This is a genomic window from Roseomonas sp. GC11, from assembly GCF_024437745.1.
Taxonomy (GTDB): domain Bacteria; phylum Pseudomonadota; class Alphaproteobacteria; order Acetobacterales; family Acetobacteraceae; genus Pseudoroseomonas.
In genome coordinates, this window is the sequence record NZ_JANFNY010000005.1 from 1,771 (window position 1) to 56,001 (window position 54,231).

Here is a 54,231-nt window from a genome sequence, read left to right on the forward strand (position 1 = left end):
CCCCCGCCGCCCCCCCCCCCCCCCCCCCGGCGCCCCCGCCCCCCCCCCCCCCCCCCCCCCCCCCCCCCCCCCCCCCCCCCCCCCCCCCCCCCCCCAGAACAAACAGTTTCGTCTGGGAGGGCAGAGCCCTCCCAGGAGATCAGACCTCCGCTTCCGCGAAGATCTTCGCGACATCCCCGCCCCAGGCCTCACGGAAGCGGCGCAGCCAGTGGTCCGCCTGGGTCTCGCCGCTGTCGATGACGGCATCGAGCGGGTCGAGATAAATCTCCTCCCCCAGCCCGCGCGCGCGCAGGCCATCGCGGGCGATGGCCAGCACATCGCGCCCCAGCTCGCGCAGGGTGCGGCCCTGGAAGGGCGTGGTCAGCCCGCCTTCCGGCGCGGCGACGCGCAGCGCCTGGAGGCTGGCGACCTCCCAGGGCCGCACCAGCGCCGCCGCCGCCTTCTGCGCCGCGTCGTCATAGATCAGCCCCGTCCAGAAGGCGGAGAGCGCCACCATCATCGCCGGGCTGCCGGCATCGGCGCCGCGCATCTCCAGGAAGCGCTTCAGCCGCACATCGGTGAAGACGGTGGTGACGTGGTCCGCCCAGTCCCCCATCGTCGCGCCGATGCCCGGATGGCCGGGCAGGCCGCGCGCCATGAACTGGCGGAAGGTGGAGCCGGTGGCGTCGATCCACTGCCCGTCGCGCATGATGAAATACATCGGCACGTCGAGCACATGCTGGGCGAAGCGCTCGAAGCCGAAGCCCTCCTCGAAGGCCACGGCGGGGATGCCGGTGCGGTCCGGGTCCGTCTCCGTCCAGACGCGGCCGCGCAGGGTGCGCAGCCCGTTCGGCCGCCCCTCGCGGAAGGGCGAATTGGCGAAGAGCGCGGTGGCCAGCGGCTGCAGCGCCAGCGAGACGCGCAGCTTCTCCACCATGTCGGCCTCATCGCCGAAATCGAGGTTCACCTGCACGGTGCAGGTGCGCAGCATCATGTCGAGGCCCATGGCGCCGACGCGCGGCATGTATTGCCGCATGATGGCGTAGCGGCCCTTGGGCATCCACGGCATCGCCTCCCGCTCCGCCAGCGGGTGGAAGCCGAGCGGCGCGAAGCCGAGGCCGAGCGGCCCGGCCACCAGCCGCGTCTCGTCCAGATGGTCCTTCAGCTCGGCGGCCGTGGCGTGCAGGTCCACCAGCGGCCCGCCGGACAGCTCGAACTGCCCGCCCGGCTCCAGGCTGATGGAGGCGCCGGCGCGCTTCAGCCCGATCGGGTTGCCACGGTCCAGGATCGGCTCCCAGCCGCGCGCGGCCAGACCCTCCAGCAGGGCGCGGATGCCCCCCGGCTCATAGGGCGGGGGGGAGAGATCGTCCCGGCGGAAGCCGAATTTCTCGTGCTCCGTGCCGATGCGCCAGGCCCCGCGCGGCTTGCTGCCGGCGGCGAACCATTCGGCCAGCTGGCGCACGGCGGTAATCGGCGTGAGATCGGACTCGCCGGGATTCGACATCGTGATCTTTCCGTCTGCCCCGGCGGCGGGCGGGGGCCCGGCGTGGCATGCTCAGGAGACTCAGGAGGGAACGGCCCAGTCCCCCGCCAGTGCCTGGAGCACCGCGAGTCCCGCGACCGCTGCCGTCTCGGCCCGCAGAATCCGCGGGCCGAGGGCGGCCGGTGAAACAAAGGGGCGCCGACGCACCGCGTCAAGCTCCGCCTCCGTGAAACCGCCCTCCGGCCCGACGAGAAGCCCGAGCGGAGGGCGCTTTCCGGTTAAAACCACGTTCATGGATGGTGCTTTGCCGCGCGCATCGCCGACCAGCAGCGGCGCGCCATCCCAGGCATCGAGCGCCGCATGCAGGTCAAGCGGCGCGGCGATCTCGGGCAGGTCCAGCCGCTCGCACTGCTCCGCCGCCTCGCGCGCGATGCTCTCCAGCCGCTCCAGATTCACCCGCCCCACCACGCAGCGCGCGGTGAAAACCGGCTGGATGCGGCGGACGCCCAGCTCCGTCGCCTTCTCCACGATCCAGTCCATCGCATCGCGCTTCACCGGGGCGAGCAGCAGGCGCAGATCCGGCCCCGGCGCCTGCGGGCGCAGCAGCGCCTCCGGCACGAACACCGCGCGGTCCTTGCGCAGCGCGGCGATGCGCGCCCGCCACTCGCCCTCGCGGCCGTTGAAGAGATGGACCGCATCGCCCTCCTTCTTCCGCATCACCTGGCCGAGGTAATGGCCCTGGCCGGGCAGGGCCGGCGCCTCGGCGCCCTCCGCCAGATCGGCCGTGACATAGAGGCGTGGGGTGGACATGGGGCTCTCCGGCGAGGCTAATGGGCGCGTGATTCCGCACACCGATATCCGCGCGCGCGGCTGGGTCGCGCAACTCCCCCCCGCATGGCAACCCTATGCGCTGCTGATGCGGCTCGACCGGCCCATCGGCTCCTGGCTGCTCTTCCTGCCCGGCCTCTGGGCCTTCGCCCTGGCGGCGCCGGGCTGGGGCGCGGGGCTGTGGCTCACCCTGCTCTTCGGCCTCGGCGCCGTGGTGATGCGCGGCGCCGGCTGCGTGGTGAACGACCTCTGGGACCGCGACCTGGACCGCAGGGTGACGCGCACCGCCGGCCGGCCCCTCGCCTCCGGCGCGGTGACGCCACGCCAGGCCCTGGCCTTCCTGGCGGCGCTGCTCGCCATCGGCCTCGCCATCCTGCTGCAGCTCAACACGCTGTGCTGGGGGCTGGGCGTCGTCTCGCTGCTGCCGGTCGCGCTCTACCCGCTGGCCAAGCGCGTCACCGACTTCCCGCAGGCCGTGCTGGGGCTGACCTTCTCCTGGGCCGCGCCCATGGGCTACGCCGCCGCCACCGGGCGGCTGGATGCGCCGGGGCTGCTGCTCTACGCCGCCGCCTTCCTCTGGATCCTCGGCTACGACACCATCTATGCCCACCAGGACCGCGAGGATGACGCGCTGGTGGGCGTGCGCAGCACCGCGCGCTTCTTCGGCCGCCGCACCGGCGCGGCGCTGGTGGTGTTCTACGCCGGCACCCTGGCGCTGCTCGCCGCCGCCGGCGCGGCGGGGGGGATGGGCGCGCTGTTCTACCCCGCCCTGCTGCTGCCCGCCGGCCTGCTCGCCTGGCAGATCCGCCGCCTCGATATCGACGACCCGGCGCTCTGCCTGCGGCTCTTCCAGCGCAACCGTGAGACCGGGCTGCTCATCGCCCTCGCCTTCCTGGCCGGGCGGCTGTGATGCGCGACGCCGCCGCCTTCATCGCCGCCCATACCGCCCTCGCCCGCCCGGCCCTGGTGCCGGAGGTGGAACTCTACCTCGCCACCGAGATCACCCCCATCTGGCAGGCCAGCGAGGACTGGCTGGCGGAAAAGAATATCGAGCCGCCCTTCTGGGCCTTCGCCTGGCCGGGCAGCCAGGTGCTGGCGCGCATGATCCTCGATGGCGCCATCCCCGTCGCCGGGCGGCGCGTACTGGACTTCGCGGCGGGCGGCGGGCTGGCCGCCATCGCCGCCGCCCGCGCCGGCGCCCGCCATGTCGAGGCCGCCGAGATCGACCCGCTCGCCATCGCCGCCATCGCGCTCAATGCCGCCCATAACGGGGTGGCGGTGGAGGCGGCGGTGGGGGACGTCGTCGGCGCGCCACGGCGCTGGGACACCGTGCTCGCGGGGGATGTCTGCTACGAAGCGCCCATGACGGGGCACATCATGCCCTGGCTGCGCGGACTCGCCGCCCAGGGGGTGGAGGTTCTCGTGGCGGATCCGGGGCGGGCCTATCTGCCGAAATCAGGGCTGGAGGCCATCGGCAGCCTCACCGTGCCAACCACCCGCGAGCTGGAAGACCGGGACCAGCGGACGGTGACGATTTTTAGGGTGAAGGGTTAAGTTCTTCTTTTTCTGAAGAAAAAGAAGCAAAAAGACTCTTTCAGTTTGGCGTTCCGCCCCAGGACCGAGGCGGGACGCCCACTGGAAAAACAATCAGGCGGCAGCGGGGAGGCCACCAGCCTCGGCCACCACGCGGATATGCTCGTCCGTCTCGCCGAACTGGTTGATCAGCATGGTCAGCCGCTTGAAGTAATGGCCGGCCTTATACTCCATCGTCATGGCGATGCCGCCATGCAGCTGGATCGCCTCCTTGCCAATCAGCTCGGCCGAGCGGTTCACCAGAGCCTTGGCCGCCGCAAGCGCCGGGCGGCGCAGCGCCGGGTCAGGGTTCTCCGCCATCATCGCCGCATACATCGTCATGGAACGCGCCTGCTCCAGCGCGACCAGCATATCCGCCGCGCGGTGCTGCACCGCCTGGAAGCTGCCGATGGTCGTGCCGAACTGTTTTCTCTGCTTCAGATAATCCAGCGTCAGTTCGTGCAGCGCCTCCATCGCGCCCACCGCCTCGGCACAGAGCGCGGCCAGCGCGATATCCACCACCCGCTCCATCAGCGGCAGGCCCTCGCCCTCGGCACCGATCAGCGCCTCCGGCGGCAGCGCCACCTTCTCCAGCAGCACCTCGGCCGCGCGCAGCCCGTCCTGCGTGGCATAGCCGCGCCGGCTTAGCCCCGCCGCATCCGCCGGCACGAGGAAGAGCGAAATGCCCGCGCGGTCGCGCCGCGCCCCGGCATTGCGGGCGGAGACGATGAGATGCGTGGCGCTGTCGCCATGCAGCACCAGGCTCTTGGCGCCCTCCAGCACCCAGCCCGCCTCCGTGCGGCGCGCGGTGGTGGCGACATCGTGCAGATCGTTGCGTGACTGCCGCTCGATCTGGGCGAAGGCCAGGGTGGCGGTGCCGCCGACGACATCGCCGATCAGCTCCTCGCGCCCGCCCAGCCGCAGGAAGCCGCCGCCGAGAACGATCGAGGCCAGATAAGGCTCCAGCGCCAGCCCGCGCCCGAGGGCTTCCATGACGATCATGGTTTCCACCGGCCCGCCGCCGAAGCCGCCCTGTTCCTCGCTGAAGGGCAGCCCGAGCAGCCCGAGCTCCGCATACTGCGCCCAGAGCACGGGGCTATACCCCCGCGGATTGTCCTGGTGGTGCCTGCGCTTCTCGAAATCGCCGTAGGAATCGGCGATGAGCCGGTCCACGCTCTCCTTGAGCAGGCGCTGTTCCTCGGTCAGATCGAAGTCCATGATGATCTCCTGACGGAAGGTCCAGGAAACTCAGTTTCCTGGCGGGGGAGTGTGAGGGGGCGGCGCCCCCTCACAGGCCGAGGAAGGCCTTGGCGATGATGTTGCGCTGGATTTCGTTCGATCCGCCGTAGATCGACACTTTCCTGTAGTTGAAGAACTGCGGCGCGACCCCTTCCGCCCAATCCGGCCCCACGGGCGGCTCGTTGTGCGAATGGGCCGGCATGGCGGCGGCATAGGGCCCGGCCACGGTCAACATCAGTTCCGTCGCCATCTGCTGCAACTCGGACCCCTTGATCTTGAGGATCGAGGAATTCGGGTCCGGCTTGTCGGAGGCACGGTTCTTCTGCCCGGCGACGACGCGCATCTGGGTGATTTCGAGCGCCTTCATCTCGATTTCGGCGATGGCGACGCGGCGGCGGAAATCGGCATCGTCCCAGAGGGTGCCGTCCCCGGCCGGGGTTTCGCGGGCGCGGCTCTTCACCATGGCGAGCTTCTCCTTGGAGAAGCCGATGCGGGCGATGTTGCTGCGCTCGTTGGAGAGCAGGAACTTGGCGTAGTCCCAGCCCTTGTTCTCCTCGCCCACCAGGTTCTCGGCGGGCACCTTCACCTCGTCGAAGAAGACCTCGTTGACCTCATGCGCGCCATCGATGGTGATGATCGGCCGCACGGTGATGCCGGGCGTCTTCATATCGACGAGCAGGAAGGAAATGCCCTGCTGCTTCTTCGCCGCCGGATCCGTCCTCACCAGGAGGAAAATCCAGTCGGCATACTGGCCGAGGGTCGTCCAGGTCTTCTGCCCGTTGACGATGTAATGCTCCCCCTCGCGCCGCGCGGAGGTCTTGAGGCTGGCGAGGTCGGAGCCCGCGCCCGGCTCGGAGAAGCCCTGCGCCCACCAGATATCGAGGCTGGCCGTCCCCGGCAGGAACTTTTTTTTCTGCTCCTCGCTGCCGAAATTGGCGATGACGGGGCCGACCATGGCGACGTTGAAGGAGAGCGGCATGGGCACCGCGTTGGCCAGCACTTCCTCGTTGTAGATGTAGCGCTGGACGGGCGTCCAATCCTTGCCGCCCCAGGCGAGCGGCCAGTTCGGCGTCGCCAGCCCCTCGGCATGCAGGGCGCGGTGGGCGGTGGCGATCTCGTCGCGCGTCAGGTGGTGGCCGTCGCTGACCTTCCTGCGGATCTCGGCGGGGATCTTCGTGCGGAAGATGCCGCGCAGTTCCTCACGGAAGGCGATCTCCTCGGGGGTGTAGCGCAGATCCATGGCGATGCCTCCTCAGACGATCTCGAAGAGCCCGGCGGCGCCCATGCCCGTGGCGACGCACATGGTGATGATGGCGCGCTTCGCCCCGCGCCGCTTCCCCTCCAGCAGCGCATGGCCGACCAGCCGCGCGCCGCTCATGCCGAAGGGGTGGCCGATGGAGATGGCGCCGCCATTGACGTTGAGCTTCTCCTGCGGGATGCCCAGCCGGTCCCGGCAGTAGATGGACTGCGAGGCGAAGGCCTCGTTCAGTTCCCACAGGTCGATGTCATCGACGGTGAGGCCCTGGCGCTCCAGCAGGCGCGGCACGGCGAAGACGGGGCCGATGCCCATTTCCTCCGGCTCGCAGGCGGCGCTGGCGAAGCCGCGGAAGATGCCGAGCGGCGCCAGCCCGCGCCGCGCCGCCTCCTGGGCGGACATCACCACGCAGGCGCTGGCGCCGTCGGAGAGCTGGCTGGCATTGCCGGCGGTGATGAACTTCCCTTCGTGCACCGGCTTCAGCTTCGCCAGGCCCTCCAGCGTCGTATCGGCGCGGTTGCCCTCGTCGCGGTCGAAGATTTTTGTCTGCTGGGTTGTCTCGCCTGTGGCCTTGTCGGTGACGGCATAGGTCACCTCCATCGGCGCGATCTCGTTGTCGAAGAGGCCGGCGGCCTGGGCGGCGGCGGTGCGCTGCTGGCTGAGCAGCGAGAACTGGTCCTGCGCCTCGCGCGAGATGCCGTAGCGCGCGGCGACGAGGTCGGCCGTCTCGATCATGGTGTCGTAGAGATGCGGGCGGTGCTCGGCCAGCCAGGGGTTGCGCACGGCGGCGCGGTCCACCTTCGGCACGGTCAGGCTGATCGATTCGACGCCGCCGGCGACAGCGATATCCACGCCATCGACGATGACGCGCCGCGCGGCGGAGGCGATGGCATCCAGCCCCGAGGCGCAGAAGCGGCTGACGACCATCGCCGCCGTCTCCACCGGCAGCCCGGCGCGCAGCAGGCCGGCGCGGGCGATATTGCCGCCCGTGGCCCCCTCCGGATAGCCGACGCCCAGGGTCACCTCCTCCACCTCGCGGCCTTCCACCCCCGCGCGCGCCAGGGCATGGGTGATGGCGTGGGCCGCCATCTCGGCGCCGTGGGTGATGTTCAGGCTGCCCCGCGCCGCGCGGCCGATCGGCGTGCGGGCGGTGGAGACAATGACGGCTTCCCTCATGCGGGCGTTTCCTCGGTGCTGGCGGCGCGGGCCGCCTGTTCTTCTTCTTCCTCGCGCAGGCGGGAGGCGAGCAGCTTCCCGGCCGGCGAGCGCGGCAGGGCGCCGCGCAGTTCGAGCGCCGCCGGCATCTCGTGGCGGCCGACGCGGTCGGCGAGGAAGGCGCGCAGCGCCTCCAGCGTCAGCACCGGCGCGCCGGCGCGCAGCTTGACGAAGGCCTTGGCCGCCTGGCCGCGATAGGTGTCGGGCACGCCGATGACGAGGCACTCCTCGACATCCGGGTGCTCGTAGATCGCCTGTTCGATCGCCGCCGGATAGACGTTGAAGCCGGAGGAGATGATCATGTTCTTCCGGCGGTCGACGATGGTGAAATGCCCGCCCTCGTCCATCCAGCCGAGATCGCCGGTCAGGAACCAGCCATCGCGGAAGCAGGCGGCGCTTTCCTCCGGCTGTTGCCAGTAGCCGCCGAAGACATTCGGGCCGCGCACGGCCAGTTCGCCATGCTCGCCGGGCGGCAGTTCGCGCCCCGGGTCGTCCATGGCGACCACGCGCAGTTCGACGCCGGGCAGCGGCACGCCGATCAGCCCCGGGCGCCTCGGCCCATGCGCCGTCAGGCGGGCGCCGGCCGGGCTGGTCTCCGTCATGCCCCAGCCGCCGCCGATGCGCCGGCCGAGCAGCGCCTCCAGCTTCTGCTGCACGTCGAAGGGCATCGGCGCGCCGCCGGAGGAGCATTGCCGCAGCGAGGAGAGGTCGCGCCCCTCCACCCCCGGCAGGTTGAGCAGGGCGATCCACATGGTGGGCACGCCGGGGAAGATGGTGATGCGGTGGCGCTCGATCTCGGCCACCGCCTGCTCCACCTCGAAGCGCGGAGAGAGGTAGAGCGTGTTGCCCTCCGCCAGATGGCGCAGGAAGACGGCGGTGAGGGCGTAGATGTGGAAGAGCGGCAGCACGCCCAGCACGCGCTGCCCGCCGGAGGGCGTGTCATCCTCGCGCCAGGCGCGGTAGATGGAGACGGCGGCGGTGAGGTTGCGGTGCGTCAGCATCGCGCCCTTCGGCCGGCCGGTGGTGCCCCCGGTGTATTGCAGCAGCGCCAGATCCGCCTCCGCCACCGCCGGCCAGCCGGCGGGCGGCGGCGCCGCCAGCGGCAGGGCGGCGAAATCGGGCGGCACCGGGGCGGCGGGGCCGCCCCATTCGGCATCCGGCAGCACATAGGCGCGGGCGAGGCCGCCCTCCTTCAGCAGCCGCAGCGCATTGGGCAGCAGCGTCGGGAAATCGGTGGTGATCAGCCGCGAGGCGCCGCTATCGGCGATCTTGTAGAGCAGCTCCCGCGGCGCATCGAGCGGCGAGAGATGCACCACGCGCCCGCCCGCCAGCAGCACGCCGAAGAAACAGGCCGGGTGCCAGGGCGTGTTCGGCAGGTAGAGCGCCACCGTGTCGCCGGGGCGCAGCCCCTCCGCCATCAGGCCGGCGGCGACGCGCCGCGCCAGGGCGCGCAGCGCCGTGAAGGACAGGGTGCGCTCGCGGTAGACCAGCGCCGGGCGCTCGCCCCCCCGCGCCGCCGCATCCTCCAGCAGCGCCGGGATGGTGCCGGTGGCGATCGGCACATCCCAGCGGCAGCCGGGGGGGTAGGACGCTTCCCAGGGATGGGGGGCGGGTTGGGGGCGGCCCATCTCAGGCCGCCTTCGCCGCATCGGCCTTCAGCGTGGCGAAGCCCGCCCCGGCGGCGGCCAGCTTCGCCAGCAGCGGGGCGGGCATCAGGCTCGCCTCGCCGGTGGTGGCGGCGTAATGCGCCAGCCGCTCCGCCACATGGGCGAGGCCCACGGCATCGGCATGGTGCATCGGCCCGCCGCGCCAGGCCGGCCAGTTGTAGCCATAGAGCCAGACGACATCGATATCGCCCGGCCGCGCGGCGATGCCCTCCTCCAGGATGCGCGCGCCCTCGTTGATCATCGGGTAGACGAGGCGCTCCAGGATTTCCTCCTGGCCGATGGCGCGGCGCGTGATGCCGAGCTTCTCCGAGATGCCCTCGATCAGCGCCAGGGCCTCGGGGTCCTCGACGCCGGCGCGCGCGCCCTCGGGATAGGCGTAGTAGCCCTTGCCCGTCTTCTGCCCGAGGCGCCCGGCCTCGCACAGCGCATCAGCCACCGGGGCGACCTGCCCCGTCGCCTTGCGCACGCGCCAGCCGATATCCAGCCCCGCGAGGTCGGACATGGCGCAGGGGCCCATGCGGAAACCGAAATCGGTCAGCGCCCGGTCGATCTGCGCCGGGGTCGCGCCTTCCTGGAGCAGGCGCTCCGCCTGAAGGGTGCGCTGGGCCAGCATGCGGTTGCCGACGAAGCCATGGCAGACGCCCACCACCACCGGCACCTTGCCGAGCCTGCGGCCGATCTCGGTGGCGGTGGCCAGAGCCTCGGGCGAGGTGGCGGCGGCGCGCACCACCTCCAGCAGCTTCATCACATTGGCCGGGCTGAAGAAATGCATGCCGAGCACATCGCCCGGCCGGCCGCTCGCCACCGCCATGGCGTTGATGTCGAGATAGGAGGTGTTGCTGGCCAGCACCGTGCCCGGCGCCGTCACCCGCCCCAGCGTCGCGAAGATGTCTTTCTTGAGCTCGAGTTCCTCGAAGACGGCCTCGACGACGAGATCCACCCCCGCCGCGCTTTCCAGCCCCACCGCGCCCTCGATCAGCGCCAGCCGGGCATCGCGCGCCTCGGGCGAGAGGCTGCCGCGCCTGACGGAGAAGCCATAGGTGTCGGCCACGCGCTGCTGCGCGCGCTCCAGCGCCGCCGCATCCGTCTCGATCAGGCGGACGGGAATGCCGGCATTGGCGAAGCTCATGGCGATGCCGGTGCCCATGGTGCCGCCGCCCAGCACCGCGGCGCGGGCCACGGCGCGCGGCTTCACATCGCGCGGCAGGCCCGGGATGCGCGCCGCCTCGCGCTCGGCGAAGAAGACATGGCGCAGCGCCTTGCTGCGCGGATCATCGCGCAGGGCGACGAAGAATTCGCGCTCCTTCGCCAGCCCCTCGGCCAGCGGCAGGTCGAAGGCATTGCGCACGGACTGGATGATGGCCGCCACCTGCGGCTCCTCCTTCGCGCGCTTCGCCAGGGCGGCGGCGGCCGCCTCGAAGGCCTCGCGCGCGCCGGGGGCGGTCAGCCGCTCCGTGCGGGCATCCAGGCGCGGGGCGCGCGGCGCGTCAGCCAGCGCGGCGGCATGGGCCTTGGCGGCGGCCAGCAGGTCGCCCTCGGCCAGCGTATCGGCCAGGCCGGTTTCCACCGCCTTCGCCGCCGGCACCGGGTCGCCGGAGGCGATGATCGGCAGGGCGGCGGCGGCGCCGATCAGGCGCGGCGTGCGCTGCGTGCCGCCAGCGCCGGGCAGCAGGCCGAGCTTCACCTCCGGCAGGCCGAGCTTCGCCTTCGGCCCGACCACGCGGGCATCGCAGCCCAGCGCCAGCTCCAGCCCGCCGCCGAAGGCGACACCCTGGATGGCCGCCACCACCGGCTTCGGGCTGGCCTCCAGCGCCAGCACCACATCGCCCAGCGCGGGCGGGATGGGCGGCTTGCCGAATTCGGTGATGTCCGCCCCGGCGATGAAGGCATGGCCCGCGCCGCAGATCACCAGGGCGCGCACGGCGGGGTCGGCCGAGGCGCGGCGCAGCGCCTCCACCACCCCGGCCCGCACCGGCGCCGACAGGGCGTTGACCGGCGGGTTGTCGATGGTGGCGACGGCGATGCCGTCCTCGACGCGGTAGGACACGGCTTCGGCCATGAGCGCTTCCTTCCCTTTGTAACCGGCACGCGGTGGTTATTTCCGCAATGCGGAATTGCGTTCCGCATCTTTGTGCTATTGGGTCGCGCAATCCGGGGCGCGCGTCAAGCGGCCCCTCTCCGAGTCACCCGGCCCGAGCCACAGGACCGCCCGCCCATGCCCCGCCGCCGCGCCACGCCAGAGTCATATGCCCCTGGGTCCGCCCCCCAGCAGGACCGCCACTTCGTCACCGCCCTGGCGCGCGGGCTGGAGGTGCTGGGCTGCTTCCGCCGGGGCGAGGCGCTGCTGGGCAACCAGGATATCGCCGCCCGCACCGGCCTGCCGAAATCCACCGTCTCCCGCCTCACCCACACGCTGACGGCGCTGGGCTACCTGCACTACGTGCCGGAGCTGGGGCGCTACCGGCTGGGCATGGCGGTGGTCTCGCTGGGCGGGGCGATGCTGGCGGGGCTGGATATCCGCCGCCTCGCCCGGCCGCTGCTCCAGGCCCTGGCCACCGAGACGCGCAGCATCGTCGCCCTCGGCGGGCGGGACCGGATGCGGATGATCTACCTGGAACTGGCGCGCGGCGAATCCGCCGTGGCGGTGAATCTGGAGGCCGGCTCGCGCATCGCCCTGGCCACCACCGCCATGGGCCGCGCCTGGCTGGCCGCCTGCCCCCCGGCCGAGCGCGAGGCCGTGCTGCGCCAGGCCCCGCCCGAAGAGCAGCCCCGCCTGCGCGCCACCCTCGCCCGCGCGCTGGAGGAGCAGGCGGAATATGGCTGCTGCTGCTCCTTCGGCGACTGGCAGCAGGATGTGAACGCCATCGCCCTCGGCTTCCATCCCGGCGGGGGAATGCCGCCCATGGTGGTGAATTGCGGCGCGCCCTCCTTCCTGGTCAGCCCGGAATACCTGTTGCAGGAGGCCCGGCCCCGCCTCCAGGCCCTGGTGCGGCGGCTGGAGCACTGCATGGACCTCGCCGCCGCCCTGCCCGGCTGATGGCCGCCTTCGCCCTGGTGCGGCACGGCCCCATCGCCCTGCCGCCCGGCCATTGCTATGGCCGGCTGGAGGTGGCGCCGCTGCCCTGCCCGCCCCCGGCCCTGCCGCCCGCCCTGGCGGGGGCGCCCGTCTTCGCCAGCCCCGCGCGGCGCTGCCGCCCCCTGGCCGAGGCCCTCGCCGCCGGGCAGCCGGTGCGCTGGGATGCGCGCCTGCTGGAACTGGATTTCGGCGCCTGGGAGGGGCAGCCCTGGGACGCGGTGCCGCGCGCCGCGCTCGATGCCTGGGCCGCCGACCCGTGGGGCTTCGCCCCGCCCGGCGGCGAAAGTGCCGCCGCCCTGGTGGAGCGCATCCGTGCCTTCCGGGCGGATCTGCCGGAACGCGCCATCATCATCGCCCATGGCGGGCCGCTCAAGGTGCTGGCCGCATTGCTGCGCGGGGAAGAGGTGGATCTCTTCGCGCCGACGCAGGAGTTAGGGAGTTTGGTTTTTATCGAAAATGTTCTTTTTTAAAAAAAAGAACCAAAAAACTTCTTTCAGTTTGGCGTCCCGCCATGACGGGAGACGGCGGCAGCCTGAAAAAAATTCTTCAGAAAAAGAAGGTTCTAAACCTCTAATTCTTCCAGCCTGGCTTTGAAGAACACTCGCTGAAACCCGTCCTCCTGCCGGCGCTCCGTCTCCTGGAAGCCGAAGCGGCGGTAGAGGGCGATGTTGCGGGTCATCGCCGCATTGGTGAGCAGGCGCAGCTCGCCCAGGCCCCGGCGGCGCGCTTCGGCGAGAGCGAAGCGGATCAGGGCGCGGCCGAGGCCCTGGCCCTGCGCGGCGGGCGCCACGGCGATATTGTCGATCCACAGATGGTCCGGCGCCTCTTCCAGCACCAGCAGGGCGGCGGGGCCGCCGGTGGCGTCCTCCACCAGCCAGGCCTCGCCGGCGGCGATGCGGGCGGCGTAGTCATCCTCCATCGGCGCCGGGCGGCGGCCGATGAGGGGGACATAGGGGCCATAGGCGGCCTCCACCAGCGCGGCCAGGGCCGGGGCCTCGGCGGCGCGGGCGGGGCGGGGGGTCATACGGCGGTGCCGCCGATGGTCAGGCCCGTCATCTTCAGCGTGGGCTGGCCGACGCCCACGGGCACGCCCTGCCCCTGCTTGCCGCAGGTGCCGATGCCGGGGTCCAGCGCCATGTCGTTGCCGATCATGCTGACGCGGGTCAGCGCCTCCGGCCCGTTGCCGATCAGCATGGCGCCCTTCACCGGCGCGCCGATCTTCCCATCCTCGACCAGATAGGCCTCGGACATGGAGAAGACGAACTTGCCGCTGGTGATATCCACCTGCCCGCCGCCGAAATTCACGCCGTAGATGCCGCGCTTCACGCTGCGCAGGATCTCCTCCGGGTGGTGCTGGCCGCCGAGCATGACGGTGTTGGTCATGCGCGGCATGGGGGCATGGGCGTGGCTCTGGCGGCGGCCATTGCCGGTGGCGGGCACGCCCATCAGCCGGGCATTCTGCCGGTCCTGCAGGAAGCCCACCAGGATGCCGTCCTCGATCAGCGTGGTGCGGCCGGAGGGGGTGCCCTCGTCATCCACCGTCAGGCTGCCGCGGCGGTCGGGGAGGGTGCCGTCATCCACCACCGTCACCCCCGGCGCGGCGATGCGGGTGCCGAGCAGCCCGGCGAAGGCGGAGGTCTTCTTGCGGTTGAAATCCCCCTCCAGCCCGTGGCCGATGGCCTCGTGCAGCAGGATGCCGGGCCAGCCGGGGCCGAGCACCACCTCCATCTCCCCCGCCGGGGCGGGGATGGCGTCGAGGTTGAGCAGCGCCTGGCGCAGCGCCTCCTCCACCGCCGCCTTCCAGCATTCCGGGCTGGTGACGCGCTCATAGCCGTGGCGGCCGCCGAGGCCGTGGCTGCCGCTCTCCCGCCGCCCGCCCTGCTCCACCACGAGGGTGACGTTGAGCCGCACCAGCGGGCGGAGATCGGCCACCTTGCCGCCATCGGCGCGCAGGATCTGCACCGCCTGCCAGGTGCCGGAGAGGCTGGCCATCACCTGCGTCACGCGGGGGTCGCGGGCGCGGGCATAGGCGTCGATCTCCGCCAGCAGCGCGGTCTTGGCCGGGAAGTCGAGGGCGGGCAGCGGGTTGGCGGGGTCGTAGAGGCGGGCGTTGGTGGCGCGCGGCGCGGCGGCGAGGCCGGTGCCGCCGGAATGGCCGGCGGCCACGGCGCGCACCGTGGCGGCGGCGCGGGCCAGGGCGGCCTCGCTGATCTCGCCGCCATGGGCATAGCCGGCGGCCTCACCGGCGACGGCGCGCAGGCCGAAGCCGCGGCTGGTGTCGAAGCTGGCGCTGCGGATGCGGCCGTCATCGAGGCTGATGGCCTCGCTCTCGGCATATTCCAGGAACAGCTCGCCATCCTCGGCGCCGGCCAGGGCGCCGCGCAGCAGGCGGGCCGCCGCCGCCTCGCCGAGGTCGCGGTAGAACAGGCGGTCGGTGGTCTCGATGGCGCTCATGCCGTCTGCTCCTGGAGGTGCGGCGGGGAGTGCGGCGGGCCGGGCAGGCGCAGCCGCGCGGTGGTGCCCTCGCCCGGGCGGCTTTCCAGCGTCAGCAGCGCCCCCATGGACTGCGCCAGGGCGCGCGCCAGGTAGAGGCCGAGGCCGGAGCCGCTGTAGCGGCGGGCATGGGTAGTCTCCAGCTGGACGAAGGGCTCGAAGGCCCGTTCCAGCTGCTCCGGCGCGATGCCGATGCCGGTATCCCGGACATGGATCTCCACCCCCCCTTCCGGCAAGGGCGTGGCGCCGAGGCGGATGCTGCCGCCGGCGGGGGTGAACTTCACCGCGTTGGACAGCAGGTTGATCAGCACCTGGCGCAGCCGCCGCTCCTCCGCCATGGCGCGCGGCAGGGGGTTGGCCGGCAGGTCGAGCTGGAGGGAGAGGCGCGCCGCCTCCGCCCCCTGGCGCAGCAGGCGGGCGACGCCCTCCAGCACGCTCGGCAGGTAGAGCGGGCGGGTCTCCACCGGGGCGGCGCCGGTGCCGGTGCGCGCCACCTCCAGGATCTCGTCGATCAGCGAGAGCAGGTGGCGGCCGGCCTCCAGGATGGCGGTGGCGAATTCGGCCACATGCGGCGGGCCGGGCTCGGCCGCCAGCGCCTCGGAGAAGCCGATCACCGCGTTCAGCGGCGTGCGCAGCTCATGGCTCATGGTGGCGAGGAAGCGGCTCTTGGCGGCATCCGCCTCCTCGGCGGCGGCGCGGGCGCGCTCGGTTTCGGCGCGCACGCGCTGCGCCTCGGTGACATCGGCATAGACCCGCACATAGCCGCCATCCGGTGTCGGGTCGGTGAAGACCTCGACGGCGGTGCCATCGGGGCGCAGGCGCAGGTAATGGTCGGTGAGGCGGCGGGTCCGGTCACCGCCGGCCGCGTAGAAGGCCCGCGCCTCCTCCCCCTCGCCGAACTCGCCGCGCTCCAGCTGGCAGCGGCGCAGCCGTTCGATCGGCGTGCCGGGGGCCATCTCCTCGGGGGTGAGGCCGGTCAGCCGCGCCGCCAGGGCATTGGCCAGCACCACGCGGTGCTCGCTGTCGAAGAGGCAGACGCCATGGCGCATCGAATCGACCATGGCCTGGAGCAGCGCGGCGCGCTGCTGCGCCGCCTGCTCGGCCCGGTGCAGGGCGGTGATGTCGCTGATCACCGCGACATGGCCGCCATCGGGCAGCGGCGCGGTGTGGTTGCTGAGCGCCCGGCCATCCCGCCGCACCCGCCGCGTGCCGCCGCTGCCGAAATCGAGCTGGCGGCGGTAGACGGCATCGACCGGCTGCGCCTCGGCGAAGGCCTGGGAGCGGGCCACGCGGTGGACGAGGTCGCGCAGATGGTCGCCGGGCCGGGCCTCGGCCTCGGGGATCAGCCGCCGGTGCGCCGCGTTCACCAGCCGCACCCGCTGCGCCGCGTCATAGACGCAGACGCCATGCGGCAGCGCCGCCAGCACGCCATCCAGCAGGGCGGCGCGGTGCTTCGCCTCGTTCTCGGCGGCGCGCAGCGGCGTCACATCCTCAAGCGAGACGAGGAAGCCGCCCTCGGCCAGCGGCAGGCTGACGGAGCGGATGGCCCGCCCGTCGGGGCGCTGGCGGATGCTCTCATGCCGCTGGCGGCGGTCCATGCCAAGCCGCGCCGCGAAGAGCGCGAGGTCGCGCTCCGTCATCGGCTGGTGCTGCTGGATCAGCGCCGCCACCTCGGCGAAGGGCAGGCCGGGGCGCAGCGTGCCGGGCGGCAATTCCAGGATGCGCTCATAGGGCGCGTTGAACAGCGCCAGCCGGTGCTCCGCGTCATAGACGCCGAAGCCCACCGGCAGCATGCGCATCACCGCGTCCATCCGGCGCAGCTGGCCGAGCGCCTCCTGCTCGGCGCGGCGCTGCGCGGTGAGGTCGGTGGCAAGCCCCACCCAGCCGCCGCCCGGCAGCGGGCTGGAGGCCAGTTCGAACCACCGCCCGTCGCGGTGGCGGGTGAGGCGGCGCGTGGGCCGGGCGCGGTCCACCGCCAGGGCGGCGTGCGCCAGCTCCTCCGGGTCGCCCGGGCCATAGACGCCGCAGAAGGCCTGCAGCCGCAGGATCTCGGCCACGCCACGCCCGGCCAGGGCGCTGTCATCGGGCAGGCCGATCAGCGCCAGGGCGGGCGCATTGGCCAGCACCAGCAGGCCCTGGCCATCGACCACGAGAACCCCCGAGGGCAGGGCCCTCAGGCTCTCCAGCCAGAGATCCTGCGGCGCGGCCTCGCTCACCGGGGCGGCGCCTCCGCCGTGCGGGCCTGCCCGGCCGCCGGGGCAGCCGCCAGCGGGTTAGCCGACATCGGGGCAGCGGCCGGCATGGCGGCGGGCCCGCGCGGCGGGCGCAGCGCGTGCAGGGCGGCCAGCGCCGCCGTCAGCACCGCCACCGCCAGCGCCTGGTGCAGCGTGCCGAGCCAGACCGGCACCACCATCAGCAGCGTGGCGACGCCCAGCGCGTATTGCAGCGCCACCACCCCGCCCAGCGCCAGCACGGCGCCGCGCGCGAAGCCCGGCGGCAGCGCCCGCGCGCCCCAGGCGGCGGCGGCCAGCGCGGCCAGCCCCGCCAGCGTCGCCAGCAGGCGGTGGTTGAACTGCACGGCCGCGATATTGGCGGTGAAATTGTGCCAGAAGGGCGAGAGCTGGGCATAGCCGGGCGGCACCCATTCCCCGTCCATCAGCGGGAAGGTGTTGTAGGTGAAGCCGGCCCGCAGCCCGGCGACGAAGCCGCCCGCCAGCATGGCCAGCACCACCAGCCCGGCGGTGACATGCACCAGCCGGCGCAGCCCGGCCGGCTGGCGCGGCCCGCTGCGCTCCGGCCGCCAGAGGGTGAGCGCCGTCCACAGCACCAGGCCGTAGAGCGCCAGCGCCAGCCCCAGATGCAGCACCAGCCGGTAGGGGGAGACGGCCGTGCGGTCCGCCTCGAAGCCCGAGGCGACCATGAACCAGCCGACGCCGCCCTGCGCCCCGCCCAGCAGGAACAGCACGAAAAGCCGCCGCCCCAGCCCGGCGGGCAGCCGCCCGCGCCACCAGAACCACAGCAGCGGCAGCAGCACCGCCAGCCCGATCAGCCGGCCCCAGAGCCGGTGCGCCCATTCCAGCCAGAAGATCTGCTTGAAGCCCTCAATCCCGAAGCCGGCATTGACCAGCGCGTATTGCGGGATGGTGCGGTAGAGGTCGTAGAGCCGCTGCCACTCCGCCTCCGACAGCGGCGGCAGCGTACCCGAGAGCGGCGCCCATTCCATGATGGACAGGCCCGAGCCTGTCAGCCGCGTGGCGCCGCCGAGGGCGACCATCACCCAGATCATCGCGGCCACGCCGAACAGCCAGAGCGCCACGGCACGCCGGTTGGCGGCGGGGGAAACAGCAGGGGGAGAAGGATCGAAGGGCATCGCCTGTCACACTAGCACAAGGTTCCGGGCAGAGGTGGCGCCATCCGCCCCATGGTCAACGCGGGCTGGGGGCGCGTCCGCGGAATGTGTCCGCCCGCCGCCCGGCACGGGGCCACGCAACCCAGGCCCGCCGCGCCAAGCCTTGCCGCCCCGCCCGCCGCCTGCTACCCCGCCGGGCCATGCCGGAACATCCGCGCCCCGCCGCAGCCGCCGAGAACCCCGGCATGACCATGGCCGAACCCATCCCCGCCCCCATCCTCTCCCCCATCCTCTCCGTCGTCGTGCCCGTCCGCAACGAGGCGCCGAACATCGCCCCGCTGGTGGCGGAGATCTCCGCCGCCCTGGCCACGGTGCCGCACGAGATCGTCTATGTGAATGACGGCTCGACCGACGACACCCCGGCCGTGCTGCGCGGGCTGATGGCCACGACCCCCAGCCTGCGCGTGCTGGAGCATCCGCGCTCCTGCGGGCAGTCCGCCGCCATCGTCTCCGGTGTGCGCGCCGCGCGCGGCACCTGGATCGCCACCCTCGATGGCGACGGGCAGAACGACCCGGCCGATATCCCCGCCCTCTGGGCCTTCGCCCAGGGGGAGGTCGCGGCGGCCGGCGGGGCCATCCCGCCACTGCTGGTCGCCGGCTGGCGCGTCCACCGCAAGGATACCCAGGTCAAGCGCGTCTCCTCCCGCCTCGCCAACCGCATCCGCGCCCGGCTGCTCGGCGATGCCACGCCGGATACCGGATGCGGGCTGAAGCTGTTCCCGCGCGCGCTCTTCCTCGCCCTGCCGGCCTTCGACCACATGCACCGCTTCCTGCCGGCCCTGGTGCTGCGCCAGGGCGGGCGCGTCGTCTCCCAGCCGGTCAACCACCGGCCGCGGCTGCGCGGGGTGTCGAATTACGGGACGCTGGACCGGCTCGCGGTCGGCATCACCGACCTGCTCGGCGTGATGTGGCTGCAGCGGCGGTGGAAGCGGCCGGAACCCGCCGAGGTCGCGTCTTGAGAGGGGCTCCGCCCCTCTCAAACTCTCCCCGCCAGGAAGCTGAGCTTCCTGGACCTCCTCAGGGGAGAGTCTCCGCCAGCCTTGGGAAGCTCGTGATGCTCGGGGCGGGGCTGGCGCTGGCCGGGTGGCTGCTGCGCAACCTCGGCGCCGCCCCCGGCGGGGACCAGGCGGCGGCCTGGGTGCAGCGCTTCGGCATGGAGGACACCTTCCGGGGGGAGGCCATCTTCCTCGTCATCGGCAGCCTCGCCGCCGCCGTGGGCGTGCCCCGGCAGGGCATCGCCTTTCTCGGCGGCTATGCCTTCGGGCCGGGGGTGGGGATGGCGCTGGCGATGGTGGCGCAGATCCTCTCCTGCGGCGCGGCCTATGGCTGGGCGCGGCTCGTCGGGCGCGGCTGGGCGGAACGCCGGCTGGCCGGGCGCTTCGGCCGCCGCCTGCGCCCGCTGCGCGACAGCCTCGCCGCCGCGCCCTTCGGCGCCACCCTGGCGCTGCGCCTGCTGCCCATCGGCAACAATCTGGCGCTCAACCTGCTGGCCGGCATGGCCGGCATCCCCGCCGCCGCCTTCCTGGCCGGCTCCGCCATCGGCTACCTGCCGCAGACGGCCATCTTCGCCCTCGCCGGCGCCGGCATCGCGGTGGACCGGGGCTCGCAGCTGCTGCTCGCCGCGCTGCTCTTCGTCGGCTCGGCCGTGATCGGCCTGCTGCTGCTGCGCCGGCACCGCGCCGGCCGCGCCATGGACGGCACCTGACCCCCTTCCCCCGCACCAATCCCCGGTTGCATTCTCGCGCCCCTTTCCAACGCGAGGCGCTTCATGCTGACCATCCACGGCATTCCCGGCAGCCGGGCCTTCCGCTGCATCTGGGCGGCGGAGGAGGGGGGGCTGGACTACCGGCTTAACCCCGTCACCTACGGCGCGGACTGCAAGACGGCGGAGTTCCGGGCCCTCAACCCGGCCGGCAAGATCCCCGCCCTGACCGATGGCGACCTCGTGCTGACCGAGTCCCTGGCCATCAACCTCCATCTGGCGGGCAAGGCCGGGCCGCCGCTGATGCCGGGCGGCGCCTCGGGCGCGCATGTGCTGCAATGGACGCTCTGGGCCGCGACGGAGCTGGAGCCCCCCGTCATGCGCTGGGCCTACCACACCGTCTTCCACCCCCCCGAGCAGCGCCGCCCGGAGGAGGCCGCCGCCGGGGCCGAGGCCCTGCGCCGCCCCCTGGCCCTGCTGGAGCAGCATCTGGCGGCGCGTGACTGGATCCTGCCCGAGGGCTTCACCCTGGCGGACCTGAACGTGGCCGCGGTGTTGCAGGATGCCTGGGGCCGGGGCCTGACCTACCCGGAATTCCCGCATGTGGCGCGCTGGTACGAGGCCAGCTTCGCCCGCCCCGCCGCGCGGCGCGTGCTGGCCATGCGCGCCTGATCCCTGCCCGGCCTGGCGTCCCGCCCATGGCCTGAGGCGGGGCGCCAGACCGGAAAAGTCTTTTTGCTTCTTTTTCTTCAGAAAAAGAAGATTTCCTGATTTACTTCACAGGCTTCCCCTTCTCCCTACCCAGTCCTGGCGCATCCCCCTAAAACCGGGAACTCGTGCCATCATCCGCAGGACCGGGGGTCACCAATGGCAGCCTTGAAGGTCACGTATCTGACGATGCCGGACCGCGTGGGGGGCCGCCCCGCGCATCTGGGCGAGCGGGTGATCCTGCGCGGCGCGCGGATGCTGATGCGGGCGGCGGTCGGCGCGCATGAGGAAGTGGTCCGCTCCGTGGCGGATGACGCGCCGGCGCCGGGCAGCGATATCGTCGTGGTCTGCGGCATGCGGCAATTCAACCATCATGGCGATGTGGGCCGGGTGGTGGAGCGCATCGCCGCCCTGGCGCGGGCGGGCGGGCCGGTGCTGCTGAATCTCGGCGTGGGCGCCACCTATTACGAGCCCCCCGGCACGGTGGCGCCCGAGGCCGGGGACGCGGCCTTCGCCGCGCGCGTGGCCGGGGCGGCACGGGCCGGGCAGTATCGCGACTATGCCGGGTTCGACCTCGTCACCTGCCGCGATGGCGCGGCGCGGGCGGCGCTGGCGGCGCTGGGCGTGGCGGCGGAGCTGCTGCCCTGCCCCGGCTTCTTCGCCGCCCTCGCCGAGCCGCGCCCGCTGCTGCGCCGGCCGCGCCAGCTGGTTTCCGTTCTGCATGGCCTCGCGCCGCTGTGGAACCGCGTGCCGGTGGACGCGCATGATCTCTATCGCCGCCTGTGGCAGGCCGATCCCTCCCGCGTGTTCCTGGCGCATGAGGCGCAGGACGCGCAGATGCTGGCCGCGCTCAGCCTGCCGCATGTGCTGCCGGAGGATGCGACCCAGCTGATGCGCCTGCTGGCCGGGGCGGAGAGCCTGGTCTCCCTGCGGCTCCAGTCGGCGCTGCCCGCCTGGCTGATGGGGCTGAATGTCACCCTGCTGGGGCTGGACCGCCGGGCACGCCTGGGTGCGGAGGCTGGGGCGGAGGCGGGGCGGGGCTTCCGCGTCCTGCCGCTGCGCAGCCAGGAGGAAGCCGAGGCCGCCCTGGCCGCGCTGGAGGCCCCCTCCCCCGCCGCGCCGGCCCCCGAGGCCGAGCGGCAGGGCTTCGTGGCGCGCCACCTGCCGCCTTACGTGGCGCTGATCCGCGCCGCGGTGGAGCGCCGCCTGGGCGCCACGCCGCCGCCGGGCCTGCCGCCCTATTCCCTGGCCGGCGCCCCCCTGCCGGAGCCGATGCTGGGCGGGGTGGAGGAACAGTATCGCCGCAGCCTCTTCACCGGGGAGGGGCCGGACCTGCCGGTGGACCCGGCGCGGCTGCGCTCCGCCCACCGGCTGATGCCCTTTGGCGAGGATCTGCGGCTGGTGCTGGCCGAGGCGCCGGCCACGCTGGTCTTCGGCCCCTATGTGCGGCTGCCGCGCGGGCGCTGGGTGCTGCGCGGGGAGATCCTGGTGGAACACCTCCCCCCCGCCGCGACGGCCGAGGCCCTGCTGCTGCGCGTCACCAAGGGCATGCCGGCGCAGGAACTGGCGAAGCTGGTCCTGCCGGTGGCGCAGCTGGCCGCCGGGCAGCCGGTGGTGGTGGACCTGCCCTTCGACAACCCGCGCGACACCGGGGAGCTGGAAACCGTGCTCTCCCTGCGCGGCGGCAGCCTGCCCGGCGCCGTGCTGCGCCTCGCCCCCCTGCGGCTGGTGCGGGCCGAGGCGGAAGCCATGGCCGGGTAAGGGAAAAGGGTTCTTTTTTGAAAAAAAGAACCAAAAAACTTTTATCCGTTTGTGTCCCGCCATACCGGGAGACAGCGGCAGCCTGAAAAAGTCTTTTTGCTTCTTTTTCTTCAGAAAAAGAAGATTTTCTCTACTTTCCGCGTCCTTTCTTTGGCTCATAGCCCCCGCCACCCGGCCCCAGGGGCTTGGGCTTCCAGCCGGCCTTGCCGCGCTTCGGCGTGGCCTCCTGGAGGGAACGCCCGGCGGTGTTGGGCGCGAGCGGCGTGCCCGCCGGGGCGGCAAGGCCCAGTTCCAGCGCCTCCAGCCGCTTGATCTCGTCACGCAGCCGGGCGGCGGTCTCGAATTCCAGATCGGCGGCGGCGGCGCGCATGCGGCGTTCCAGCTCGGCGATGCTGGCGCGCAGATCCTTGCCCACGAAATCGGCCGGGCCGGCCTCCTCGGCGGCCGTGGGGGCGACGGTGACATAGTCCTGCTCATAGACGCTTTGCAGCACGTCGCTGATCTGGCGGCGGATGGTCTGCGGCGTGATGCCGTGTTCCGTGTTGTAGGCCTGCTGCTTGGCGCGGCGGCGCTCGGTTTCCTCCAGCGCGTTGCGCAGGCTGTTGGTCATGCGGTCGGCATAGAGCACCACCCGCCCCTCGGCATTGCGCGCGGCACGGCCGATGGTCTGGATCAGCGAGGTGGTGGAGCGCAGAAAGCCTTCCTTGTCCGCGTCGAGAATGGCGACGAGGGCGCATTCCGGGATGTCCAGCCCCTCGCGCAGCAGGTTGATGCCCACCAGCACATCGAAGACACCCTTGCGCAGGTCACGGATGATCTCGATGCGCTCCAGCGTGTCCACATCGGAATGGAGGTAGCGGACCTTGATGCCCGCCTCCGTCATGTATTCCGTCAGATCCTCCGCCATGCGCTTGGTGAGGGTGGTGACGAGCACGCGCCCGCCCTGGCCCATCACCACGCGGCACTCGGCGAGGAGGTCATCCACCTGGCCCTCGACGGGGCGGATGTCACAGACCGGGTCAATCAGGCCGGTGGGGCGGATGACCTGCTCGGCGAAGACGCCGCCGGTGCGCTCCATCTCCCAGGGGCCGGGGGTGGCGCTGACGAAGAGGGTGTCAGGGCGGAAGCTGTCCCACTCCTCGAATTTCAGCGGGCGGTTGTCCATGCAGGAGGGCAGGCGGAAGCCGAATTCGGAGAGGATGGTTTTGCGCGCGAAGTCACCGCGATACATGCCGCCGATCTGCGGCACGGTGACGTGGCTTTCATCGACGATGAGCAGCGCGTTTTCCGGCAGGTATTCGAACAGGGTCGGCGGCGGCTGGCCCGGGCCGCGGCCGGAGAGGTAGCGCGAGTAATTCTCGATCCCTTTGCAGGAGCCGGTGGTCTCCATCATCTCCAGGTCGAAGGTCGTGCGCTGCTCCAGCCGCTGCGCCTCCAGCAGCTTGCCCTCGGCATGGAGCTTCTCCAGCTGCTGCTTCAGCTCGATGCGGATGTCGCGGATGGCCTGGAGCAGCGTCGGGCGCGGGGTGACGTAGTGGCTGTTGGCGTAGATGGCGATATTCTCCATCTCGCCGGCGATCTCGCCGGTCAGCGGGTCGAATTCGCGCAACCCGTCGATCTCGTCGCCGAAGAGGGAGATGCGCCAGGCGCGGTCCTCAAGATGCGAGGGCCAGACATCGACCGTCTCGCCGCGCACGCGGAAGGTGCCGCGCTGGAAGGCGGCGTCGTTGCGGCGGTATTGCTGCTCCACCAGCGCCTTCAGCAGCAACTCGCGCGCCATGCGGCTGCCCAGTTGCAGCTTGATGACCATGTTCGAGTAAAGCTCGACCGAGCCGATGCCGTAGATGCAGGAGACGGAGGCGACGATGATGACATCGCTGCGCTCCAGCAGGGCCTGCGTGGCCGAGTGGCGCATGCGGTCGATCTGCTCGTTGATCTGCGCGTCCTTCTCGATATAGGTGTCGGAGCGCGGGACATAGGCTTCCGGCTGGTAGTAGTCGTAGTAGCTGACGAAATACTCCACCGCGTTCTCGGGGAAGAAGGACTTCATCTCCCCGTAAAGCTGCGCCGCCAGCGTCTTGTTGGGCGCGAGGATCAGCGTCGGGCGCTGCACATGCTCGATCACCTTGGCCATGGTGAAGGTCTTTCCCGAGCCGGTGACGCCGAGCAGCACCTGGTCCCGCTCCCCCTGGCGCAGCCCCTCCACCAGCTGCGTGATGGCGGTGGGCTGGTCGCCCGCCGGCTCATAGGGCGAGACGACCTGAAGGCGCCGCGTGGCCGCCGGCGCCGGCCGCTTCGGCGGCAGGAAGGGGGTGGCGGCGGGGATGATGTGGTTCATGGGCGAGGGACCCCCGGGCGGAGAGAAAGCGGCGGGCAGCATGTGGGGTGGCGGGCCGGACCCCGCCAGGGCGCGAACAGGATGGGAACATTGCCCTGCCCGCGCCTTGGGAGCAATCCGTTAACTTATTCGTGATTGGTTGAGGATCTTTAAGAGTTCTTTACCTTTTCGCCGCATGGTGCGTTGCAGCCCGAACCGGCCCTGGCCGATCCGCTGAGAGGAGCACAGAATGTGCGAGCCCATCCTGGCCCCGCGTCTCAGCGAGGCCGATATCACCAGCCTGACCCTGGCGCTGCGCCATGCGGAGGGGGATTGGTCGATCTTCCCGCATGTGGACAGCGATGGCGGCATCACCCTGATGCTGACGCCGCGCGCCTGGGACGGCACGGACAGCGCCTTCATGGTGCAGCGCGGGCAGCTTGGGCTGGAGGTCCTGCTGAGCGACGGGGATGACATCCTGCCCCTCGGCGTGGTGCAGGAGGCCGGGGCGGCGCTGCCGCTGCTGCTCGACGCCGTCGCCTAGTTTTTGAAGAACCTTCTTTTTCTGAAGAAAAAGAAGCAAAAAGACTTTTTTTCAGGCTGCCGCTGTCTCCCGGCACAGCGGGACGCCAACCGGAAAAAGTTTTTTGGTTCTTTTTTCCAAAAAAGAACATTTATTTTTTCTCCTTCTTCGCACGCCGCGACAGGATGTTGAGCAGCTCCACCAGGCAGGAGAAGGCCATGGCGGCGTAGATGTAGCCCTTGGGCACAGGCGCGCCGAAGCCCTCGGCGATCAGCGTCATGCCGATCATCATGAGGAAGCCGAGCGCCAGCATCACCACGGTCGGGTTGGCCTTGATGAAATCGGCCAGCGGGTTGGCGGCCAGCAGCATCACCGCCACCGCCGCCAGCACGGCGATGACCATGATGGGCACATGCGGCGTCATGCCCACGGCGGTGATGATGCTGTCGACGGAGAAGACGAGGTCCAGCACCAGGATCTGCGCCACCGCGCCGCCGAAGGTGAGGGTGGCGCGGCCGGAGAACATGTCACCCTCCTCCGGCGGGTCCACGCTGTGGTGGATTTCCTTGGTGGCCTTCCACACCAGGAAGAGGCCGCCGGCGATCAGGATCAGGTCACGCCAGGAGAAGGCATGGCCGAACACCTCGAAGACCGGCGCCGTCAGCCGCACGATGATGGCCACCGTGCCGAGCAGGGCGAGGCGCATGCCCAGCGCCAGCCCGATGCCGATACGGCGCGCGCGCTCCTGCTGCGCCAGGGGCAGCTTGTTGGTGATGATCGAGATGAAGATCAGGTTGTCGATGCCGAGCACCACCTCCATGGCGAACAGGGTGGCGAGGGCCACCCAGGCGGCGGGGTCGGCAGCCAGGGCGAGAAGCGTGTCCATCAGGGTTTTGGACCTTGCTCGGAGGGGACGAAGACCCGCACCACCCCCGGCAGCAGCCGGAAGCGGGCGGGGGTCATGGTCTTGATCTCGCCATCCGCGTTGACCGGCATGGGGCGGCGGGTGGTGATCTCGCAGGCCAAGGTGGGGAAGGCGCGCACATCCTTCCACTCCCCCTGTGTGCCGCGCCGCAGCGCGGGCAGCAGCGCCAGCAGGCGCCACCAGTGATCCAGCTCCAGGCTGTAGACATCGAGCTTGCCATCATCCGGCCGGGCATCGCTCTGCACCGTCATGCCGCCGCCATAGTGGCGGCCATTGCCGACCGAGACCTGGATGGTGCGCACCCGCTCCGTCACCCCCCCATGCGCCAGCCAGGCGGTGAAGGGCCGCGCCTGGCGCAGCAGGCGGAAGGCGGCCAGGGCATAGCCCAGCCGGCCCCAGCGCTTCTTCTCCTCCCGCCCCAGGCGCAGGGCCAGCTCGGCGCTGAAGCCGATGCTGGCGACGTTGAAATAGGGGTGGCCATTCACCTCCCCGAGGTCGATGGCGCGCAGCGTGCCGCCGGCGATGACGCGCGCCGCCGCCACCGGGTCGGGCGGGATGTCCAGGCTGCGGGCGAGGTCGTTGGCGGTGCCGAGCGGCAGGATGCCGAAGGGCAGGCCGGTTTCCATCAGCGCCGGCGCCGCCGCGTTCAGCGTGCCATCGCCACCGCCGAGGAGGGTGGCGGTGAAGCCCTCCCCGGCGCGGCGGCGGATCACGGCCTCGATCCGCTCGCCCGTTCCCTCCCCGGGGGCGCAGGCATGTTCCACGAGGCGCCACCCCGCCTCGCGCAGCACATCCAGCGCGGCATCGATGGCGGCGCCGCCATTGCGGGCCTGCCGGTTGACGATGACCAGACCCTGCGGCGCCTCGGCCATGCGGTTGCCCTCTCCTCCTGCCATGCCCCCTCTTCCTGCCATGCCCCCCTCTTCCTGCCATGCCCCTGCTGAACGCGCGGCGCGGGCGCGGGATGCGCAACCCGGTGGGGGCCAGCAGCGTCCTGGCCAGGAAGGGCGGAGGCTGGCGGATATGACGTGGCGGAAAATCCTGAAGGAAAACTTCGGCTGGGGGCAATTCGCCACGCTGGCGGCGGTGCTGGGCTGCGCCCTCGGGCTGCTGGGCTTCGCCGCGCTGGCCGGCGGCACGCGCGGCGGCGGGATGCAGCGCTTCGACGAGGCCATCCTGCTCGGCCTGCGCAACCCGGCGGACAGGGCCGACCCGCTCGGCCCGCTCTGGCTGGAGATCGCGCTGCGCGACCTGACGGCGCTGGGCAGCCAGGCGGTGCTGCTGCTGGCCGGGCTGCTGGCGCTCGGGGCGCTGCTGCTGCTGGGCCGCTGGGCCTCGGCGGTGCTGCTGCTGGTGTCGCTGGGCGGCGCGGCGGCGCTGAACCTCCTGCTGAAGCAGGGCTTCGCCCGCCCCCGCCCCGATCTGGTGGCGCCTCTGGCGGAGGTCTACACGGCGAGCTTCCCGAGCGGCCACGCCATGCTCTCCGCCGCCGCCTATCTGACGCTGGGCACGCTGCTGGCGGGGGTGGCGGAGCGGCGGCGGCTCAAGGCCTATATCCTGGGCGCGGCGCTGCTGCTGGCGCTGCTGGCCGGGGGCAGCCGGGTCTATCTGGGCGTGCACTGGCCGAGCGATGTGCTGGCCGGCTGGGTGCTGGGCGCCGCCTGGGCGATGGGCTGCTGGCTGGCGCTGCGGCTCTGGCTGCTGAACAGGCGTTGAGAGGGGCCAAGCCCCTCTCTGCGCCACGCGGGGCCTCTCGTGGCCCGCCGCGCTGTCAGCGCTCGGTGCGGCGCCAGGCGTCGAGGGCGATGGCGAGCGAGACGATGCCCCAGAACACCAGATACTCGATGCCGCCCTTGGCCCAGTACCAGTTCAGCCCGCGGGTCTCGATCATCGCATAGGCGGCGACGACCATGCAGCCGGCGGAGAGCAGCGGCACCCAGCGCGCCAGCAGCCCGGCGGTGAGGCCGATGAAGGCCGCCCCCTCGCAGAGCAGGGCGAGGCCGAGGAAGAGCGGCGCCGGCACCAGCCCGGCCTTGCCGAAGAAGGCCAGCGAGGCCTCGATGCCGGAGAGCTTCTGCCAGACATGCGGCGCGTAGTAGAGCCCGGCCAGGATCCGGATGATGTTCATCGGGTTGGTCAGGTCGAAGGCGCGCGGCAGCAGCACGGGGCCGATCAGGCGGCGCAGCCCGCCACGGGCGCCCGGCGCGCCGAAGGAGCGGGAGTCGGAGAGGCCAGCGGACATGGCGGTGTCTTCCTTGCGTTGCCCGCCAAGGTTGCGCCGCCCGGCGGGGCCTCGCCTTGATCCAGCGCAAGGCATTTGCGAATCAGGCGCGGAATCCACCGCCCCTTGCCGGAGCCCACCGCATGAATCTTGCCCGCCTGAATGCCGTGCTGCGCCATGACAGCCGCCAGGAGGACATCCCGGCCGAGGCGCTGCTGGCCGGCGTGCTGCGTGCCATGGCGCGCAAGAATGCGGGGTTGCAGCCCGACCTGGCACCGGAATTGCGGGCGCGGCTCTGGGCGCGCGGCTTCCTGGCCGACAAATGGCGGCTGCTCGACATGCCGCGCCACGGCATGGCGGGCTTCGTGAGCGACCTGCAGCGCCGGCTGGCCCGCGCCATCAACGGGCCGCAGGCGGCGCTGCTGGATGACAAGCTGGCCCTGGCCCGGCTGCTGGAGGGCCACGCCCGCCAGCCGGAGATCCTGGCCGCGCTCTATGACCGCGGCGCGGCGCGCAGCCTCTCCCCGGGCTGGGCGGCGGCGCTGCACGGCGCCACGCCGGTGGAGGTCTATGCCAAGCCGGCGCAGGGGGCGATGGGCTGGGGCCTGCGCCGCGCCTGGATGGGCGGCGGGGCGGTGCTGTGGAACGGCCGGCGCTTCAGCGGCGAGGCCTTCCTGGCCCGGCTGGCGGCGAGCGGGGTGGATTATCTCGTCACCCTCGGGCTGGCGCAGCACCCGGCGCTGGCGGCGCTGCACCCCGGCACCACCAACACGCTGCGCCTGCTGGTGCTGCGCGCGCCGGGGAGCGGCACGCCCTTCCTGGCGGCGGCGGCGCTGCGGGTGGGCACCACCACCTCCGGCGATATCGACAATTTCGCGCGCGGCGGCCTCTCCTTCCCGCTGGACCGGGCGGAGGGGGTGATCCTGCCCGGCGTGCGCCGCCGCGCCGATGGCTGGACGGAGCCGGTGGCGGCGCACCCCGAATCCGGCCAGCCGATCGCCGGCGGGCGGGTGCCGCTCTGGCCGGAGGTGGTGGCGCTGGCCCTGGCGCCTTTCGCCCGGCTGCCCTTCCTGCGGCATGTCGGCTGGGACATCGCGCTGACGCCGGAAGGCCCGGCGATCATCGAGGGCAACAGCCATAGCGGGCTGGATGTCTTCCAGGTGCATGGCCCGCTGCTGGCCGACCCGGCGATCCGCGCCTTCTATGAGGCCTATGGGCTGCTGGATGTGACGGGGCCGGACGCGACCCCGGACGATCTGGCGCGGGACATGGCGCCCGCCTGAGAACCCCGTTCGAAAACCCGGCGCTTGCTCTTGAGAGGGGCTTCGCCCCTCTCTGCACCTGCGCGGCAGTGCCGCGCAGCCACCAAAGGCCTGAGGCCTTTGGAAACCCTTTCTCATGGCGGGTGCAGGGGACCCCGTCCCCTGCCCAAGGGAAAGAAGGGGGGAGTTTGAGGGGGCAAAGCCCCCTCAACCCCGGTGGCCCGCCGCATGGGCCGCGATCAGGAAGGCCCCCGCCGCCGCGACATGCGCCGCCACGAGGTCGCGCGCCGCCACCGCATCGCGCCGGGCGAAGGCCGCGGCAATGGCGCGGTGGTCGCGCAGCCAGGATTCCCGCCCCTCCGGCAGGTGGCGGTAGAGCGCCGCGTAGCGCTCCACCTCCCCGCGCAGGCCCATGGCCAGGGCCAGCTGGCGCGGCCGCTCCGCCGGGGCATAGAGGCTGGCATGGAAGGCGCGATCGGTCGCCGACCAGTCCAGGGTCGCGGCGGCGCGCTCGGCCACCTCCAGGCTGGTGGCGATGCGGGCCAGCGCCGCCTCCGTCAGGCGCGGCACGGCGCGGCAGGCCAGATCCGCCTCCACCATGGCGCGCAGGTCGGTGATCTCCTGGATCTCCGCCGGGGAGAGTTCGACGACGAAGGCGCCGCGATTGGGGAAGACCCGCACCAGCCCCTCGCTCTCCAGCCGCCGCAGCGCCTCGCGGATGGGAATGCGGCTGACGGCGAAGCGCGCCGCGAGGTCTTCCTGGCGGAGGGCGGCGCCGGGGGGGATGCGGCCCTGGGCGATATCGGCGCGCAGGGCCTCCACCACCAGATCCTGCGTGGTCTGTGCCTTCAGCATCCTGGTCTCCTTCGGGGATATCTTGCGGCGGGGCGGAAAGATTGGCAACATGTATCCAATTCAGACCGCAGGAACCAGCCATGGCCGAGAAGCTGCACCACTACGCCGTCACGGTGCTCTGGACGGGCAATGAAGGGGCGGGCACCGCCACGTATCGCGGCTATCGCCGGGCGCACCGCATCACCGCCGCGGGCAAGCCACCGATCGAAGGCTCCTCCGACCCCAGCTTCCGCGGCGACCCCGCGCGCTGGAATCCGGAGGAGCTGCTGCTGGCCTCGCTCTCGGCCTGCCACAAGCTCTGGTATCTGGGGCTCTGCGCCGGCGCCGGCGTCGTGGTGACGGGCTATGAGGACGCGGCGGAAGGCACCATGCTGGAAGAGGCCAGCGGCGCCGGGCAGTTCACGGAGGTGACTCTGCGCCCGCGCGTCACCCTGGCCCCGGGCAGCGACCTGGCCGAGGCCGAGGCGCTGCACCACACGGCGCATGCCATGTGCTTCGTCGCCCGCTCGGTGAATTTCCCGGTGCTGCACCAGCCGGTCTTCGTCACGGAGGGCGCGGCCGGCTGAGGGGAGTGCCGCCCTGCCCGTTGCCGCTCTCCGGCGAAACGGGCGGGCTGTGGCCCTGGTGGCGCGCCGCTGGCGGCCGACAGGCCAAGCCGCCACCGCCATGCGGAACGCCCTGGCCGCGGGAGCGAGAACCCCGCGACTGAACCCGGTCCCAGTCCCTCCTTTTAAAGCAGCCCCGGAATGGACCGGCCGGGAATACTTGTGCGCAAGAGGGCCAGAGCACCCAGACCCTAGGCAACCGGAGGCGGTGGCCGCAAGTCCGGCTTGCGAGGCTGGCACGCCGCGCCCAAAAGGATCCGCAGCAAAAGCCGGCCTGTGGATGGAATCGGCTGAGTGGCTTGCCGGGTGAGGGGATCGAACCCCCGACCTTCGGTTTACAAAACCGCTGCACTACCGCTGTGCTAACCCGGCGCATCGCGCGGCGGGGATGCCGGTCTGGCGCCCCCACAGCCCGCCAGATGACGCGATTCACCGCATCATGCCGCCGGGCGCCTCCTTTTCCAGCCTTCGGGGAGGAATTTCAACCCCTCCCCCCTCATCGCGGCCTCAGCCGCCGGCCTCCAACTCGGCCACCGTGATGCGGCCTTCCTCATCCTCGGACCAGGTGCAGCCCTTGGGAATACGCACCGCCCGCCCATGGCGGTCGATCTTCACCTCATCGCCCTCGCGATAGGCGCAGAGGCGGCCATCCGGCCCCTCGGTGGTCAGCATGCCGCTGAGGACCGCGACCATATGCCCGTCGCTGCCCTGCAGGCCCATGGCACCGCGGCGAATCGCCACCATGCGGCCATTGCGCCCCTGCATGCCGTAGCGCCCCTCCGGGATCGTCACGAACACGCCATCGGCCCCGGCCATTCTGAGCTTCATGAAAACCTTGCCTGTCTGTTGCTGTGGCCGCCTCTGAGCCATGAGAGGCAGGGGCCGGTCAACCAGAGATCGTGCCGGAACCACCCCCGGGCAGGAAACAGAGGTGGGAGGCAGGCATGCCCGGGCCGCGCAGGAGCAGCCCGGGCCCGCCAAACATCAGCCCGGGGCGGGAGGGAGAGACCCGGATGGGTTTCCCAAGGCCCCGGCCTTTGGCGGCACCGCCGAACAGGCGCGGAGAGGGGCAAAGCCCCCCTCAAGACCGCGCGCGTCTTGCCAGACGGCCGCTCAGCCCCGCGCGGGGCCCGTGCCGAAGCCGCCAAAGGCATTGGCCGAATTGCCCACCGCCTGAAGCGCCGGGCCACCCTGGGCGCGGGTGGTCGCCACCCCCGCCGCCTGGGGGTTGCCGGTGGCCTGGGCGTTGTTGCCGACCGCCTCGGGGATACCCGCCGCCTCGCGCGGCTGCGTCACCGCCATCGAGTAGGCGAAAGGATTGCCGGTGGAAGAGCCGTTATTGGCATTCTCGGCGAGGTCGCGCGCCTGGGCCTGCCCCGGGGCCAGCCCCAGGGCCAGCATCGGCGCCGCCACCGCCACCCCGGCCGCCAGCAACAGGGCGCGGGAAAGGGAAGAGGGGCTCTTGATCTGGAACATTCTTAGGTCTTTCGTGTGACCGGCAGGCCTGGGCACTGCCGTGGCGCGCCAGATGGCCTCGCGAACCATCGAGGTTAAGGCCGGTTTCGTGATAGTGACTATCGGCGCAGGTGATGAATGTTCGACCCTTTGACCCTTGACCAATTGCGTGTCCTGGTCACCGTCGCGGATAGCGGGGGCTTCTCCGCCGCCGCCCGCCGGCTCGGCCGCGCGCAATCCGCCGTCAGCCAGAGCATCCAGGCCCTGGAAGGCCACCTCCGGCTGAAGCTCTTCGACCGCAGCACCAAGCTGCCGCGCCTGACCGAACCCGGCCGCGCCATGCTGGAGGAAGCCCGGCGCCTGCTGAAAAGCGCCGAGATGCTGCGCGCCCGGGCGGACAGCATCGCCGGCGGGCTGGAGCCGGAACTCAGCATCGCCGCCAACCCGCTGCTGCCCCTGCCGCCCGCCATCAACGCGCTGCGCGAGCTTGGCGCGCAATTCCCCGAACTGCCGGTGACGCTGCTGACAGAAGGCATCGGCGCGCCGGAGCGCCACCTGCGCGACGGCACGGTGCAGCTCGCCATCTATCCGGTGCGCGACCTCGCGCCGGATCTGGAATCGACCCTGCTGATGGAAGTGCCGATGGTGCCGGTGGTGGCCGCCGGGCATCCGCTGGCGGCGCTGCCTGGGCCGCTCTCCCGCGCCGCCCTGGCCGAGCATGTGCAGCTCGTCCTCACCGATGGCTCGCCACGCGATGGCTGGAGCTGGGGCGTGCTCAGCCAGCGCACCTGGCGCTTCGCCGACCTCAACACGCGGATGAACTTCCTGCTCGCCGGCTTCGGCTGGTGCAACATGCCGGAGCATCTGGTGGCCGGCCCCGCCGCGCAGGGCCTGCTGCACCGGCTCCAGCTGGAGGAACAGCAGGGCTATACCCTGGCGCTGCACATCGTGCATGAGCGCGGCCGCCCGCCCGGCCTCGCCGGCCGCTGGCTGACGGAGCGGCTGGTCCAGGCCCTGGGCGAATGGCAGGCCGGGCTGCACGGCAGGGGCGCCCCTGAAAAAGGCCCGGGGGATGCCTCCCCCGGGCCTGCCGATGCGCCGCAGGCGGTGGGCTGAACCAGCCCACCCCGTTCCGTCAGCCGCGCATCCGTCAGCCGCGCATCCGTCAGCCGCGAACCGGGCCCGTGCCGAAGCCGCCAAAGGCATTGGCGGAGTTGCCCACCGGCTGGGCGATGCTGCCGCCATGGGCGCGGGAAGTGTTCACCGGGGCAGCCAGCGGGTTGCCATCGGCCTGAGCATTGTTGCCCACCGCCTCGGGGATGCCGGCCGCCTCGCGCGCCTGCGTCACCGCCATCGAGGAGGCGGAGAGGCTGCTGGTCGAGCCGTTATTGGCGTTCTCGAAGAGATCACGCGCCTGGGCCGCGCCGGGGGCGAGGCCGGGCAGGGCCACGGCCAGGCCGGCGGCAAGGGTCAGGGCACGAAGGGCGGAGAAGCTGGTCATCATCGTCTTCCTTGCGTCAGGGATCGCAGGCGGGGCCTGCTCTTGTCTGACGCGGAGATAGGAAGCGGAACCGATGATGAAAATCGGTTCATGACGATAGCACTTATCGCCCCAGCCGATGAAACCGAACGCAGGCGGCGGAAGGCAGAACCAGGGCTTCTGGCATATTTTTATTTATCTTCTTTTTCTGAAGAAAAAGAAGCAAAAAGACTTTCTCAGGCTGCCGCCATCTCCCGGCACAGCGGGCCGCCCAACTGAAAAAGTTTTTTGGTTCTTTTTTTCAAAAAAGAACTCTTCTCTAAAATACCCCCGTGAAGGGCAGCACCACCAGCCGCTCCCCCGGTGCCACCCCGGTGCTGGCCTCGGGCAATTCGGCGAAGGCATCGCTCTCGGCCAGGGAGGCCAGGGAGGCCGAGCCCGCGCCGGGATGCTGATGGGCCAGGGGCATGCCGCCCGGCCCCGGCACCAGCCGCACGCGCAGATATTCGCGCCGCCCCGGCTTCTTGCGGTGCGCGAAGGCGGCCTCGGCCACGAAGCGCGGCAGCGGCGGGGCGCTGGCGCCGCTGAGCCGCAGCGCCAGCGGCCGCGCCAGATGCAGGAAGGTGACGAAGCAGGCCACCGGATTGCCCGGCAGCCCCAGCACGGGCGTCCCGCCGATGACGCCCAGCGCCGCCGGCCGCCCCGGCTTCAGCGCCAGCCGCCAGAAGACCAGCGAGCCGGCCGCCTCCAGCGCAGCGCGGACATGGTCCTCCTCCCCGGTGGAGACGCCGCCGGAGGTCAGCAGCATGTCATGGGCGGCGGCGGCCTCGCACAGCGCCGCGCGGGTTTCCGCCGCGCGGTCGGGCAGGATGCCGAGATCCACCGCCTCCACCGGCAGGCCGCCCAGCAGGGCCAGCAGGGAGAAGCGGTTGCTGTCATAGGTCCGCGCCGGGCCGAGCGGGGTGCCGGGCGCGGCCAGTTCATCCCCGGTGCTGAAGACGCCGATGCGCGGGCGCCGCCGCACCGCCAGGGCCGGCTGGCCCAGCGCGGCGGCGAGGCCGATGGCCGCCGCATCCAGCAGCCGCCCGGCGGGCAGGGCCAGGGCGCCCTGCGCCACATCCTCCCCGGCGGCGCGGCAATTGGCGCCCCACTCCAGGCCGGGGGGCAGGTGCAGGGCCTCGCCCTCCAGCCGGGCATCCTCCTGCATCATCACCGTATCGGCGCCGGGGGGCAGGGGCGCGCCGGTGAAGATGCGGCAGGCCATGCCCGGCGCGAGCGCCCCCCCCGCCACCTGCCCCGCCGCGACCCGCCCGGCGAGGCAGAGCCGCGTCTCCCCCGCCGCCGCGAGATCGGCATGGCGGATGGCGTAGCCATCGACGGCGCTGTTGGCGAAGGGCGGCAGCGGATGCGGCGCATGCAGCGCGGCGGCCAGGACGCGGCCCCGCGCGCGGGCCAGGGGCAGCATCTCCTCCCCCGGCAGGGGGGCGACGCGCTCCAGGATCAGCGCCGCCGCTTCCTCCACCGACAGGGCGGCGCCACCGCAGGCGAAGCAGTCCTCCGTCAGATGGCCCATGGCGCGACCCAGGGGGCGGCATGCTCCAGCACCAGCGCGGCCACGGCGGGAATATCGTCCAGGCCAGCCTGCGGGAGGCCGGGGGAAGGCGGCGGCACATCCGCCACCACGGCGCGGATCGCCGGGTCCTCCGGGTGCAGCCAGGGCTTGCCATTGGCGGCGCGGAACACCTCGATCTTCGGGTGGGCGTCACGCTTGAAGCCCTCGATCACCACCAGATCCACCGGGGTGAAACGGGCGAGCAGCTCGGCCAGGGGCGGCTCCGGCGCGCCGCGCAGCTCGGTCATCAGCGCCCAGCGGCTGGCGGAGGAGACCAGCACCTGATGCGCGCCCGCCTGGCGGTGGGCGTGGCTGTCCTTGCCGGGCTGGTCCACGTCGAAATTGTGGTGGGCGTGCTTGAGCGTCGAGACCCTCACGCCACGGGCGATCAGTTCCGGCAGCAGGCGGGTCAGCAGGGTTGTCTTGCCGGCGCCACTCCAGCCGGCCAGTCCGATCACGCGCATGGGGGATACTTATCCGGGGGGAGCGATAAAAAAAGGTGGCAGGCGAAGGGCCTGCCCTGAAAAGCCGCCGGCCCTCCCCCGCGCGGGGCGGTCAGGCCGCCAGGACGGCCTGCGCCTCGACCTCCATCGCGGCGGTGCCGAGGGCGCCGACGGCGCGGTAGAAGGGCGTCTCCGCCACCGCCTCGAGGGCGGCGAAGCAGCGCCCGGCCCAGGGCTGCATGTGGCGCGTGAAGAAAGGCCCGGCCTCCTCGGGCGGGGCCGGGAAGACGCCGGCGATCAGCCCGGCCAGGGTCTCGCAGAGGACGCCCAGATGGTCCTCCGGCTCCGTCACGCCGGGGGCGCGGCCGACACCCAGCCGCTCCAGCTCCGCCAGCAAGGCGGCCGGCGGCCCGCCCGCGGAGGGGGCCTCGGGCAGGAAGGCGGAGGAAACCGGGTGCAGGGCCGCCGCGCCGGTGAAAAGGGCGTGGAACTCGGCCTCCACCCCCGGCAGGTCGGTGGCGCGGGCGGCCGTGGAGAGCGCGGCATAGGCCCGGCCCAGCAGGGTGTCCGGCCGCCCCTGCAGGGCGCGCAGATTGGCCAGCAGCGCGCCATCCGGCGGCGCCGCCAGCAACCGGCCCAGCAGGGCGAAAAGCCGCGCCCTTTCCAGTTCCAGGAGATCAAGCTCAGGAGCCGGCGGAACCGGGAGGGTCATGCTCTGCTGCATCCCTATGGCACAGCGTTTCCGGGAGTGGCCCAGCCCGGCAGGGAAGGCCAGCCTGCATTTTGCGGACTCCCCCTGGCTTGGCAAGCTGGCCTTGGCAAGCTGGCCGCTTCCCCCCACCCTCCTCCGAAGGATTCCAGAAGGGAAGCGCGCCATGGCCGAAACCAACCGCCAGATCCTGCTGAAGGCCCGCCCCACCGGGCGCCCGGGGCCGGAGCATTTCGCCCTGGCCGAGGCGCCCCTGCCCGAGCCGGGCCGGGGCGAGGTGCTGCTGCGCCACCGCGTCCTCTCGCTCGACCCCTATATGCGCGGGCGGATGGATGACGTGCCGTCCTATGCCAAACCGGTGGAACTCGGCGCGGTGATGGAGGGCGAATGCGTGGCCGAGGTGCTGGCCAGCCACCACCCCGGCTTCGCCCCCGGCGACTGGGTGCGCGGCGCCCGCGGCTGGCAGACCCATTCCGCCGCCCATGGCAGCACGCTGGTGAAGCTGCCCGCCTCGGGCGGCGTGCCGCCCAGCGCCCATCTCGGCGTGCTCGGCATGCCTGGCACCACGGCCTGGGTCGGCGTCACCGAGATCGGGCGGCCCAAGCCGGGGGAGGTTTTCGTCGTCTCCGCCGCCTCGGGCGCGGTGGGCAGCGTGGCGGGGCAGATCGCCAAGGCCATGGGCTGCCGCGTCATCGGCATCGCCGGCGGGGCGGAGAAATGCCGCTACGTCACCGAGGAGTTGGGCTTCGACGCCTGCCTGGACCATCGGGGGGACCTCGGCGCCGCGCTGGATGCCGCCTGCCCGGAGGGGATCGACGTCTATTTCGAGAATGTCGGCGGCGCGGTGCAGGAGGCCGTCTTCCCCCGCATGCGGCCCTTCGGGCGGATCGCCTTCTGCGGCACGGTGGCGACCTACAATGTCCGCCCCCTGCCGCCCGGCCCTAATCTCGGCGCGCTGGTGAAGAAGAAGCTGCGCCTCCAGGGCTTCATCGTCAACGACCACCCGCAGGCCTGGGTGGAATGGCCGCGCATCGGCGGCGCCTGGATCGCCGAAGGCCGTCTGCGCTGGCGTGAGGACCGGGTGAAGGGCCTGGAGAACGCGCCCGAAGCCTTCATCGGGCTGCTGGAGGGGAAGAATTTCGGCAAGCTGGTGGTGGAATTATAGAATCTTCTTTTTCTGAAGAAAAAGAAGCAAAAAGACTTTCTTTCAGTCTGGCGTCCCACCTCAGGCCCGAGGCGGGACGCCAAATGAAAAAAGTTTTTTGGTTCTTTTTTTTTCAAAAAAGAACGCTTTCCTTCTCTTCCCGATCATACACTTTCCCCCCCGCCACATAGGTGGCGCGGATGCAGCGCTCATCCCCGAGCGTCATCAGCACGAAGAGGCGCTCCGCCAGATCGGCGCAGAGCCCCATGCGGAAGGCCAGCAGAGGCGTCGCCGCCGGGTCCAGCACCACGAGATCGGCCTCCCTGCCGGGTTCCAGGCTGCCGATGCGCCCTTCCAGCGCCAGGGCCTCGGCGCCGCCGCGCGTGGCCATCCAGAAGGCCTGGGCGGCGGAGACGGGCTCCCCGGCCAGGCGCGAGACCTTGTAGGCATCGGCCATGCCGCGCAGGGCACAGAGGCTGGTCCCCGCCCCGATATCGGAGCCGAGGCCGAGCGCCACCTCCCGCCCCGCGCGCCGCGCCTGCCGCGCCCGGAACAGGCCGGAGCCGAGGAAGAGGTTGGAACTCGGGCAATGGGCCAGGGCGCTGCCGCTGGCATGGCAGTGGCACAGCTCCCCCTCCGAGAGGTGGATGCCATGGCCGAAAATGGCGCGCCGCCCCGTCAGCCCGGCCCGGCGATAGACATCGAGGTAATCCGACGCCTCCGGGAAGAGGTCGCGCACCCAGGCGAGTTCCGCCGGGCTCTCGGAGAGATGGGTCTGCACATAGGTGCCGGGATGCTCCGCCCAGAGCCGCCCGGCGGCGGCGAGCTGCTCCGGGCTGGAGGTCGGGGCGAAGCGCGGGGTGATGGCGTAGAGCTGCCGCCCCCGCCCGTGCCAGCGGCGGATCAGCGCCGCGCTCTCGGCGATGCCGCCGCCCGGCGGGTCGAGCAGATTGGCCGGGGCGTTGCGGTCCATCAGCACCTTGCCGGCGATCATGCGGGTGTTGCATCGCGCCGATTCGGCGAAGAACGCCTCGGCCGAGGCGGCATGGACGGTGCCATAGACCGCCGCCGTGGTGGTGCCCGCCGCCAGCAATTCGCGCAGGAAGAGCCGCGCCACGCGGGCGGCGTGCCCAGGGTCGGCAAAGGCGGCCTCGGCGGGGAAGGTGTAGCGCTCCAGCCAGCCCAGTAGCTCCTCCCCCGGCGCGGCGATCATCGGCAGCTGCGGGTAATGGACATGGGCATCGATGAAGCCGGGGCAGATCAGCCCGCCCGCCCAGTGCTCCAGCGGCAGGCCGGCGGGGGCGGCGCCGGGCCAGGGGCCGATCGCGGCGATCTCGCCATCCTCCACCACCAGCAGCGCATCAGGCCAGTATCGCAGCGCCTCGGCCTCCGGCACCCGGAAGGGATCCGCCTGGAAACTGATCGCCGCCCCCCGCAGCGCGCGTGCCGCCATGCCCCGTTCTCCCGCCTTGTCGTCTTTCATCCTGCAACGCAGCGTCAGCGAGGGAAACAGCCCGGCATCCGCCACGGCGGTGCCCTATATCCGCCTTGAAGCCGCCCGATAGCGCGGCCAACCCCCTTGAGGCCCCTTCCGGGGAGCCCCCCCGCGGCACACACCCCGCCGCGCCAGATGAGTGGACCGCATGCTGACGACCCTGCCGAATACCCTGCTCGCCATCGCCCTGCTGTTGGTCGTCGTCAGCGCCATCCAGCCGCTCGCGCGGAGGCTGATGCTCTCCAGCACGGTGCTGCTGGCGGTGGTGGGGGTGCTGCTGGGCGGCGGCGCCGCGCTGCTGCTCGACACCGCCAAGCCCACCCCGCTCGACGAGGTGGCGAATACCCTGGTGCAGTTCCCGGTGAATGCCGAGGTCTTCCTCTTCGTCTTCCTGCCGCTGCTGGTGTTCCACGGCTCGCTCTCGATCGATGTGCGGCGGCTGGCGCGGGACTGGGCGCCGGTGCTGGTCATGGCCGTGGTCGCCGTGCTGGTGACCACGGCGGCCATCGGCTTCGCCCTGGCGCCCATCGCCGGCGTCTCGCTCACCGCCTGCCTGATGCTGGGCGCCATCGTGGCGACGACGGACCCCTCCGCCGTGGTCGGCATTTTCCGCGAGATCGGCGCCAACAGCCGGCTGACCCGGCTGGTGGAGGGCGAGAGCCTGCTGAACGACGCCGCCGCCATCTCCATCTTCACCATTTTCCTGGCGCAGCTGACGGGCGACCACCCGGCGGCGCCGATGGAGGCGGCGCTCACCTTCCTCACCTCCTTCACCGGCGGCATGGCGGTGGGCTTCGTGCTGGCGCGGGCGATGCTGGCCGTGCTGCCCTGGATGGGCGGCAACCGCATGGCCGAGGTCACGCTGACCCTCGCTTTGCCCTATGTCGCCTACATCCTGTGCGATGAGGCGCTGGAATTCTCCGGCGTCGTCGCGGCGGCGGCGGCGGGGCTGACGGTCAGCGCCGTCGGCCCCTCCACCTTCCGCCCGCGCTCCTGGCAGTTCCTCCAGGATATCTGGGACCAGCTCTCCTTCTGGGCCAGCTCGATGGTGTTCATCCTCGCCTCGATGCTGGTGCCGAAGCTGCTGCTGGGCATGCAGCAGCATGACCTGATGCTGATCGGCGTTGTCGTCCTGGCGGCGATGGCGGCGCGCGCGGCGGTGCTGTTCGGCGTCATGCCGCTGCTGCTGCTGGCCAAGCTGTCGCAGCGCGTGCCCATCCCCTTCAAGGTGACGATGCTGTGGGGCGGGCTGCGCGGCGCCATCACCCTGGCGCTGGCGCTCGCCGTCACCGAGAACCGCGCCGTCCCGCGCGAGGTGCAGCAATTCGTGGCCATCGTCGCCACCGGCTATGTGCTCTCCACCCTGCTGGTGAACGGCACCACGCTGCGCTTCCTGGTGCGCGCGCTGAAGCTCGACCGGCTCTCGCCGGCGGACCAGGCGCTGCGCAACCAGGTGGTGGCGATCGGCCTTGGCGAGGTGCGCGACAAGCTGCGCGACACCGCCGCCGATTACGGCTTCTCCGCCCCCACCACCGCGCATGTCGTCGAGATCTACGACCGCCGCGTGAAGGTGGAGACGGCCGCCAACACCTTCGACACCGCGATTTCCGACCGCGAGCGCGTCACCCTCGGCCTCATCACCTTCGCCAGCCAGGAGCGTTCCCTGCTGCTGGAACTGTTCCAGGAACAGGGCCTCTCCCGCCGGATGATGGAGAGCCTGCTGTGGAACGCGGAAAGCATGATCGACGGCGCCCGCACCGAGGGGCGGCTCGGCTATATCCAGGCGGCGCGGCGGCGCCTCCAGCCGGGGCTGCGCTTCCACCTCGCCCACAGGCTGCACCGGCAGTTCCGCATCGACAAGCCGCTGATGCACTGCATGGCCGAGCGCTTCGAGATGCTGCTGCTGACGCATCTCGTCTCCGCCACCATGTCGCGCTTCATGCGGCGGCGGATGGAGCCGGTGCTGGGCAGCCGCGTCACCGATGTGGTGCGCGACATCATCGCCCGGCGGGAGGACCTGCTGCAGGACGCGATGGACACGCTGCGCCTGCAATATCCCGGCTATGCCGAGGCGCTGGAGACGCGGCTGCTGCGCCAGCTCGGCCTGCGGCTGGAGGCGGAGGAATACGCCACGCTGCGCCAGGAATCCCTCGTCGGCGAGGAACTGCACGAGGAGCTGATGCGCGGCCTGGAGGCGATCCGCCGGCAGGTGACGCGGCCCTTGCAGTTCAACATCCAGTCCGGCCTCGACAAGCGCATCGCGGAATTCCCGCTCTTCGCCGGGTTGCAGGATGCGCTGCTGCACGACCTCGCCATGAGCGTGACCAGCCGCTTCACCGTGCCGGGGGAGGATATCTACCGCCGCCGCCAGCGCTCCCGCTCGGTCTATCTCATCAGCCGGGGCGAGGTGACGCTGAGCCGGGAGGGGCAGGAGAGCCTGCTCTCGCATGGCGACATCTTCGGCGAGGTGGAGGTGATCCAGGGCCAGCGCCGCCAGGGCCGCGCCCGCGCCACCAGCTTCTGCCACCTGCTGGAGCTGAGCGCGGCGGATTTCCACCGCCTGCTGGCCGAGGCCCCGGCCCTGGAACGCCGCATCGAACGCGTGGCGGAAAAGCGCGCCGCCAGCCGGCCGGTCGAGGCCGTGCCCGGCCTGGGGGTCTAGCGGCGCGTTTCCAGTGATCGTCTGATTTTAAGAATCTTCTTTTTCTGAAGAAAAAGAAGCAAAAAGACTTTTTCCAGGCTGCCGCCGTCTCCCGGCACGGCGGGGCGCCCAACTGAAAAAGTTTTTTGGTTCTTTTTTTTCAAAAAAGAACGCTTACTCTTTTGTTTCCACGAACACGAGTTCCGCCCCCTCCCCGCCGGCGGTGAGGCGGAGTTCCTCCGCCCCCGCGATGGCGGCGGCGTCGCGCAGGCCGAGGGCCTGGCCATTCAGCCCGGCGGCGCCCTTGGCCACCACCAGATAGCCCACCCGCCCGGCGGCGATGGCCAGGGTGGCGGCCTCGCCGGGGGCCAGGGTGGCGGCCAGCACGGCGGCATCGGCGTTGAGCGGCAGCGCCCCGCTGGCCGCATCCCCCTCCCGGCCGGAGGCCAGCAGGGTGAAGCCCTCCCCCGTGCCGCGCGGGAAGCGGCGGCTGCCCCAGGCGGGCGGCAGGCCCAGGCGGTCCGGCCGGATCCAGATCTGGAACAGGCTGGTGGTGACCGGCTCCAGATTATACTCGGCATGGACGATGCCGCTGCCGGCGGACATCACCTGCACATCGCCCGCCTCGGTGCGGCCCTGGTTGCCCAGATTGTCGCGGTGGCTGATGGCGCCCTCCCGCACGAAGGTGACGATCTCCATGTCCCGGTGCGGGTGGGGGTCGAAGCCGGTGCCGGGGGCGATCTCGTCGTCATTCCAGACGCGGATGCGGCCCCAGCCCATGCGCTCGGCATCGCTGTAATGGCCGAAGGAGAAGTGGTGGCGGGCCTTGAGCCAGCCGAATTCGGCCTGGCCCAGCTCGGCGAAGGGGCGGATCTCGATCATGGGGGCATCCTCGTCCTGTCGGGGCGGGAGATAGGCGCGCCAGCCCCCCGCTGGCGATGCAGCGCCGCCTATCGCCACCATCCACGCCAGTGATGAAGGGAGTTGATGAAGGGCGTTGATGAAGGGGTGGATGACGCCCCTTCGATCCGCTGTCGTATTTTTGCAAAGACCCCCGTTGACGGAGGCGCGGCGGCCCCATAAAAGCCCTCTCACGCCAAACGGCGGTTCGCCTCCTTGCCCAGGTGGTGGAATTGGTAGACGCGCTGGCTTCAGGTGCCAGTGACCGCAAGGTCGTGAAGGTTCGAGTCCTTTCCTGGGCATATTCCCTTGCAAATCCATACGGCGGTTCGGTCGCCGGCGGCACGCCGAAAGGCGGCACGCCAGGGGATGGCGATATGGGACACACCCTTTTCGCACCGAATGCCATGATCAAGCTGCACAAGCACGACCTCCCGGACGGCCTCGATTTCGGCTCCGTCGTGGCCATCGACACCGAAACCATGGGCCTCGACCCGCGGCGGGACCGGCTCTGCCTCGTGCAGCTCTCGGCCGGGGATGGCAACGCGCACTGCGTGCAGATCATCCCGGAGAGCCTGGGGGGCCGGGGCGCTGACTGCCCCAACCTCAAGGCGCTGCTCACCAACCCGGATGTGGTGAAGCTGTTCCATTTCGCCCGCTTCGACGTGGCCATCCTGCGCGCCGCCCTGGGCATTGAATGCGCCCCCGTGCGCTGCACCAAGATCGCCGCCAAGCTGGTGCGCACCTTCACCGACCGCCACGGGCTGAAGGACCTCTGCCGCGAGCTGCTGGGCGTCGAGATCTCCAAGCAGCAGCAGTCGAGCGACTGGGGCGCGCCGGAGCTGACGCCGGAGCAGCTGGCCTATGCCGCCTCCGACGTGCTGCACCTGCATGCGCTCTGGGCGAAGCTGGAGGCGCTGCTGAAGCGCGAGGGGCGGCTGGAGCTGGCCGAGTCCTGCTTCCGCTTCCTGCCGGCGCGCGGGCAGCTGGACCTGATGGGCTATGAGGAGCCTGACATCTTCGCCCATTGAGGCGGGCGGCCCGCCGGGTTTCTCCGCCCGGGCTGCGCGGCGGGGGTGAAATTCACCCCCCTTTCTTCTGCTTCCAACGCCCTGGAACAATGCTGAACTGGCATGGTTCTTGGAAGGGCGCCACACTCCTGCGTTGACCCGGCGGGGTTGCCGCCCCATACAAGGGGCGTGAGGTCCTCTCCCCATCCCGCCCCGTGCGCGACTCGCCCAGCCCCTGCGACTCGCCAGGCCCCCGCGGGGGCCGAGATGCCGGTGGGGCCGGCCCGCAAAGCCGCCAGCAAAGCCAAGGCATGACCCTGTCCTCCCCCCCGCGCGGCCGCCCGCCCGCGCCCCGCGCCGAGCGCGGCACCGGCCGGCCCCGGACGCTGCTGCCCTCCCGCGCGCGGCAGACGCTGGATGCGGGGTCGATGGCGCGGCGGCGCGTCGCGCTGGTGCTGGCCAAATGGCTGCTGCCGGTGGCGGCCCTCGGGCTGCTGGCGGCCATCGCCCTCTGGCCGGAATTCGACCGGGCGGAGGATCGCGGCCGCCTCGCCTTCCGCCGCGTGACGCAGACCAGCGCCGAGGCCATGCGCCTCTCCGCCGCGCGCTACCAGGGGATCGACGAGCAGGGCCGGCCGGTGAACGTCACCGCCGCCACCGCCCTGCAGCAGAACCAGGACGCGCCGATCGACCTCGACCAGCCCCGCGCCGACATGCTGCTGAGCAGCGGCGCCTGGGTGCTGCTGGAGGCCCGCCAGGGCCGCTACCAGCGCGAGGCCAACCACCTGTCGCTGAACGGCGACGTGACCCTCTGGCATGATGATGGCAGCATGCTGCGGACCGAGACGGCAGAGATCGACATCACCGCCGGCGGTGCCACCGGGGACCGCCCCGTGGCCGCCCAGGGGCCCTTCGGCACCCTGGTGAGCGAGGGCTTCCGGCTGGAGAACCGGGGCCAGGTGGTGGTCTTCACCGGCCATGCCCGCGCCGTGCTGGAGGGCGGCCACTGATGCGCGCCACCTTCTCCCCCCAGGCTCTGCCCCGCCAGGCTCTGCCTACCCAGGCTCTGCCCCGCCTGCCCGCCGCGGCTCTGCTGGCGCTGCTCGGCGCCGCCCTGCTGCCCGCCGCCGCCCGCGCCCAGGCGCTGGACCTCACCCAGGGCGGCCCCGTCGAGGTCACCGCCACCGATGGCATCGAGTGGCGCCAGCTGGAACAGGTGGTGATCGCGCGCGGCAATGCCCGCGCCGTGCGCGGCGGCGTGACGCTGACGGCGGACCGGCTGATCGCCCGCTACCGCCCCAGAGCGAGCCAGGGGGCGAGCCCGCCCGCCACGCCCGGCGGCGCCGAGACCCCGATGTCCGGCGGCGAGATCTGGCGGCTGGAGGCGGAAGGCAATGTCCGCATCGACACCGCCACCGACCATGCCGAGGGCGACCGCGCCATCTACGACATGGATCAGGCCGTGATGGTGATGACCGGCCGCGCCCTGAAGCTGACCACCCCCAAGGACACGCTGACCAGCCGCGACAGCATGGAATACTGGCCCGCCCGCCGCATGGCCGTGGCGCGCGGCGCCGCCGTGGTGGTGACGGAGGACCAGCGCCGCATCGCCGCCGACACGCTGGTGGGCTATTTCCGCGACCAGGGCGCGCCCCCGGCCGGAAACACCGCGGCCGCCACCCGCCCGGCCAGCCCGGCACCGCGCCCCGCCTCCCCGGCGGGAAGCGCGGCCGGCGCCGAGGGCAGCCAGCTCGACCGCGTCGAGGGCTTCGGCAATGTCGAGATCCGCACCCCCGCCGAGGTGGTGCGCGGCGACCGTGGCGTCTATTCCGAAACCACCGGCATGGCCCGGCTGCTCGGCGGCGTGCGCATCACCCGCGGCGACAACCAGCTCAACGGCCAGGAAGCCATCGTCAACATGAAGAGTGGCGTGGCCCGCCTCGTCTCCACCCCCGGCCAGCGCGTGCAGGGGCTGATCATCCCGCAGCAGGGCCAGCAGGCCCTGCAACCGCAGGGGCAGCCCAGCCAGGGCCAACAGGGCCAGAACCCCGCCCCGCAACCCCGCAACCCCGGCGGAGCGAACACCCGGTGAGCCCCTCCCTCAAGGTCGTCCCCGGCGAGGCCGGGCTGGTCGCCACCGGCCTCGGCAAGCGCTACAAGAAGCGCCCCGTGGTCCGCAACGTCTCGATCAGCGTCAAGCGTGGCGAGGCCGTGGGCCTGCTCGGCCCCAACGGCGCCGGCAAGACCACCACCTTCTACATGATCACCGGCCTCGTCCGCCCGGACCAGGGGCAAGTCTTCATGGACGGGCACGACGTCACCACCCTGCCCATGTATCGCCGCGCCCGCATGGGCCTCGGCTACCTGCCGCAGGAAGCCTCGATCTTCCGCGGCCTCAGCCTGGAGGACAATATCCGCGCCGCGCTGGAGGTGGTGGAGCCCGTCCGCGCCCGGCGCGAGCAGATGCTGGACGAGCTGCTGGCGGAATTCGGGCTGACGCATCTGCGCCGCTCCCCCTCCCTCGCCCTCTCGGGCGGCGAGCGGCGGCGCTGCGAGATCGCCCGCGCGCTCGCCACCCACCCCGCCTATGTGCTGCTGGACGAGCCGCTGGCCGGCATCGACCCCATCGCCGTGGGCGAGATCCGCGACCTCGTGAAGCACCTGAAGAACCGCGGCATCGGCGTGCTGATCACCGACCACAATGTGCGCGAGACGCTGGAGATCATCGACCGCGCCTATATCCTGCATGACGGGCAGGTGCTCATGGAAGGCACGCCGCAGGACATCGTGGCGCATGAGGGCGTGCGCCGCGTCTACCTGGGCGAGCGGTTCAGCCTCTAGCATGGCTGCGCTGCACCCCATCCGTGCGGCCGCCCCCGCCCCGCGCCTGAAGGGCTGACCCGCATGGCCGGCATCGGTCCGCGCCTCGACCTGCGGCAGAGCCAGTCCCTGGTGATGACGCCGCAGCTGCGCCAGGCCATCAAGCTGCTGCAATCCTCCAATCTGGAGGTCATCGCCTTCGTCGAGGAGGAGCTGGAGCGCAACCCGCTGCTGGAGCGCGACGAGCGCCCCGAGCTGCCGGCCGAGCGCGCCGAGCCCGCCCCCGCCGCCACCGCCCCCGCCGACTGCTTCGAGAGCGCCGCCGCCCCCACCCTGCCGGCCGAGTCCGAGGCTCCGCTCGACATCGGCGACTGGTCCAACGTCTATGACGGCGAGGGCGGCTTCCAGGAGGCCGGCGGCCGGGGCGGCCGGCTCGACTTCGGCGAGGATGAGCGCGGCATCGACGAGATGGCGCCCGACCGCCCGCGCAGCCTGCGCGAGGAACTCGCCACCCAGCTTCGCCTCGCCTTCGACACGCCGGGGGACCGGCTGATCGGCGCGCAGATGATCGCGCTGCTCGACCCCTCCGGCCGGCTGCTGGTGGAGGATGCCGCCATCGCCGCCGCCATGGGCTGCGAGGAGGCGCATGTCGCCGCCATCCGCGCCCGCATGCAGCGCTTCGAGCCGGTGGGGATGTTCTGCCGCAGCCTCGCCGAATGCCTCGCCGCCCAGCTCGCCGAGCGCAACCGGCTGGACCCGGCCATGCAGGCCCTGCTCGACAACCTCGAACTCCTCGCCCGGCGCGACATGCGCGGGCTGATGCGCGCCTGCGGCGTCGATGCCGAGGACCTGGCCGAGATGGTGGCGGAGCTGAAGCGCCTCGACCCCAAGCCCGGCGCCGGCTACGACGATACCCCGCCCCCCGCCCTGCTGCCCGATGTGCTGATGCGCCGCGCCCCGCTGCGCAGCGCCACCCCGGGCGACACCAGCGGCACCACCATGGGAGGCATCCCGGGCGCCCCCCCGGGGGAGGCCAGCGAATGGGTGCTGGAGCTGAACCCCGAGACCCTGCCCCGCGTTCTGGTCAACCGCGGCTTCCACGCCCGCGCCCTGGTCAGCGCCTCGCGCGAGGACCGCGCCTTCCTCTCGGAGAAATTCCAGGCCGCCAACTGGCTGGTGAAAAGCCTGGAGCAGCGCGCCGGCACCATCCTGAAGGTCGCCGCCGAGATCGTCCGCCGCCAGGACGGCTTCTTCCGCCACGGCGTCGAGCACCTGCGCCCGCTGATCCTGCGCGACGTGGCGGAGGCGGTGGAAATGCACGAATCGACCGTCAGCCGCGTCACCGCCAACAAATACATCGCGACGCCGCGCGGCCTCTTCGAGCTGAAATATTTCTTCACCACCGCCATCGGCGGCACCGGCGGGGAGACCTTCAGCGCCGAGGCCATCCGCCATCGTATCCGCAGCATGGTCGCGGCGGAAACGCCGGATGATATCCTCAGCGATGACGCCATCGTCGCAGCTTTGCGTCGGGAAGGTGTGGACATCGCCCGGCGAACGGTGGCCAAATACAGGGAAGCGCTGCGGATACCATCTTCGGTGCAGCGCAAACGGGAGAAGGCCGTCCCGGCCTGACCCGAAGCGGGCGCACCCGGTTGCCATACCCTGGCAGGCAGGCGCACCCCGTCCGCTTCGCCGTCCCCAGGGGCGGCCCCTCCCCCATACAAGAAGGAGGGGTTACCCCGCCATGCACATCGTCGTCGCAGGGAAACAGGTCGAAACCGGCGAAGCCCTGAAGGTCCATGTGGCCGAGGGTCTGAAGACCGTCACCAAGAAATACTTCGATCACGCCCTGGAAGCGTATGTCACCTTCTCCAAGAGCCGGTCTTTCTTCGGCTGCACCATCGATATCCACGCCGGACGCGGGCTGAGCCTGCGCGGCGAGGGCGAAGGCGCCGATGCCCACCGTGCCTTCGACGAGGCCGCCACACACATCGCCAAGCGCCTGCGCCGCTACCGGCGCCGCATGAACGAGCATTCCCGCAGCCTGGCCGATGAACGCCTGCCGCGCAGCGCCGAGACGGCGCGCCAGGTGATCCTCGCCCAGCCCCTGGAGGAGCCCGAGGAAGAACAGCTGGAAACCGCCGCCCCCGAGGCGCCGCAGGACCAGGGCGACCACGGCGCCATCATCGCCGAGGCGCCCACCGAGATCGCCCACCTCTCCGTCAGCGAGGCGGTGATGCGCCTCGACCTCGGGCAGGTGCCGGTGGTGATGTTCCGCAACCGCGGCAGCGGCCAGCTGAACGTCGTCTATCGCCGCCCGGATGGGCATATCGGCTGGATCGACCCCGCCGCGGCCTGAGGCCCTTGGGGAGGCTCCGCCTCCCCAAACCCCTCGTCTGGGGTGGCAGGGCCACCCCAGACCCCGCCTTCAGAAAAACAGTCGTGGGGGTCTGGGGGAACTCAGTTCCCCCAGCGGGGTCCGGGGCAGCGCCCCGGCTCTTCCTTTACCGGCACATCAGCACCGGGATATCGGCATTCTCCAGCACATGCCGCGTCACGCCGCCCAGGATGAGCTGGCGCAGGCGCGAATGGCTGTAGGCGCCCATGCACAGCAGGTCCGCCCCGAAATCCCGCACCGCGCCCAGCAACCCGGCGCCGACCTCACGCGTCAGCGGCTTGAAGGGCACCGCCTCCGCGCTGATGCCGTGCCAGCGCAGATAGGCCTGCAAGCCTTCCGCCGCCGGCCCGCGCCGCTGGTAATCCTCGCTGTGCAGGACGCGCACCGCCTCGGCATGGTGCAGCCAGGGCAGCGCCGCCGCCACCGCCGCGGCACTCTCCGCCGTGCCGTTCCAGGCGCAGCAGACGCGGCTGCCAATCGTCTTCGGCGCCTCACGCGGGGCGATCAGCACCGGCCGCCCCGAGTCGAACAGCACCGCATGCAGCGCGTCGGAGGAGGAGACATCCTCATCCGCCTCCGGGTGCGGCACCACCGCCATGTCATAGAGGCGCGACTGCTGCGCCACGATATCCTCCTCCCGCCCCGCGATCGACTCGAAGGACAGCGTCGGCCCCTCGGTCTTCAGCGCGCTCTCGGCGGAAAGGGCGATCGTCACATCCCGGCCCTGCACGAACTTCTCGAACAGCGCCCGCACGCGGCCGGCGCGCTCGCCGCTCTCGCGCTCCGTCGCCGCCATCATCTCCTCGATCATGGCGCCGGAAAGGCCCTCGCCCGCCAGCGGCGCCACGTCCCGCGCATCCACCCGCACATGCAGGCAGTGGACATGCGCGTTCCAGGTGCGCGCCACCATCAGCGCGGTGTTCAGCGCCGCCTCGCCCGCGGCGGTTCCGGTCAGCGGCAGCAGCAGCCGGCGATAGGCCATGGGTCGCTCTCCTTCATCATGCCCGGGTCCTTGGTGTGCCCGGTCTCATCGCCAGTCTAACAGCCAAGCACGGCGAAGGGAGCCGTCACACGGCGAGACGACTCGTTAAAAAAATGTCCCGAACTGGGAGGGCTCCGCCCTCCCAGACCCAAACGGAAAGAAAACTGGGAGGGCTCCGCCCTCCCAGACCCAAGCTGAAAGAAAACTGGGAGGGCTCCGCCCTCTCAGACCCAAGCTGAAAGAAAACTGGGAGGGCTCCGCCCTCCCAGACCCTCCGGCCGGGGGGACAGGGTCCCCCCGGACCCCGCCTTCAGCCAGCCGCGCAACGCTCCCAGCCCAGCGCCCCGATGTCGCGGCGCGCGGCCGCCTCAAGGACCGCCAGATCGGCATCGGAGGCATCACCCCGCCGCGCCGCCACGCGGGCCCGCAGCACCTCCAGCGGGGCCTCCAGCCAGAGGCCCCTGAAGGAAACACCGGCGCGCCGCGCCACCGCCTCGATGCCCGCGCGCATCGCCGGGTCCAGGAAGGCGGCATCGGCGATCACGCTGTGGCCCGCACGCAGGGCCTGCTCGGCCTCGGCGAACAGCTCGGCATGGACGGCGGCACTCTCCGCCTCGGTATAGGCGGAGGGGGGAAGGTGGGTTTCGGGGGGGACGCCGTGGCGGCGCTTGCGGATCTCGTCGCTGCGCAGCACCAGCGCGCCGGGCAGGGCGCCGAGGGCGGGGGCCAGCTGGCGGGCGCGCAGGCTCTTGCCCGCGCCGGGCAGGCCGCCCACGGCCATCAGGCAGGGCGGCGGCGGGGAGAGCGCGGCCTCGGCCCGCGCCAGCCAAGGCAGCCCATCCTCCCCCACCCGTTGCAGGCAATGCGCGCGGATCAGGAAACGCAGGGACAGCCAGAGCGGCAGCCCGGCCACCAGCCCGGCATCGCCGCCGCGCGCCACATAGCGGTTGAGCACCCGGTTGGCCGCCGGCAGGCCGGCGCGCATCACCAGATCGGCCAGCAGGAAGGCGAGGTCATAGCCGGTGTCGATGGTGGCCAGGGCCTCGTCGAATTCCAGCGCGTCGAAGGCCACCGGGGCGCCCTGCCACAGCACCAGATTGCCCAGATGCAGGTCGCCATGGCAGCGCCGCACCCGCCCCGCCGCATCGCGCGCCACCAGGGCGGGGGCCAGGCGGCGGTCAAGCGCCAGCGCCGCCGCCCGCCACGCGGCGATGCGCGCGGGCGGCAGGCCGGTGGAGAGCGCGGCCTCCGCCGCCCCCTCCACCACCGCCGCCAGGGCAGAGGGCGAGGCCCAGCCGCGCACCGTGGGCAAGGCGGCATGCAGCACCGCCACCGCATCGCCCAGCGCATCCTGCAACGGCGCATCCAGCGCCCCGCGCGCGGCGATGGCATCGAGGAAATCCGCCGCCGGCAGGGGCGCCATCTCCAGCACCCACTCTTCCGCCGGGCCTTCCCCGCCGAGGCGCAGCGCGCCATCCGGGCCCCGCGTCAGCGGGTGGACGGCGCGGTAGAGGCCGGGCGCGGCCGGCGCGTTCAGGGCGAATTCGCGCTGGCAGAAACGCCCCCGCGCCGCCAGCGTGCTGAAGTCCAGGAACTCCAGCGCCACGGCCTTCTTCAGCTTCAGCACCCGGTCGGGGCCGATGAAGATGGCGGAGATATGCGTCTCCACCGGCCGCTCATCCCCGGTGAGGCGGCGGAGCAGCGCCGCCGCCTCCGCCTGCCCCGCCGGGATGGTCACGGGTAGAGCGTCTCCACCCGCCAGCCGCCCCCAGGCCCGCTCTCCGGCCCGCCCTCTGGCAGCCGCAGGAAGACGCGGCGGTCATGCAGGCGGAAGGGCATGTCCTGCCAGAACTCGATGCGCGCCGGCAGCAGGCGGTAGCCGCCCCAGTGCGGCGGGCGGGGCACATCCTCACCGGGGAAGCGGGCCTCGGCCGCGGCCACCGCCGCCTCCAGCTCCGCCCGGCCGGAGAGCGGGCGCGACTGCTGCGAGGCCCAGGCCCCCAGCCGCGACAGGCGCGGGCGGGTGGCATAATAGGCATCGGACTCCGCCTCGCTCACCAGCTCCACCGCGCCCTCGACGCGCACCTGCCGGCGCAGGGTCTTCCAGTGGAAGAGCAGCGCGGCGCGCGGGTTGGCGGCCAGCTCATCCCCCTTGCGGCTCTGCCGGTTGGTGAAGAAGACGAAACCCCGCTCCTCCAGCCCCTTCAGCAGCACGATGCGGGCGGAGGGAAAGCCCTCCGGCGTCGTGGTGGCCAGTGTCATGGCATTGGGGTCGTTGGGCTCGGAAGCCTCGGCCTCCTGCATCCAGTCGCGGAACAGCGCGAAAGGTTCGGTGGCGGTGATCGGCGCGGTCATGCGGCTCCCCCTTGCCCAGGCGTCGGGGGTGTGCCACCACGCCCACACCCTTGCAACGGGGAAAGCCCGGGGAATGCCCTGCGCCCCGTCCCTCCTCCCCCCAACAGTGAAAAGCGGTTCTGCCTGCCCATGGAAGCTGCCGATCCCCAAGCGACGATCCCCACCGGCACGCTGATGGCCGGCAAGCGCGGCCTCATCATGGGTGTCGCCAATGACCGCTCCATCGCCTGGGGCATCGCCCGCGCCCTGGCCGCCCAGGGAGCGGAGATCGCCTTCACCTACCAGGGCGAGGCGCTGGAGAAGCGCGTCCGCCCGCTGGTCCAGTCCATCGGCGCTGACATCCTGCTGCCCTGCGATGTCACCGACGAGGCCAGCATCGACGCCGTCTTCGCCGAGCTGGAAAAGCGCTGGGGCAAGATCGACTTCCTGGTCCATGCCATCGGCTTCGCCGACAAGCAGTTCCTGCGCGGCCGCTACATGGACACGCCGCGGGAGGCTTTCCTCCAGGCGCTGGACATCTCCTGCTACTCCTTCGTCTCGGTCAGCCGCCGCGCGGCGGCGCTGATGCCGGAGGGCGGCTCGCTGCTGACCCTCTCCTATCTGGGGGCGGAGCGCGTCACGCCGCACTACAACGTGATGGGCGTGGCCAAGGCGGCGCTGGAGGCCAGCGTCCGCTACATGGCGGTCGATGTCGGCGGGCAGAATATCCGCGTCAACGCCATCAGCGCCGGCCCGATCAAGACGCTGGCGGCCAGCGGCATCGGCGATTTCCGCTACATCCTGAAGTGGAACCAGTACAACGCGCCGCTGAAGCGCAACGTGACCATCGAGGATGTCGGCGGTGCGGGGCTCTACCTGCTCTCCGACCTCGGCTCCGGCGTCACGGGCGAGGTGCACCATGTCGATTGCGGCTACCACATTGTCGGCATGAAGGCGGTGGACGCGCCGGACATTTCGGTGGTCTGACCCCCGGAAGGCGGGGCCTGGGGTGGCCCTGCCACCCCAGCGGAGGGGTCTGGGGAGGCAGAGCCTCCCCAGTTTTTCTTTCAGTTTGCCCCTCGGCGGACATGCCTTCGCGCTGCCCCCTTGGCCATTCCCCCTCCCATCCCGCATAACCGGCGCCCTTGACCTTTGCCGCCGGTGCCCCGCCCATGTCCCACAACAGTTTCGGCCATCTCTTCCGCGTCACGAGTTGGGGCGAGAGCCATGGCCCCGCGATTGGCGGCGTGGTGGATGGCTGCCCGGCGGGCATTCCCCTCACCGAGGCGGATATCCAGCCCTTCCTCGACAAGCGCCGCCCCGGCCAGAGCAAATTCGTCACCCAGCGGCAGGAGCCGGACCAGGTCCGCATCCTCTCCGGCGTCTTCGAGGGGGTGACCACCGGAACGCCCATCGCCCTGGTGATCGAGAACCAGGACCAGCGCAGCAAGGACTATGGCGAGATCAAGGACCGCTTCCGCCCCGGCCATGCGGACCTCGCCTACCACCTGAAATACGGCGTGCGCGACTATCGCGGCGGCGGCCGCTCCAGCGCCCGCGAGACGGCGGTGCGCGTCGCCGCCGGGGCCATCGCCCGCAAGGTGCTGGGCGATGGCATCCTCCTCCGCGGCGCCATGGTGGCCATGGGGCCGCTCGGCATCGACCGCGCCCGCTTCGACTGGGCGGAAACCGACAGAAATCCCTTCTTCT

51 protein-coding genes and 2 tRNA genes (1 of these 53 only partly in view) are annotated in these 54,231 nt (G+C 71.6%); 25 read left to right on the forward strand and 28 right to left on the reverse strand.

Features of this window, described 5'->3' with window-relative positions; translation table 11 throughout:
* Positions 1-139: 139 nt before the first annotated feature.
* Positions 140-1,483, reverse strand: coding sequence for a glutamate--cysteine ligase (locus tag NON00_RS02635; RefSeq protein WP_256017397.1), 1,344 nt, complete (start codon positions 1,481-1,483; stop codon positions 140-142).
* 60 nt (positions 1,484-1,543) lie between these two features.
* Positions 1,544-2,272, reverse strand: a complete 729-nt coding sequence (locus tag NON00_RS02640; protein ID WP_256017398.1) for a 16S rRNA (uracil(1498)-N(3))-methyltransferase — start codon at positions 2,270-2,272, stop codon at positions 1,544-1,546.
* Between NON00_RS02640 and ubiA the strand changes: the two genes are divergently transcribed.
* Together ubiA and NON00_RS02650 are read left to right on the forward strand one after the other, a co-directional pair.
* Positions 2,271-3,200, forward strand: coding sequence for a 4-hydroxybenzoate octaprenyltransferase (gene ubiA, locus NON00_RS02645; protein WP_256017602.1), 930 nt, complete (start codon positions 2,271-2,273; stop codon positions 3,198-3,200). The genes NON00_RS02640 and ubiA overlap by 2 nt on opposite strands.
* Positions 3,200-3,844, forward strand: a complete 645-nt coding sequence (locus NON00_RS02650) for a methyltransferase (RefSeq protein WP_256017399.1) — start codon at positions 3,200-3,202, stop codon at positions 3,842-3,844. The genes ubiA and NON00_RS02650 overlap by 1 nt, the downstream gene beginning before the upstream one ends.
* Positions 3,845-3,937: 93 nt before the next feature.
* Here the strand turns inward: NON00_RS02650 and NON00_RS02655 are convergent, their stop codons facing one another.
* The 5 genes from NON00_RS02655 to NON00_RS02675 all read right to left on the reverse strand — a co-directional run bounded on the left by NON00_RS02655 (position 3,938) and on the right by NON00_RS02675 (position 11,297).
* Positions 3,938-5,080, reverse strand: a complete 1,143-nt coding sequence (locus NON00_RS02655; RefSeq protein WP_256017400.1) for an acyl-CoA dehydrogenase family protein — start codon at positions 5,078-5,080, stop codon at positions 3,938-3,940.
* 70 nt (positions 5,081-5,150) lie between these two features.
* The gene (locus NON00_RS02660; protein ID WP_256017402.1) at positions 5,151-6,341 is read right to left on the reverse strand and encodes an acyl-CoA dehydrogenase family protein; all 1,191 of its coding nucleotides are present in this window, start codon (positions 6,339-6,341) and stop codon (positions 5,151-5,153) included.
* A 12-nt stretch (positions 6,342-6,353) separates the two neighbouring features.
* On the reverse strand, positions 6,354-7,532 hold the full coding sequence (locus NON00_RS02665) for an acetyl-CoA C-acyltransferase (RefSeq protein ID WP_256017404.1): 1,179 nt from the start codon (positions 7,530-7,532) through the stop codon (positions 6,354-6,356).
* A complete protein-coding gene (locus NON00_RS02670; RefSeq protein ID WP_256017406.1) occupies positions 7,529-9,199 on the reverse strand; it encodes an AMP-binding protein in 1,671 nt (556 codons plus the stop codon). Before NON00_RS02670 ends, NON00_RS02665 begins: the two co-directional genes overlap by 4 nt.
* 1 nt (position 9,200) lies before the next feature.
* Positions 9,201-11,297: a 3-hydroxyacyl-CoA dehydrogenase NAD-binding domain-containing protein gene (locus NON00_RS02675; RefSeq protein ID WP_256017408.1), complete on the reverse strand. Its 2,097-nt coding sequence runs from the start codon at positions 11,295-11,297 to the stop codon at positions 9,201-9,203.
* A 156-nt stretch (positions 11,298-11,453) separates the two neighbouring features.
* Here NON00_RS02675 and NON00_RS02680 point away from each other — a divergent pair, with 156 nt between their 5' ends.
* Together NON00_RS02680 and NON00_RS02685 are read left to right on the forward strand one after the other, a co-directional pair.
* The gene (locus NON00_RS02680) at positions 11,454-12,275 is read left to right on the forward strand and encodes an IclR family transcriptional regulator (protein WP_256017411.1); all 822 of its coding nucleotides are present in this window, start codon (positions 11,454-11,456) and stop codon (positions 12,273-12,275) included.
* Positions 12,275-12,784: a histidine phosphatase family protein gene (locus NON00_RS02685; protein WP_256017413.1), complete on the forward strand. Its 510-nt coding sequence runs from the start codon at positions 12,275-12,277 to the stop codon at positions 12,782-12,784. Before NON00_RS02680 ends, NON00_RS02685 begins: the two co-directional genes overlap by 1 nt.
* Positions 12,785-12,876: 92 nt before the next feature.
* On the opposite strand, the gene NON00_RS02690 is transcribed toward NON00_RS02685, so the two are convergent.
* The 4 genes from NON00_RS02690 to NON00_RS02705 are packed head-to-tail and all read right to left on the reverse strand — an operon-like array spanning position 12,877 to position 18,177.
* Positions 12,877-13,338: an N-acetyltransferase gene (locus NON00_RS02690; RefSeq protein ID WP_256017414.1), complete on the reverse strand. Its 462-nt coding sequence runs from the start codon at positions 13,336-13,338 to the stop codon at positions 12,877-12,879.
* Positions 13,335-14,768 (reverse strand): metalloprotease TldD, encoded by a 1,434-nt coding sequence (gene tldD / locus NON00_RS02695; protein WP_256017415.1) that lies wholly within the window; start codon positions 14,766-14,768, stop codon positions 13,335-13,337. The genes NON00_RS02690 and tldD overlap by 4 nt, the downstream gene beginning before the upstream one ends.
* Positions 14,765-17,023 (reverse strand): PAS domain-containing sensor histidine kinase, encoded by a 2,259-nt coding sequence (locus tag NON00_RS02700; protein WP_256017416.1) that lies wholly within the window; start codon positions 17,021-17,023, stop codon positions 14,765-14,767. Before NON00_RS02700 ends, tldD begins: the two co-directional genes overlap by 4 nt.
* Positions 17,020-18,177, reverse strand: coding sequence for a COX15/CtaA family protein (locus tag NON00_RS02705; protein WP_256017417.1), 1,158 nt, complete (start codon positions 18,175-18,177; stop codon positions 17,020-17,022). The genes NON00_RS02700 and NON00_RS02705 overlap by 4 nt, the downstream gene beginning before the upstream one ends.
* Before the next feature lie 224 nt (positions 18,178-18,401).
* Here NON00_RS02705 and NON00_RS02710 point away from each other — a divergent pair, with 224 nt between their 5' ends.
* The 4 genes from NON00_RS02710 to NON00_RS02725 all read left to right on the forward strand — a co-directional run bounded on the left by NON00_RS02710 (position 18,402) and on the right by NON00_RS02725 (position 22,387).
* The gene (locus NON00_RS02710; protein WP_256017418.1) at positions 18,402-19,175 is read left to right on the forward strand and encodes a glycosyltransferase family 2 protein; all 774 of its coding nucleotides are present in this window, start codon (positions 18,402-18,404) and stop codon (positions 19,173-19,175) included.
* A gap of 95 nt (positions 19,176-19,270) precedes the next feature.
* A complete protein-coding gene (locus NON00_RS02715; protein ID WP_256017419.1) occupies positions 19,271-19,921 on the forward strand; it encodes a TVP38/TMEM64 family protein in 651 nt (216 codons plus the stop codon).
* 63 nt (positions 19,922-19,984) lie between these two features.
* Positions 19,985-20,590 (forward strand): glutathione S-transferase family protein, encoded by a 606-nt coding sequence (locus tag NON00_RS02720; protein WP_256017421.1) that lies wholly within the window; start codon positions 19,985-19,987, stop codon positions 20,588-20,590.
* A 195-nt stretch (positions 20,591-20,785) separates the two neighbouring features.
* Complete coding sequence (locus NON00_RS02725; RefSeq protein WP_256017424.1) at positions 20,786-22,387, forward strand: hypothetical protein; 1,602 nt, start codon at positions 20,786-20,788, stop codon at positions 22,385-22,387.
* A gap of 130 nt (positions 22,388-22,517) precedes the next feature.
* On the opposite strand, the gene uvrB is transcribed toward NON00_RS02725, so the two are convergent.
* Positions 22,518-24,725: an excinuclease ABC subunit UvrB gene (uvrB, locus tag NON00_RS02730; RefSeq protein WP_256017426.1), complete on the reverse strand. Its 2,208-nt coding sequence runs from the start codon at positions 24,723-24,725 to the stop codon at positions 22,518-22,520.
* A gap of 229 nt (positions 24,726-24,954) precedes the next feature.
* Here uvrB and NON00_RS02735 point away from each other — a divergent pair, with 229 nt between their 5' ends.
* On the forward strand, positions 24,955-25,248 hold the full coding sequence (locus NON00_RS02735; RefSeq protein WP_256017428.1) for a hypothetical protein: 294 nt from the start codon (positions 24,955-24,957) through the stop codon (positions 25,246-25,248).
* Positions 25,249-25,378: 130 nt separating this feature from the next.
* On the opposite strand, the gene NON00_RS02740 is transcribed toward NON00_RS02735, so the two are convergent.
* Together NON00_RS02740 and NON00_RS02745 are read right to left on the reverse strand one after the other, a co-directional pair.
* A complete protein-coding gene (locus NON00_RS02740; protein WP_256017431.1) occupies positions 25,379-26,113 on the reverse strand; it encodes a TerC family protein in 735 nt (244 codons plus the stop codon).
* Positions 26,113-27,048, reverse strand: coding sequence for a lipid kinase (locus tag NON00_RS02745; RefSeq protein ID WP_256017433.1), 936 nt, complete (start codon positions 27,046-27,048; stop codon positions 26,113-26,115). The genes NON00_RS02740 and NON00_RS02745 overlap by 1 nt, the downstream gene beginning before the upstream one ends.
* A 127-nt stretch (positions 27,049-27,175) precedes the next feature.
* Here NON00_RS02745 and NON00_RS02750 point away from each other — a divergent pair, with 127 nt between their 5' ends.
* The gene (locus NON00_RS02750; protein WP_256017436.1) at positions 27,176-27,868 is read left to right on the forward strand and encodes a phosphatase PAP2 family protein; all 693 of its coding nucleotides are present in this window, start codon (positions 27,176-27,178) and stop codon (positions 27,866-27,868) included.
* Positions 27,869-27,923: 55 nt separating this feature from the next.
* Here the strand turns inward: NON00_RS02750 and NON00_RS02755 are convergent, their stop codons facing one another.
* Positions 27,924-28,394, reverse strand: coding sequence for a DoxX family protein (locus NON00_RS02755; RefSeq protein WP_256017438.1), 471 nt, complete (start codon positions 28,392-28,394; stop codon positions 27,924-27,926).
* 122 nt (positions 28,395-28,516) lie between these two features.
* Between NON00_RS02755 and NON00_RS02760 the strand changes: the two genes are divergently transcribed.
* Entirely contained in the window at positions 28,517-29,656 is a 1,140-nt protein-coding gene (locus NON00_RS02760) for a sugar-transfer associated ATP-grasp domain-containing protein (RefSeq protein WP_256017440.1), read from the forward strand.
* A 186-nt stretch (positions 29,657-29,842) separates the two neighbouring features.
* On the opposite strand, the gene NON00_RS02765 is transcribed toward NON00_RS02760, so the two are convergent.
* Positions 29,843-30,490 carry a GntR family transcriptional regulator gene (locus NON00_RS02765; RefSeq protein WP_256017442.1) on the reverse strand — a complete coding sequence of 216 codons (648 nt, stop codon included), beginning with the start codon at positions 30,488-30,490 and terminating at the stop codon, positions 29,843-29,845.
* Positions 30,491-30,570: 80 nt separating this feature from the next.
* Between NON00_RS02765 and NON00_RS02770 the strand changes: the two genes are divergently transcribed.
* Complete coding sequence (locus tag NON00_RS02770) at positions 30,571-31,056, forward strand: OsmC family protein (protein WP_256017444.1); 486 nt, start codon at positions 30,571-30,573, stop codon at positions 31,054-31,056.
* A 339-nt stretch (positions 31,057-31,395) separates the two neighbouring features.
* Here the strand turns inward: NON00_RS02770 and NON00_RS02775 are convergent.
* The 3 genes from NON00_RS02775 to NON00_RS02785 form a co-directional block, all read right to left on the reverse strand.
* Positions 31,396-31,467 (reverse strand) — tRNA-Thr (locus NON00_RS02775).
* A gap of 135 nt (positions 31,468-31,602) precedes the next feature.
* On the reverse strand, positions 31,603-31,923 hold the full coding sequence (locus tag NON00_RS02780; protein ID WP_256017447.1) for a hypothetical protein: 321 nt from the start codon (positions 31,921-31,923) through the stop codon (positions 31,603-31,605).
* Between the two features lie 285 nt (positions 31,924-32,208).
* Positions 32,209-32,571 carry a glycosyl transferase family 39 gene (locus tag NON00_RS02785; RefSeq protein ID WP_256017449.1) on the reverse strand — a complete coding sequence of 121 codons (363 nt, stop codon included), beginning with the start codon at positions 32,569-32,571 and terminating at the stop codon, positions 32,209-32,211.
* 117 nt (positions 32,572-32,688) lie between these two features.
* Here NON00_RS02785 and NON00_RS02790 point away from each other — a divergent pair, with 117 nt between their 5' ends.
* The gene (locus tag NON00_RS02790) at positions 32,689-33,666 is read left to right on the forward strand and encodes a LysR family transcriptional regulator (RefSeq protein WP_256017451.1); all 978 of its coding nucleotides are present in this window, start codon (positions 32,689-32,691) and stop codon (positions 33,664-33,666) included.
* Between the two features lie 49 nt (positions 33,667-33,715).
* Here NON00_RS02790 and NON00_RS02795 read toward each other — a convergent pair whose 3' ends face one another.
* Positions 33,716-34,051, reverse strand: a complete 336-nt coding sequence (locus tag NON00_RS02795) for a glycosyl transferase family 39 (RefSeq protein WP_256017454.1) — start codon at positions 34,049-34,051, stop codon at positions 33,716-33,718.
* 90 nt (positions 34,052-34,141) lie between these two features.
* Here NON00_RS02795 and NON00_RS02800 point away from each other — a divergent pair, with 90 nt between their 5' ends.
* Complete coding sequence (locus NON00_RS02800) at positions 34,142-34,309, forward strand: hypothetical protein (RefSeq protein ID WP_256017456.1); 168 nt, start codon at positions 34,142-34,144, stop codon at positions 34,307-34,309.
* A gap of 40 nt (positions 34,310-34,349) precedes the next feature.
* On the opposite strand, the gene glp is transcribed toward NON00_RS02800, so the two are convergent.
* The 3 genes from glp to NON00_RS02815 form a co-directional block, all read right to left on the reverse strand.
* Positions 34,350-35,603: a gephyrin-like molybdotransferase Glp gene (gene glp, locus NON00_RS02805; RefSeq protein ID WP_256017458.1), complete on the reverse strand. Its 1,254-nt coding sequence runs from the start codon at positions 35,601-35,603 to the stop codon at positions 34,350-34,352.
* Positions 35,591-36,106, reverse strand: coding sequence for a molybdopterin-guanine dinucleotide biosynthesis protein B (gene mobB, locus NON00_RS02810; protein ID WP_256017461.1), 516 nt, complete (start codon positions 36,104-36,106; stop codon positions 35,591-35,593). Before mobB ends, glp begins: the two co-directional genes overlap by 13 nt.
* Before the next feature lie 91 nt (positions 36,107-36,197).
* Positions 36,198-36,797: a molecular chaperone gene (locus NON00_RS02815; protein WP_256017463.1), complete on the reverse strand. Its 600-nt coding sequence runs from the start codon at positions 36,795-36,797 to the stop codon at positions 36,198-36,200.
* Positions 36,798-36,960: 163 nt separating this feature from the next.
* Between NON00_RS02815 and NON00_RS02820 the strand changes: the two genes are divergently transcribed.
* The gene (locus NON00_RS02820; protein WP_256017466.1) at positions 36,961-37,959 is read left to right on the forward strand and encodes an NADP-dependent oxidoreductase; all 999 of its coding nucleotides are present in this window, start codon (positions 36,961-36,963) and stop codon (positions 37,957-37,959) included.
* 112 nt (positions 37,960-38,071) lie between these two features.
* On the opposite strand, the gene guaD is transcribed toward NON00_RS02820, so the two are convergent.
* A complete protein-coding gene (gene guaD, locus NON00_RS02825) occupies positions 38,072-39,391 on the reverse strand; it encodes a guanine deaminase (protein WP_256017468.1) in 1,320 nt (439 codons plus the stop codon).
* Positions 39,392-39,581: 190 nt separating this feature from the next.
* Here guaD and NON00_RS02830 point away from each other — a divergent pair, with 190 nt between their 5' ends.
* Positions 39,582-42,095, forward strand: coding sequence for a cation:proton antiporter (locus NON00_RS02830; RefSeq protein WP_256017470.1), 2,514 nt, complete (start codon positions 39,582-39,584; stop codon positions 42,093-42,095).
* A 153-nt stretch (positions 42,096-42,248) separates the two neighbouring features.
* On the opposite strand, the gene NON00_RS02835 is transcribed toward NON00_RS02830, so the two are convergent.
* Positions 42,249-42,956, reverse strand: coding sequence for a pirin-like bicupin family protein (locus NON00_RS02835; protein ID WP_256017472.1), 708 nt, complete (start codon positions 42,954-42,956; stop codon positions 42,249-42,251).
* 236 nt (positions 42,957-43,192) lie between these two features.
* Between NON00_RS02835 and NON00_RS02840 the strand changes: the two genes are divergently transcribed.
* The 7 genes from NON00_RS02840 to hpf all read left to right on the forward strand — a co-directional run bounded on the left by NON00_RS02840 (position 43,193) and on the right by hpf (position 49,166).
* A tRNA-Leu gene (locus tag NON00_RS02840) sits at positions 43,193-43,276 on the forward strand.
* Positions 43,277-43,351: 75 nt separating this feature from the next.
* The gene (locus NON00_RS02845; protein ID WP_256017474.1) at positions 43,352-44,005 is read left to right on the forward strand and encodes a ribonuclease D; all 654 of its coding nucleotides are present in this window, start codon (positions 43,352-43,354) and stop codon (positions 44,003-44,005) included.
* A 290-nt stretch (positions 44,006-44,295) separates the two neighbouring features.
* Complete coding sequence (gene lptC / locus NON00_RS02850) at positions 44,296-44,994, forward strand: LPS export ABC transporter periplasmic protein LptC (protein ID WP_256017486.1); 699 nt, start codon at positions 44,296-44,298, stop codon at positions 44,992-44,994.
* Positions 44,994-46,076: an LptA/OstA family protein gene (locus tag NON00_RS02855; RefSeq protein ID WP_256017488.1), complete on the forward strand. Its 1,083-nt coding sequence runs from the start codon at positions 44,994-44,996 to the stop codon at positions 46,074-46,076. Before lptC ends, NON00_RS02855 begins: the two co-directional genes overlap by 1 nt.
* Entirely contained in the window at positions 46,073-46,825 is a 753-nt protein-coding gene (gene lptB, locus NON00_RS02860; protein WP_256017490.1) for an LPS export ABC transporter ATP-binding protein, read from the forward strand. Before NON00_RS02855 ends, lptB begins: the two co-directional genes overlap by 4 nt.
* A gap of 63 nt (positions 46,826-46,888) precedes the next feature.
* On the forward strand, positions 46,889-48,439 hold the full coding sequence (locus tag NON00_RS02865) for an RNA polymerase sigma-54 factor (protein WP_256017493.1): 1,551 nt from the start codon (positions 46,889-46,891) through the stop codon (positions 48,437-48,439).
* Positions 48,440-48,551: 112 nt separating this feature from the next.
* Positions 48,552-49,166 carry a ribosome hibernation-promoting factor, HPF/YfiA family gene (gene hpf, locus NON00_RS02870; protein WP_256017495.1) on the forward strand — a complete coding sequence of 205 codons (615 nt, stop codon included), beginning with the start codon at positions 48,552-48,554 and terminating at the stop codon, positions 49,164-49,166.
* A 145-nt stretch (positions 49,167-49,311) separates the two neighbouring features.
* On the opposite strand, the gene NON00_RS02875 is transcribed toward hpf, so the two are convergent.
* From NON00_RS02875 to pdxH, 3 genes are all read right to left on the reverse strand, one after another.
* Complete coding sequence (locus NON00_RS02875; protein WP_256017498.1) at positions 49,312-50,187, reverse strand: universal stress protein; 876 nt, start codon at positions 50,185-50,187, stop codon at positions 49,312-49,314.
* Between the two features lie 310 nt (positions 50,188-50,497).
* Positions 50,498-51,925: a bifunctional aminoglycoside phosphotransferase/ATP-binding protein gene (locus NON00_RS02880; protein ID WP_256017499.1), complete on the reverse strand. Its 1,428-nt coding sequence runs from the start codon at positions 51,923-51,925 to the stop codon at positions 50,498-50,500.
* Positions 51,922-52,542 (reverse strand): pyridoxamine 5'-phosphate oxidase, encoded by a 621-nt coding sequence (gene pdxH / locus NON00_RS02885; RefSeq protein WP_256017500.1) that lies wholly within the window; start codon positions 52,540-52,542, stop codon positions 51,922-51,924. Before pdxH ends, NON00_RS02880 begins: the two co-directional genes overlap by 4 nt.
* 129 nt (positions 52,543-52,671) lie before the next feature.
* Here pdxH and fabI point away from each other — a divergent pair, with 129 nt between their 5' ends.
* A complete protein-coding gene (gene fabI, locus NON00_RS02890; protein WP_256017501.1) occupies positions 52,672-53,508 on the forward strand; it encodes an enoyl-ACP reductase FabI in 837 nt (278 codons plus the stop codon).
* A gap of 185 nt (positions 53,509-53,693) precedes the next feature.
* On the forward strand, positions 53,694-54,231 hold the 5' portion of the coding sequence (aroC, locus tag NON00_RS02895; protein WP_256017502.1) for a chorismate synthase. It continues 569 nt past the right edge of the window; only the first 538 of its 1,107 coding nucleotides appear in the window; its start codon is at positions 53,694-53,696; its stop codon lies off the right edge, out of view.

What these genes read in the sequence shown, in the direction of transcription:
- NON00_RS02635 (WP_256017397.1), bottom strand. Translation starts at nt 1,483, where the DNA reads ATGTCGAATCCCGGCGAGTCCGATCTCACGCCGATTACCGCCGTGCGC.
- ubiA (WP_256017602.1), top strand. Translation starts at nt 2,271, where the DNA reads ATGGGGCTCTCCGGCGAGGCTAATGGGCGCGTGATTCCGCACACCGAT.
- NON00_RS02640 (WP_256017398.1), bottom strand. Translation starts at nt 2,272, where the DNA reads ATGTCCACCCCACGCCTCTATGTCACGGCCGATCTGGCGGAGGGCGCC.
- NON00_RS02650 (WP_256017399.1), top strand. Translation starts at nt 3,200, where the DNA reads ATGCGCGACGCCGCCGCCTTCATCGCCGCCCATACCGCCCTCGCCCGC.
- NON00_RS02655 (WP_256017400.1), bottom strand. Translation starts at nt 5,080, where the DNA reads ATGGACTTCGATCTGACCGAGGAACAGCGCCTGCTCAAGGAGAGCGTG.
- NON00_RS02660 (WP_256017402.1), bottom strand. Translation starts at nt 6,341, where the DNA reads ATGGATCTGCGCTACACCCCCGAGGAGATCGCCTTCCGTGAGGAACTG.
- NON00_RS02665 (WP_256017404.1), bottom strand. Translation starts at nt 7,532, where the DNA reads ATGAGGGAAGCCGTCATTGTCTCCACCGCCCGCACGCCGATCGGCCGC.
- NON00_RS02670 (WP_256017406.1), bottom strand. Translation starts at nt 9,199, where the DNA reads ATGGGCCGCCCCCAACCCGCCCCCCATCCCTGGGAAGCGTCCTACCCC.
- NON00_RS02675 (WP_256017408.1), bottom strand. Translation starts at nt 11,297, where the DNA reads ATGGCCGAAGCCGTGTCCTACCGCGTCGAGGACGGCATCGCCGTCGCC.
- NON00_RS02680 (WP_256017411.1), top strand. Translation starts at nt 11,454, where the DNA reads ATGCCCCGCCGCCGCGCCACGCCAGAGTCATATGCCCCTGGGTCCGCC.
- NON00_RS02685 (WP_256017413.1), top strand. Translation starts at nt 12,275, where the DNA reads ATGGCCGCCTTCGCCCTGGTGCGGCACGGCCCCATCGCCCTGCCGCCC.
- NON00_RS02690 (WP_256017414.1), bottom strand. Translation starts at nt 13,338, where the DNA reads ATGACCCCCCGCCCCGCCCGCGCCGCCGAGGCCCCGGCCCTGGCCGCG.
- tldD (WP_256017415.1), bottom strand. Translation starts at nt 14,768, where the DNA reads ATGAGCGCCATCGAGACCACCGACCGCCTGTTCTACCGCGACCTCGGC.
- NON00_RS02705 (WP_256017417.1), bottom strand. Translation starts at nt 18,177, where the DNA reads ATGCCCTTCGATCCTTCTCCCCCTGCTGTTTCCCCCGCCGCCAACCGG.
- NON00_RS02710 (WP_256017418.1), top strand. Translation starts at nt 18,402, where the DNA reads ATGACCATGGCCGAACCCATCCCCGCCCCCATCCTCTCCCCCATCCTC.
- NON00_RS02715 (WP_256017419.1), top strand. Translation starts at nt 19,271, where the DNA reads ATGCTCGGGGCGGGGCTGGCGCTGGCCGGGTGGCTGCTGCGCAACCTC.
- NON00_RS02720 (WP_256017421.1), top strand. Translation starts at nt 19,985, where the DNA reads ATGCTGACCATCCACGGCATTCCCGGCAGCCGGGCCTTCCGCTGCATC.
- NON00_RS02725 (WP_256017424.1), top strand. Translation starts at nt 20,786, where the DNA reads ATGGCAGCCTTGAAGGTCACGTATCTGACGATGCCGGACCGCGTGGGG.
- uvrB (WP_256017426.1), bottom strand. Translation starts at nt 24,725, where the DNA reads ATGAACCACATCATCCCCGCCGCCACCCCCTTCCTGCCGCCGAAGCGG.
- NON00_RS02735 (WP_256017428.1), top strand. Translation starts at nt 24,955, where the DNA reads ATGTGCGAGCCCATCCTGGCCCCGCGTCTCAGCGAGGCCGATATCACC.
- NON00_RS02740 (WP_256017431.1), bottom strand. Translation starts at nt 26,113, where the DNA reads ATGGACACGCTTCTCGCCCTGGCTGCCGACCCCGCCGCCTGGGTGGCC.
- NON00_RS02745 (WP_256017433.1), bottom strand. Translation starts at nt 27,048, where the DNA reads ATGGCAGGAGGAGAGGGCAACCGCATGGCCGAGGCGCCGCAGGGTCTG.
- NON00_RS02750 (WP_256017436.1), top strand. Translation starts at nt 27,176, where the DNA reads ATGACGTGGCGGAAAATCCTGAAGGAAAACTTCGGCTGGGGGCAATTC.
- NON00_RS02755 (WP_256017438.1), bottom strand. Translation starts at nt 28,394, where the DNA reads ATGTCCGCTGGCCTCTCCGACTCCCGCTCCTTCGGCGCGCCGGGCGCC.
- NON00_RS02760 (WP_256017440.1), top strand. Translation starts at nt 28,517, where the DNA reads ATGAATCTTGCCCGCCTGAATGCCGTGCTGCGCCATGACAGCCGCCAG.
- NON00_RS02765 (WP_256017442.1), bottom strand. Translation starts at nt 30,490, where the DNA reads ATGCTGAAGGCACAGACCACGCAGGATCTGGTGGTGGAGGCCCTGCGC.
- NON00_RS02770 (WP_256017444.1), top strand. Translation starts at nt 30,571, where the DNA reads ATGGCCGAGAAGCTGCACCACTACGCCGTCACGGTGCTCTGGACGGGC.
- NON00_RS02780 (WP_256017447.1), bottom strand. Translation starts at nt 31,923, where the DNA reads ATGAAGCTCAGAATGGCCGGGGCCGATGGCGTGTTCGTGACGATCCCG.
- NON00_RS02785 (WP_256017449.1), bottom strand. Translation starts at nt 32,571, where the DNA reads ATGTTCCAGATCAAGAGCCCCTCTTCCCTTTCCCGCGCCCTGTTGCTG.
- NON00_RS02790 (WP_256017451.1), top strand. Translation starts at nt 32,689, where the DNA reads ATGTTCGACCCTTTGACCCTTGACCAATTGCGTGTCCTGGTCACCGTC.
- NON00_RS02795 (WP_256017454.1), bottom strand. Translation starts at nt 34,051, where the DNA reads ATGACCAGCTTCTCCGCCCTTCGTGCCCTGACCCTTGCCGCCGGCCTG.
- NON00_RS02800 (WP_256017456.1), top strand. Translation starts at nt 34,142, where the DNA reads ATGACGATAGCACTTATCGCCCCAGCCGATGAAACCGAACGCAGGCGG.
- glp (WP_256017458.1), bottom strand. Translation starts at nt 35,603, where the DNA reads ATGGGCCATCTGACGGAGGACTGCTTCGCCTGCGGTGGCGCCGCCCTG.
- mobB (WP_256017461.1), bottom strand. Translation starts at nt 36,106, where the DNA reads ATGCGCGTGATCGGACTGGCCGGCTGGAGTGGCGCCGGCAAGACAACC.
- NON00_RS02815 (WP_256017463.1), bottom strand. Translation starts at nt 36,797, where the DNA reads ATGACCCTCCCGGTTCCGCCGGCTCCTGAGCTTGATCTCCTGGAACTG.
- NON00_RS02820 (WP_256017466.1), top strand. Translation starts at nt 36,961, where the DNA reads ATGGCCGAAACCAACCGCCAGATCCTGCTGAAGGCCCGCCCCACCGGG.
- guaD (WP_256017468.1), bottom strand. Translation starts at nt 39,391, where the DNA reads ATGGCGGCACGCGCGCTGCGGGGGGCGGCGATCAGTTTCCAGGCGGAT.
- NON00_RS02830 (WP_256017470.1), top strand. Translation starts at nt 39,582, where the DNA reads ATGCTGACGACCCTGCCGAATACCCTGCTCGCCATCGCCCTGCTGTTG.
- NON00_RS02835 (WP_256017472.1), bottom strand. Translation starts at nt 42,956, where the DNA reads ATGATCGAGATCCGCCCCTTCGCCGAGCTGGGCCAGGCCGAATTCGGC.
- NON00_RS02845 (WP_256017474.1), top strand. Translation starts at nt 43,352, where the DNA reads ATGGGACACACCCTTTTCGCACCGAATGCCATGATCAAGCTGCACAAG.
- lptC (WP_256017486.1), top strand. Translation starts at nt 44,296, where the DNA reads ATGACCCTGTCCTCCCCCCCGCGCGGCCGCCCGCCCGCGCCCCGCGCC.
- NON00_RS02855 (WP_256017488.1), top strand. Translation starts at nt 44,994, where the DNA reads ATGCGCGCCACCTTCTCCCCCCAGGCTCTGCCCCGCCAGGCTCTGCCT.
- NON00_RS02865 (WP_256017493.1), top strand. Translation starts at nt 46,889, where the DNA reads ATGGCCGGCATCGGTCCGCGCCTCGACCTGCGGCAGAGCCAGTCCCTG.
- hpf (WP_256017495.1), top strand. Translation starts at nt 48,552, where the DNA reads ATGCACATCGTCGTCGCAGGGAAACAGGTCGAAACCGGCGAAGCCCTG.
- NON00_RS02875 (WP_256017498.1), bottom strand. Translation starts at nt 50,187, where the DNA reads ATGGCCTATCGCCGGCTGCTGCTGCCGCTGACCGGAACCGCCGCGGGC.
- pdxH (WP_256017500.1), bottom strand. Translation starts at nt 52,542, where the DNA reads ATGACCGCGCCGATCACCGCCACCGAACCTTTCGCGCTGTTCCGCGAC.
- fabI (WP_256017501.1), top strand. Translation starts at nt 52,672, where the DNA reads ATGGAAGCTGCCGATCCCCAAGCGACGATCCCCACCGGCACGCTGATG.